Source organism: Alcanivorax sp. S6407, from assembly GCF_023016115.1.
GTDB lineage: Bacteria > Pseudomonadota > Gammaproteobacteria > Pseudomonadales > Alcanivoracaceae > Alcanivorax.
Window position 1 is genome coordinate 1 of sequence record NZ_JALKBH010000014.1, and the last position, 51,633, is coordinate 51,633.

Sequence of the window (51,633 nt, forward strand, 5' to 3'; positions counted from 1 at the left end):
CAGTGTCCTGGAAGGGGTAAACAACAAGATCAAGGTCATCAAGCGAATGGCTTATGGATACCGGGATAGCGACTACTTCTTCCTGAAGATCAAAGCCGCTTTTCCCGGAAATCCGCGATGAACCTAAAAAAAGGCCGCCCTAAAGGCGGCCTTTTCTGAAGATGGTGGGTCGTGCTGGATTCGAACCAGCGACCAATTGGTTAAAAGCCAACTGCTCTACCAACTGAGCTAACGACCCAAGACCCGGCACATCTTACTGATTTTGCGGCAAAATACAATTAAAGAAATGCCACAGGGAGTCGGCCCCGCCACATCCAGCCCTTGCGTGTCGCGTGTTGCGTGAAGCGTGTTGCGTGAAGCGTGTTGCAGCCGCGAAGCGGCCACAAAAAAAGGGCCGCCTGAAAGGCAGCCCTTTTGAATATGGTGGGTCGTGCTGGATTCGAACCAGCGACCAATTGGTTAAAAGCCAACTGCTCTACCAACTGAGCTAACGACCCGCTCCCGAAGGAGGCGCAAATAATACGGATTTATTTGCCCCTGACAAGGGGGAAAAAGGAATTTTTTTCCCCTTATTGATAGTTTGTTGGATCTTTAACCAATGCGTCTTCGAATCCCAGCTTGCGCAGCCGGCAACTGTCACATTTTCCGCAGGCGTTGTCCTGCTCATCTGCCTGATAACAGGACACGGTGAGTCCGTAATCCAGGCCCAGAGCCACCCCTTCACGAATGATGTCCGCCTTGCTCAGGTGCATCAGGGGCGTCTCTACACTGATGGGGCGCCCTTCCACGCCTGCCTTGGTGGCAAGGTTGGCCATGGCCTGGAACGCCTCGATGAACTCAGGCCGACAGTCCGGGTAGCCGGAATAGTCCACCGCATTCACACCAATGAAGATAGCCTGGGCATCCAGCACTTCCGCCAGCCCCAATGCCAGGGACAGGAACACCGTATTGCGCGCCGGGACATAGGTCACCGGAATTCCGTCTCCGCCGTCCTCGGGCACATCAATACTGTGATCAGTGAGCGCCGAGCCACCAATATTGCCCATGCCCAGTTCCACCACGCGATGGCTGAGCGCGCCCAGGGCCGCGGACACACGAGCTGCTGCGTCCAGTTCGGCGCGGGTGCGCTGACCGTAGTCAAAGGCAATACTGTGGCACTGGTAGCCCTGATCCCGGGCAATGGCCAGGCAGGTGGCAGAATCCAGCCCACCCGACAGCAGCACGACGGCTTTTTTCATGGGAAATCCTCGCTTGGCCCGGTTCAACGCCCCCGGGCGTCATTCCAGAGCAGTTTGTGCAGTTGCAGCTGAAAACGCACCGGCAAGCGGTCCGCGACAATCCAGTCGGCCAGGTCACCGGGAGGCAGCTGCCCTTGTACCGGGGAAAACAGCACATCCTCCACCCGCTCTGCCAGCTGATGCTGATCCAGCATGAACCGTGCCCAGTCATAATCCTTGCGGTCGGCGAGCACGAATTTCACTTGATGATGGGGGCGCAGATGAGGGATGTTTTCCAGACGGTTGTTGTGCTGCTCCGCCGAACCCGGCGCTTTCAGATCCATCACCACGGAGACCCGCTCGTCCACCTCACTGATATCCATGGCGCCGCCGGTTTCCAGGCTGACCTCATAGCCCTGGTCGCACAAGGCACTGAGCAGAGGCAGGCAGTTGGGCTGAGCCAGCGGTTCGCCACCGGTGACGGTGATATAGCGTGCGCCGTATTCAGCCACCTGCGCCAGAATTGCCTCAAGAGTCCACTTCTCTCCGCCGGAAAAGGCATATTCGGTATCACACCAGACACAACGCTGGGGGCAACCGGTCAGGCGCACGAATACCGTCGGGCGACCCACGGTACGGGCCTCCCCCTGCAAGGAATGGAAGATTTCGGTCAGACGCAGTTCCACAGCCTCTCCTGAATGCCTGACCGGGATAAAATCGGCCAGGGGCGCAAATGCGGCGGATTCTATCACCTTTACCGGCATCTGTGCCGCCGGCAATCGGGAATCAGGGCGACCAGGGATGCCGGCCGCCGAAGGCCTGACGCCAGATGCTGAAAAGAACCCGGACTAGTGGGTATCAAGCTCAACGCTCAGGCCAAGAGGATCTGGCTGGCGGTTGGAAGCCGTTTTCATCACGGGATTTAGGGAAACAGAGACGTACCGGGGTTGGCCGTAGACGATTTTCAATCTTGATGTGGCAACGTAGCGTAGCGAAGTAACGCACGGAGTGCGGCCCGAAGGGTGAGCGAAGCGAATAACTTGCTCGCAGGCAAAGCCTTTCCCTGCCTCGACCAAACCACTTTGGCGTGCACACACCCTGACACTGCTGCCGGGTGTGCGTGTTGCATGTTGCGTGAAGCCTGATGCGGTCGCGGAGCGACCAATGGTCAGCCGTTTAGCTGATCCAGCAGGGACTTTGCCTGGCTCACCTTGCTGGAATCCGGATACTGCTTGATCAACTTGTGCAGGTTGATCTTGGCTTCAGAGACCTTGCCGCTGCGAGCCTGCATCACCGCAAGCGTATAAAGGCTGGACGGCGCCTTGCTGTGATCCGGATAGTCGTCGACCACGGCCTGGAACTGTTCCATGGCCTTGTCGTTCTGTGGGGTCTTCTGGTTGCTGTAGACCTGACCGAGCCAGAAATGGGCATGACCACGATACTGGCCATTGGGGAAATCCTTGAGGTAACCCTCGAAGGCTTCTGCTGCCGCATCAAAATCACGGGCAACCAGGTTATCCTTGGCCGCATTATAGGCCTGCTTGTCGGCTTCGGGATCAGCAGGTGCTGCTCCTTCACCGCCTTCTGACTGCTCGGCGACGCCTTGTTCAGCCAGACTATTGATTCGGGTATCCAGATCCAGGTAACGCTCGCGCTCAGCGTCTTTCATTACCTGTAATTCATGGCGCAGTTCTTCAATCTGCCCCTGGAGCATCTGGACCTGCTCTTCAAATTGCTGCTGCTGTTGCATCAGCATGATCAAACCATCTTCGCTCATGGCCGGTGCAGAACGTGGCTTTTCGCCGGAAGCGGCATCCGCCATGCTGCGCGCAGCGCTGCGATCTTCAATGGCCAGCGGCCCAGTACCCTGCGCATGTGCGCAGAGTACCAGGGAGCTGAGCAAGACGCCTGCGAACAGGCGTTTTGTCATCACTACTGTCATCGCTTACGGACGGCCAGCAGTGTAGTTCAGTTCAACGCGACGGTTCTTGGCCCAGTCCATTTCGCTGTGACCAAAAGCAGCCGGCTTCTCTTCGCCGTAGGATACGACTTCGATCTGGGAAGCAGACACGCCCTGAACGCGCAGGAACTTCTCTACCGCCTTGGAACGACGCTCGGACAGAGCAACGTTGTACTCGCGGGTACCGCGCTCGTCAGCGTGACCTTCCAGACGAACTTTGGCGTTAGCGTTGTTCTTCAGGTAGGTAGCGTGAGCACGCAGGGTTTCGAAAGCAGCAGCCGGAACGGTGTTGCTGTCGAAGGCGAAGTAGATCACCTTGGTGTTGGTGGTGCCATCGTAGTTGGACGGATGGTTGTAGAAGTTGTCAGCAGTCATCGGGATGCTGCTGGTGTCCGGCTTGGCCGGAGCAGTGGGTTCTACCGGGGTTACCGGAGCCACTTCAGTCGGCTCGGTGGTATCGGTAGCGGAAGTGTCTTCCTCAGTCGGCGTGCTGGAACAAGCGGCCAGCGCGGCAGCCAACATCAGGGCGAACAGCGGGTTGAGAAATGAACGCATGAAAAGCTCCTATTATTTCCTAAGTTTGGACTCCGAGAACCTGGCGAGTGCCGAGTGACTCCTTGCCCACTCGATACTCTGTCAGAGGAACGGCGACCATGCCGGTTCTCTGACTTCCCCTTCCTTCGACGGCAGCTCGACTTTGACTCTGCCATCGATGGATACGGCTTCCAGAACCCCCGTTCCCCGGTCTTGCGTCCCGTAAATTACCATACTTCCATTGGGCGCAACACTGGGGGACTCATCCATGTCGGTACGGGTCACAATATTGAACGTTCCCCGCTGGAGGTCCTGGACACCGACATTGAAATTTCCATTTCGTCGGTGCACATAAACCAGATAACGACCATCTGGTGTTACATCCGGGCGCGCATTATAGGCACCCTGGAATGAAACACGTCTGACGGACTTATCATTTATGTTCAGTTTGTAGATCTGCGGTCCACCTGAGCGGCTGGACGTGAACACCAGGTTCTCGCCATCCGGCAACCAGCGTGGTTCGGTATCGATCCCGTAATGGTTGGTCAGTCGGGTCAATGCCTTGGTATTGATGTCCAGCATGTAGATTTCCGGATTGCCGTCACGTGATAACGTCAATGCAAGTTTCTGGCCGTCCGGTGACCAGTCCGGCGCGCCGTTGATGCCCTTGAAGCTGGATACTTTCTCTCGCTTGGTGGTGGCCAGTTCGTGCACATAGATGGCAGGCAGGCCGCGATCCTCAAACGACACATAGGTGACCTTGCGACCATCCGGAGACCAGGCCGGGCTCATGATCGGCTCGCGGCTGCGCAGAATGGTGGTGACACGGTGGCCATCGGCATCCGCATACTGCAGCTGAAACGGATTAGCGGCGCCACGGTTGTGGGTCACGTAGAGAATCTTGGTAGAGAACGCCCCGGGAATGCCGGTGAGCTGCTCATAGATGCGATCACTGATGGCATGTGCCACGTCACGCAGCTGGGACACCGGCGGGCGGTAGGTCTCCTCCAGCAGCTTCACTTCGCTGCTCACATCGTAGAGCGCATAGGTGATTTCATAGCCCCCGGTCTCCTGGGCCTTCATGCTGCCGGCGACAATGTATTCCATGCCCAGCACGCGAAAATCCCGATAGATCACTTCGCTCTGCTTTGACGGGCGGCTGAGCATGTCCTCTGCCGGCAGCGGCTTGAACTGGCCGCTGCGATGCAGGTCGGCTGCGACAATGGCAGAGACATCTTCCGGGGCTCCCTGGGAACCGGCAAACGGCACCACGGCAATCGGCACCGCATCCACCCGGCCTTCGGTGACCTTGATGAGCAGTTCTGATCTGGCAAAGGTGCTGGCTAACAGCATCACCACAACTACGGCAATACGACTCACTGGGTTACTCCTGTTGGCTCAAATTCCATCAGAAATGAGCGAAATTCCTTATCAAACACGGGACCGGTGGGCACTGGCAGCGGACTGGCCAGTTGCACCGCCTTGATCACCGATTCATCAAACTGCGGATAGCCGCTGGACTTGACCACCGAAACATCCAACACCTCACCACCCGGGATCGCCTTGATCCGCACAGTGGCCTTAAGGTCATCACGCCCCCGATAGGTACCGGGAATACGCCAGCGCTGTTTAACCGCGGCGCGAATGGCATCACTGTAACTGGCCACTTCCACATCGGACTGATCCGCGTTGCTCGCCGCATCTTCCGCCTCATCGGCAGCCGGCTCCGGCGTGCGATCCATTTCGATCTCTTCGTCTGCCAGCATCTCTTCCAGGCTGGGCTCCTCGATCTCCGGCACCACTGGCTTGGGATCGGGCTTCGGCGCCGGTTTCGGCTCCGGGGCCGGCTTAGGTTTCGTCGCCGGCTTGGGCTTCGGCTTTTCCACCGGTTTGGGTTTTTCCACCGGTTTCGGCTTCGGCTTGGGTTTCGGTTTTTCTACCGGCTTCGGCTTGGGCTTGGGAGCCGGCTTCTTCTCCGGCGTCGGTTTTGCCACCGGCGCCTTCTTCTGTTTAGACTTCTCCACCATGGTGGCTTTCACATGGGGCGGAATCACCGGCGCCTTGTGCAGAGTCGGATCCGTGCTCCAGCTGAACACCAGCAGCCCAAACACCAGCAGGTGAATGAACAGGGTAAAGGCAACCGCAACCTGACGATCACTCATTGCTGCCCGCAGGCTCCGTCACCAGTCCCAGCTGGGTAATGCCCGCTTCCTGAAGTGCGGCCATCAGGGAGATCACGCTGGAATACGCCACCTTGCTGTCACCTTCCACCAGAAACAGGGTTTCCGGCTTGTGCTTGTGGATTCGCAGCACATGTCCTTTCACCGTTTCCAGACTGGCAGATTTCTTGGCGTCACCACCCACGTTGATGAAATAGCTGCCATCTGCGGTGACCGACACAATCACCGGTTCATTCTTTGTGGTGTCGATGGGGGCGCTGTTGCTGTCCGGCAGATCCACACTGATGCCCTGTGTCATCATCGGCGCCGTCGCCATGAAAATCACCAGCAGCACCAACATCACATCGATGTAGGGCACCACGTTCATTTCGGCAACCAGCTTGCGCGGCACCCGCACCTTCACGCCACTCATGGATCAGGCTCCCCGCCCGTGCGCCTGACGGTGAAGCACGGAGGAAAACTCCTCGGCGAACATTTCGTTCTCGGTGAGCAGGGAATCACTCTGTGCCGAGAAACGGTTATAGGCCATTACCGCCGGGATCGCAGCAAACAGGCCGATAGCGGTAGCGATCAGGGCTTCGGCAATACCTGGTGCTACCACGCTCAGAGTGGCCTGCTTGACGTTGGCCAGCGCCATGAAGGAATTCATGATGCCCCATACGGTACCGAACAGGCCCACATAAGGACTGGTGGAACCGACGGTGGCGAGGAAAGGCAGGTGCCGGGTCAGGCGGGTCTGCTCGCGCTGCAGGGCCACACGCATGGCTCGCTGACTGCCATCCATCACCGCATCGGCACTGCGGGAGCTCTTGGACAGCCGCACGAATTCCTGAAAACCGGCGCGGAAGATGGACTCGGTGCCAGAATCCGGATGCGGGTTATCGCGGCTTTGCTTGTAAAGGGAAGCAAGATCGTCGCTGGACCAGAAGGTTTCCTCAAAGGCTCGGCCGGCTTTCTGTGCACGGCCCAATACCCGATAGCGGCCCACAATCATGTACCAGGACGTCAGTGACGCCAGAATCAACAGCGCCATGACCAGCTGCACGACGATAGTCGCGTTACTGATCAGACTGACAACCGACATGCTGGATGCCTCAACCATTGAGCCCTTCTCCTTCGCTGGCTGCGATAAATTTTTTGTATAAAGCCGCCGGAATGCCCGTCGGCTTGAGTGTATCGGCGGTGACACAGGCGACCTTGATATCGGCCTGGCACAGCAATGTGTTTCCCCGAAGCACCCGCTGATCAAACAGCAAGGTGGCCTTGACCAGCTTTTTCATGCTCGCCGTTACTTGCAGCGCATCATCGATTCGCGCCGGCTGGCGATACTGCACGTTGGCGGAGTGAACCACAAACTGAAAATTCTCATCGGCCAGGGCGTAATGCTGGTAGCCCAGGGTACGCAGGTATTCCGTGCGCGCTCGCTCCATGAATTTCAGGTAGTTCACGTAATAGACGATGCCACCGGCGTCAGTGTCTTCGATGTAGACGCGAACCGGGAGGGTAAATTCCCCACTTTGCTGTTTTTTTTCAATCATTAAACAAATCGCCACCCCGCCGCGGGGATTTCAACCCAAAATGGCGCCAGGCGTGGTTGGTTACGGTGCGCCCGCGCGGCGTACGCTGAATAAAGCCCTGCTGAATCAGATAAGGCTCCACCACTTCTTCCAGGGTGCCGGCATCTTCATTCAAGGCTGCCGCCAGGGATTCCAGTCCCACCGGTCCGCCATCGAACTTGTGCATGATCATGTCCAGCAGACGCCGGTCGGTACCGTCCAGGCCACAGCTGTCCACTTCCAGCATGTCCAGCGCCCGTTGCGCCATGACTTCGGTAATACGGCCATCCCCTTTTACCTGGGCATAGTCTCGCACCCGGCGCAGCAGGCGGTTACCGATTCGCGGCGTTCCCCGCGAGCGTCTGGCCACTTCCAGAGCACCGGCATCATCAATGGGAATCGCCAGAATGTCACAGGCTCTCTGCACGATTCCTGCCAGATCTTCCACGGAATAGAACTCCAGCCGCTGCACAATGCCAAACCGGTCACGTAATGGCGCAGTCAACAGGCCGGCACGGGTGGTGGCACCCACCAGGGTAAAGGGAGGCAGGTCCAGTTTGATGGAGCGGGCGGCGGGGCCTTCGCCGATCATGATATCCAGCTGGTAATCTTCCATGGCGGGATAGAGAATCTCTTCCACCACCGGTGAGAGGCGGTGGATCTCATCCACAAACAGCACATCCCCCTCTTCCAGATTGGTGAGAATGGCCGCCAGGTCACCGGCCTTTTCCAGCACCGGCCCGGAGGTGGATTTGAGTTCGCAGCCCATTTCGCGGGCAATGATATGGGCAAGAGTGGTTTTGCCAAGGCCGGGCGGGCCGAAGATCAGGGTATGGTCCAGCGCTTCATGACGGCCGCGGGCCGCATCGATGAAGATCTCCATGCGTTCGCGGACTTTCGGCTGGCCGTGGTAATCGGCCAGGCTGGACGGCCGAATGGCACGATCCTGCTGTTCTTCCTGGCTGCCTTCTGCGGCAGCCGATATCAGTCTTTCGTTATCCATGTTTGCGGCGATGCCGCCCCTGCCCGGTTGTGGTGACTGTCTCGAGTGGGGCTAGCGTACCCCAGCGACCCCCTGTCTACCATTGTCAGTATCACAGTTACTACGAAGAATTGACTAAATGACACCAGGAATAAGGCCTTGAGGCTTTATTTGGCCAGATTTTTCAGTGCCATGCGGATCATCTGCTCACTGCTGGCGCCCTCTTCGGCCACCTTGCTCACCGCGGCCACCGCATCCTTGTTGCGATAACCCAGCGCTTCCAGTGCAGCAATGGCGTCGCTGCGGGCATCATCCACCGGATCCAGTGACACCCGACCAGGCAGGCTGGCCGGAGCCCCGTCGATCTTGTCCAACCGGTCGCTCATTTCAATCACCAGCCGCTCGGCGGTCTTCTTGCCGATACCCGGGACCTTCACCAGTGTGGAGGCATCCTGATCCTGGATGCACTGGGCCAGGCGGTCCGCTTCGATACCAGACAGAATCGCCAGGCCCATCTTCGGGCCCACGCCGTTGACCTTGATCAGCGCGCGGAACAGTTCACGCTCATAGCGGCTGGCGAAGCCATATAGCAGCTGGGCATCTTCCCGCACCACGAAATGCGTATGCAGGGTCAGCGGCTGCCCGGTTTCCGGCAGCTCGTAAAATACCGTCATGGGCGCTTCCACCTCGTAGCCCACCCCATTCACATCCAGCAGCAGCACCGGGGGGCGCTTTTCCAGCAAGGTGCCTCGCAGTTGTCCAATCATGCGGAATCCTTAATAAGGTATCGGTTATCGAATGCGTCGATTGCGGACCGCGGTAGCGCCGGCCATGCGCGCCAGGGAGACACGCATGTGGGCATGACAAAGGGCAATGGCCAGGGCATCGGCGGCATCTTCCTGGGGACGCTTGTCCAGCCCCAGCAGGTGACGCACCATCTCGCCTACCTGGACCTTCTCGGCACTCCCCTTGCCCACCACGGCCTGCTTGACCTGACGGGCAGAGTATTCGAACACCGGTATTGAGGCCTGCATCACTGCCGCAATGGCAGCCCCCCGCGCCTGCCCCAGCTTGAGCGCCGAGTCGGCATTGCGAGCCATGAACACCTTCTCAATGCTCACTTCTGCCGGGCCATATTCCTTCACCACCTGATCAATGCCGGCAAAGATCTCCCCCAGCCGGGGCGGCATTTCCTTATGGGAAGTCGAAATAGTGCCGAACGCCACTGCCCGGGACCGATTACCCACATGCTCCACCAGCCCATAGCCGGTGTGCCGCGAACCGGGATCGATGCCGAGAATCAATGCCATAACTGCCTGACCACAAATAGAAAATCTGCGTCAGTTGTACCGAAAGACTGTCCAGATGTCCAGTTGGGTTAAGAGCCGCTTCACGCATCATGCACCATGCAACACGCGGGAGGGTTCGATCGAGGGCTGGCGTGTTGCGTGCTGCGTCTCTTTTGAGTTTTGCCTTTCGAAACTCGTCACTCGCTGCTACGCCCTCAAAAACAAAAACCCCGGAAGATCCCGGGGTTTTGCCTTTCCTTGAAGCTTGAAGCTTGCAGCTTATTCTTCCGCCGGCCAACTGGCGTTGGTGTAGACGTTCTGCACATCGTCCAGGTCTTCCAGCATATCGATCATCTTCTGCACGGTTTCTGCCGTGTCCGCATCGATCTCGGCTTCGGTGGACGGGTGCATGGTGACTTCGGCTTCAGCGAATTCGAGACTGGCTTCGCGCAGGGCATCTACCACTTCACCGAACTGCTTGTCCGGGGTGGTGATGACCAGGAAACCACCGCCATCGATTTCTTCTACGTCTTCAGCTCCCGCTTCCAGCGCCACTTCCATGAGCTTCTCTTCATCCACACTTTCCGGCTCGAAGTAGATCTCGCCACGCTTGCTGAACAGGAAAGCCACGGAGCCACTGGTGCCGAGGTTGCCGGCGAACTTGGTGAAGGCATGGCGCACTTCCGCCACGGTGCGGTTCACGTTGTCGGTCATGGTTTCCACCAGTACCGCCACACCCCCCTTGCCGTAACCTTCGTAGGTGATCTCGTCCATGTTGCCGCCGTCATCACCACCTGCGCCACGCTTGATGGCTCGGTCGATGGTGTCGCGGGTCATGTTGGCGCCCAGCGCCTTGTCCACGGCCGCACGCAGACGGGGATTGTCGTTCACTTCGCCACCGCCCATCTTGGCGGCCACGGTCAGTTCACGAATCAGCTTGGTAAAGATCTTGCCGCGTTTGGCATCCTGGGCCGCCTTGCGGTGCTTGATGTTGGCCCATTTACTATGTCCTGCCATTGAATTCTCCGCTTCATGCTTGACGCAACACGCAACACGCTGCCGGTTCCGGCGTGTCAGCGTGCTGCGTGAGGCGCATTGGCGTTATTTCAATTTTCTTCCTTGCGTACCTGAATACCCACTTCACGCAGCTGCTTGCTGTCCACTGGAGACGGTGCATTGGTCATCATGCAGGACGCTGTCTGGGTTTTCGGGAAGGCGATCACGTCACGGATGGATTCGCAGCCAGTCATCAGCATGACCATACGATCCAGACCGAACGCCAGACCACCGTGAGGCGGCGCACCGTACTTCAGGCCGTCCAGCAGGAAGCCGAACTTCTCGTCCGCCTCTTCATCGGAGATACCCAGCGCCTCGAACACGGTACGCTGCATTTCCGGATTGTGAATACGGATGGAACCACCACCCAGCTCGGTGCCGTTGAGCACCATGTCATAGGCGCGGGACAAGGCACCTTCCGGGTTGCTCTTCAGCTCTTCCGGGCTGCAGCTGGGCATGGTGAAGGGGTGATGCAGGGCGTGGTATTGCCCTTCGTCCTCTTCGAACATGGGGAAGTCCACCACCCACAGCGGAGCCCAGTCACCTTCCACCAGGTTCAGATCGTGGCCCACTTTCACACGCAGGGCGCCCAGGGCTTCGTTGACGATCTTCGCCTTGTCGGCACCGAAGAAGATCAGGTCGCCGGTCTCGGCACCGGTGCGCTCCAGGATACCCTTGATCGCATCTTCGGTGAGGAATTTGAGAATCGGAGACTGCAGGCCTTCGGCACCCGCCGCCAGGTCGTTGACCTTGATATAGGCCAGGCCCTTGGCACCGTAGATGCTGACAAATTTGGTGTAGCCGTCGATGTCCTTGCGGGACAGGCTGCAGCCACCCGGTACCTTCATGGCCGCTACACGACCTTTCGGATCGTTGGCCGGGCCGGAGAATACCTTGAAATCCACACTGGCCAGCAGATCGGCAATGTCGATCAGCTCCAGCGGAATACGCAGGTCCGGCTTGTCGGAACCGAAACGACGCATGGCTTCGGAAAACGGCATACGCGGGAATTCCGGCAGCTCCACATCGAGCAGGTCCTTGAACAGCTTGCGCGCCATGCGCTCGGTGACGCCCATGATGTCGTCTTCGTTGACGAAGGACGCCTCGATATCAATCTGGGTGAATTCCGGCTGACGGTCGGCACGCAGATCTTCGTCACGGAAACACTTGGCGATCTGATAGTAACGATCAAAGCCAGCCACCATCAGCAGCTGCTTGAACAGCTGGGGAGACTGGGGCAGTGCAAAGAAGCTGCCAGGATGGGTACGGCTGGGCACCAGATAGTCGCGGGCACCTTCCGGGGTCGCACGGGTCAGGATCGGGGTTTCCACATCCATGAAACCTTCCCCTTCCAGGAAGGCGCGGATGGAGTGGGTCAAACGGGAACGGAACTGGAAGTTGCGCAGCACGTCAGGACGACGCAGATCCATGAAGCGGTACTTCAGACGCACTTCCTCGCCAGCACCACCGTGCTCGTCCAGCTCGAACGGCGGGGTGGCAGCTTCGTTGAGGATGGTCAGTTCCTTGCCCAGCACTTCAATATCACCGGTGGCCATCTTGCTGTTGCGCACCGCTTCGTCACGCATGCGCACACGGCCTTTTACCTGCACCACGAATTCGCTGCGCACCTTGTCGGCAAGGGCAAACGCTTCTTCAGTGTCCGGGTCAAAGACTACCTGTACAAGGCCATTACGATCACGCAGGTCGAGGAAGATGACCCCGCCATGGTCACGGCGGCGGTGTACCCAACCGCACAACTCAACTGTTTCTCCATCGTGGGAGGCTCGCAAATCACCGCAATAATGGCTTCGCATGCTAAATGTCCGTTCGTATTTCTGATGGCCCGGCCCCGTTTTCGGAGCCTGCGACTCCGCCGGAAAACCGGGCCGTTGAAAAAGGCGCCACAGTATAGCGATTCCACTGGCTGCGAGCCATGCCGAGCGGCAATCCGGTGGCAAACAGTGCTCCGACAAGCACATTTTTCCCAATAACCCCGAAAAATAGTGGTTTGAGCGCTTGTGAACTGGATTTTCCTGCCTTATAAAAAGGGTCGAACCACATCAGTGACCCTCTGAGGAAATGCAGTCCAGGGGCGAACCTGATCAGGGAAGCATCGCCGGCGTCCGTCTCAGAAGACGCCATCACAACTCAGGAAGACACCAAAAAGGGGTAAGCAATCCATGGCTGCAAAGAAAAAAGCCGCTGCCAAAGCCGCACCTGCACCAGCTGCGCGCAAGGTTAAAACCATCACCGAACCGATGAACAAAACCCAGATCGTCAACCAGATCAGCGAAACCACCGGCCTGGCCAAGAAAGACGTCAACGCCGTATTCGATGAGCTGGCCGTGATCATGGAAGGCCACCTGAAGAAGCGTGCCGCAGGCCAGTTCACCCTGCCCGGCCTGATGAAGATCGTCACCCAGAAGAAGCCCGCCACCAAGGCTCGCAAGGGTATCAACCCGTTCACCGGCGAAGAGACCACCTTCGCTGCCAAGCCGGCTCGCACCATGGTTAAAGTGCGTCCGCTGAAGAAGCTCAAGGATATGGCCTCCTGATTTCGGCCCGGCCACCGGCACCGCCGGTGGCCTATCTCTTCACATCCCTCCGCCCTTCCCCACCTTTCTCCCTCTGGCCTACAGCCACCGCAACCTTCTATAATGCGCGCCCTTGATCAAGGGCAATGAGCTCTCACTTCGCTGCCCTGAACCCGATTTGGAAGCAGGAGCCCCCATGGCTGAGCGCAAAGACAAGAAGAAGGTAATCGGCGAGCCGATGACCGACGAACAGATCAAAGTGTTTCTGGACTTTACTGGCGAAGAGGGTGTTTCCACCGATTTTCACCTGCTGGAGAAGGCCTACCGAGCCCTGCGCGCGGAAGATTTCGAGCGTTTCATCGGCTTTTTCAAGGAGCAGGGCCGCGACCTTAATGCCTGCGATCCCCAGGGCCGGACCCTGCTGGCGCATATCGAAAACCACGTAAAGTGTGAGGATTACGCGCAAGCCCTGCGTGACGCTGGCGCCTCCGCCTGAATTACGGTGCATGACCGGGACCGGTATCAAACCGGCCCGGGCATTCCTCTCCCGCCTCTCCCCGACCCTGCAGCTACCGGCCAGCCTTACAAAACACCGCCTTAACGCATACCAAGCGGAACTTGTTCACAATCCCGCCCCATGGCATTGTTAGGGGATTGGGGCAAGCACGCCTTTCCTGATTAACCAAGACAACAACAACAAGAGCCGCTAAATGATGGCATCACTCTCCCATTCACTCTGGCGCAGTCTGCTATTGATTGTGCTTTGTACCGTCAGCCTGCAAACCCTCGCCGCCCGTGAAGACGATGACGACGAGATGGATGAAGTCACCCCGGAAGAACTGGCAATGCAGGAAATTCCGGTGGATGAGCGCATCTTCGTGGAAACCTGGAATGAGGTTCCTTACAAGAAGAGCTACTTTACCTATAACGATCAGCAAATCCGTGAAAAATGGGATTACCTGATGCGTGGCCTGAAGGTGCCCTATCCGTCCGCCGAATACATGCGCGTCCAGTTCGACAAATACCCCTTCATGACCGACGGTATTGAGGACTGGCACGGCGATTACAACAAGCTGGAAAAACGCTTCCTGGAAGTGTGGCGCCTGTTTTTTGCCGGCGATTTCCAGAAAGCCCGGGAAGAGGGCCTGAAACTGGGTCCCATGGGTGAGATTCCCGCCCTGTTCTCCCAGCTGATGTATGCCATCTACCTGGCCGAGCGCCAGAGCATCAAGTACATGATGCTGCAGGATGTGGCCAACCGCGCCGAGAACTACTTCGATGTGATGAAAGAAGCCGAAGGGGATCCGGAAGTGGCGCCGATCGTGGCCAGCGTGAAGCTCGGTTACGCCTATGCGATTGCCCGTATCGCCGAAGAATCTCCGGTACCAATCGTGGTCGCACGCCGCTATATCGGCAAGATCAAGAATAACGCCGAAGCGGTGGTGGAAATCATGCCTGAGCAGCCCCTGGCACACGCTTTCCGTGCCGGTGTGGATGCCGGCATCATGCGCAGGGTGGGCAAGTTCACTGGCCGCATGACCTACGGTGCTCGTACCACCACTGTGGAAGAGTCCTTTGCTGATGCCCTCAAGCTGGCACCGGACATCCCCATTGTGAACTATGAATACGCCAACGCCCTGATCTACATGAACCGCAAGCGTGATCTGAACGAGGCCATCAGCTACCTGGAAAAGGCCATGAAGATCCGCCCCGAGTTCTCCATGGATGCACTGGACGTGATGTATTCCTACAAGCGTCTGCAGGAAGTGCGCCTCTACGCCCTGAACTTCCGCAGCTTCCGCAAGTTTGAAAAGCTGCGTCGCAAGTTCAGCAAGAAGACCGATCGCAACCTGACCAGCGTGCTGGCCGACCCGCTAACCATGGAAATGCTGAACAACCCTGACGACTACGTACTGCCAAAGCGGGACTGATCCATGGCCATGTACGAAGACCGTATCTTTCCGGTGCTGCTGGACTGGGCTACCCGCCCGGTCTGGCGTGACCGGGAACACCTCCTCAAGCAAGCTCACGGCAAGGTACTGGAACTGGGCGTCGGCACCGGCGCCAATTTCCCCCTCTACACCGACAATGCCACTGAAATTCACGGTATCGAACCCGGCGCAGCACTGCTCGACCTGGCCTGGGAATCAGCCAACCAGTGCGAACATCCCGAGCGCTTCCGTCTGCAGACCGGTGATGCCCAGGCGCTTCCCTACGCGGACGAAAGTTTCGATACCGTGGTCGCCTGCCTGGTGTTCTGTACCATTCCCGACCCGCAAGCCGCGGCAAGGGAAGCCTTCCGCGTCCTCAAACCCGGCGGCACACTGCTGGCCCTGGAGCATGTGGCCAGCGAGAAACGTTGGGTACGTCGGGTCCAGTCCGGCCTCAACCCGGCCTGGAAACATCTGGCCTGCGGCTGCCAGCTGACCCGCGACACCGCCAGCACCTTCCGTGAAGCCGGCTTCAAGCTCAACAAGGCCACCCATCGCAAGCACCCCAAGCTGCCGGTATTCGCGGCGGAGTTGCTGGACGGGGCGTTGCTGAAACCTTGAAGAGTAGCTGCCCACTGTAGGAGCGAGCCTGCTCGCGATCCGAGCATAAGCGAGGAATGGGTTCTNGCCAGCACCTTCCGTGAAGCCGGCTTCAAGCTCAACAAGGCCACCCATCGCAAGCACCCCAAGCTGCCGGTATTCGCGGCGGAGTTGCTGGACGGGGCGTTGCTGAAACCTTGAAGAGTAGCTGCCCACTGTAGGAGCGAGCCTGCTCGCGATCCGAGCATAAGCGAGGAATGGGTTCTGGGTTTCGAAACTCGCCTCTGGAATCCTTACCTCGCCAAGGCTCGGATCGCGAGCAGGCTCGCTCCTACAGCGGCTGCGTAGAAAGGCTGAAAACCTGGGAACTTTTCCGGGTTGTTCTATCCAATCGAGCAAAGCTTGCAGCTTGTAACCACCGAGGCAAATTGCCACACCCCACTCCTCCCTTTTGCCTCTACAATAGCGCCATGGATAACCGCCTCCCCCTCCGCAACTGGCGCCTGCGCCTGATCTGGCTGCGCAGCCTGCTGGTATTGCTGTTTACCCTGGCTTTGATGCTGCTACAGAGCCTGGGTCATACCGGCTATCACCTGGCCCAGCTCAGCTGGCTGGGGGCCTTGCTGTTGCCCAGTCTTATCACCCTGCTCAGCCACCGCTCGCGCAAACACCAGAGCCAGCTGCTGACCCTGGAGCTGGGACTGGATAGCGCGCTTTTCATCCTGCTGCTGCAGTCCTTTGGCGGTGCAGGCAATCCGTTGTCCTTTTATCTTCTGGTTCCGGCGCTGCTGGCCTCGCTGACACTGCCGCTTGCCAACGCCATGCTGGTAGCAGGTCTGGCGTTGAGTGGTTATCTGGTCACCTTCAACTGGTATCACCGCCCCGCCGATGACACGCCACTCCACGCTCTCAGCCACGAACTCAGTGGCCTGCACAGTGTCGGCATGGCCGTGGTCTTTGTGGCACTGCTGCTGATGCTGACCCTGTTGGGCCAGGTGATCCAGCGACTGATGCGCCAGCAACAACGCCAACAGGAACAGGCACTCGATCTCGCCGGTCGTCGCGAGCACATGTACCAGATCGCTGCGACGCTGGCGGATCAGGCCCATGAACTGAATACCCCGCTCGGTACCCTGGTGATGCTGGCTGACAATCTACAGCATGCCCCGGACCTGCCTGACAGCCTGCGCGAGGAAGTCAGCCAGATCGACCAGCTGGCCCGTACCGTATCCCGGCGTCTGAAGAAGAGTGCCGCTGAGAACCTGTCCGGTCCGCAACGATTGAGCACTTTGATTGAACAGCTTGGCCAGCAACTTCGCCATCTGGCGCCCACTCTGCAGGTGCAAAGTGAGCTTGCCGTGGACCCCTTGCTGGCGGATGGCGATATCTGGTTCAGGGTGCTCAGCAACCTGGGCTATAACGCCATGGATGCCGGAGCCAGTTGCTGGGCCATCGCCTGCAATGAGGATGAACAGGGTTACTCCCTGCAGCTCAGTGATAACGGCCCCGCCCATCCGGACTCGGAGCGCCAGGGGCTTGGCATGGGGCTGATTCTGGTCACTACCGCCCTGGAGCAGATAGGCGCCACCCTCGACATGGAGTTTGGCAACCAGTGGACCCAGGTCCGCATCCGCTACCCCCATACAGTGCCGCCCCGCGCTGAAGGTGCTCACCATGAATAACCCCTTGCGCCTGTTGCTTGTGGAAGATGATGAGTTACTGGCAGAACAGACCGCCCGCGCGCTTGGCTATCGAGGCGCCACGGTGCAGGTTGCCCACGATGCAGCTAGCGCACTGGCGCTGCTCCAGCAGATGGAAACGCTGGACGCGGCGATCCTCGATCAGAATCTCGGTGAGGATAACGGTCTGGACCTGATTTCCCCGATCCGCGAGCAGTTTCCGCCCTGCAAGGTGCTGCTGCTCACCGGCTATGGCAGCATTGCCGCCGCGGTGGCAGCTACCCACCGGGGGGCCCACAACTATCTGACCAAGCCGGCCAGCGCCGACGAGATTCTCGATGCCCTGAATGCCGATCCGGCCAGCCTGGGTTCGCCTCTGCCCGCAACCCCGCCATCGCTTCAGCGGCTGGAGTGGGAACATATCCAACGCACCCTGGATGCCCATGACGGCAACATTTCCCGCGCCGCCGATGCTCTGGGCATTCATCGCCGCACCCTGCAGCGACGCCTCAAGAAGCGCCCCAGCGCCAGCGAATATCAACGTGAGAAGGGATCCGGCAAAGACTGATTTATTGTCTCAGCCAGCTTGGCTTACACTGGCGACAATGACCGACAAGGACCCGGGATTGATCGCCAAGCTGCCAACAGGATGGATCGTAGTACTTCTGCTGCTATTGTTGCCGATCCCCGCCGCTGCCCAGGACAGGCCGGAACTGATTATTACCGGTAATGTCAGCACTGCCGTGGCTGACAATATCCGTGCGCTGATCAATCTGGATGGTTATGCATGCCAGCCCCCCAAGGCGCAATACGGCCTGATCCGCCGGCAGATTCTCAAAAACGGCAACAATGCCCTGCAAGCCATGGGATATTACGAGAGCCAGCTCTCTCTTTCCGCTGATACCACAGGCCAGTGCGCCATCGTCACCCTTAACGTGCAAACCGGCCCAGCGGTGATCCTTGCCAGAGCGGATATCCGCCTGAAAGGCGAAGCCGCCGGGGACCCCGTGTTCCAGAGGCTGGTGGATGAAGACACCCTGTACATCGGCGAGCGGCTTCAGCACGACCGCTATACCCGCCTCAAGCGCAGTCTGCAGCAGAGCCTGATCAACCGCGGCTACATGGAAGGGAGCCTCACCCGTCACGAACTGAATGTGGATACGGTGACCCGCAAGGCCTCGATTGTGCTGGTAGTAGAGAGTGGTCCTCGCTACCGGTTCGGCAAGGTCGATGTCAGCGGCAGCGCCCTTGATCCCGAACTGATTGATGCCTATGTGCAGTTCCGTGAGGGCCAGCCCTTCGACAGCAAACGGGTACTGGAAACCCAGCAGGCTTATCTTGGTGCTGGCTATTTCAGCGCCGCACGTATCCAGAAAGGAAACGCCGACCCGGTGACACAGACCATCCCAATCAACATCAGTCTCAGTGACAGTCATCGCTGGTCGCTGTTGACCGGTCTGGGCTTCAGCACCGACACCGGCCCGCGCATTCGTCTCGGCATCGAGAATCGCAGAGTCAACCGGGCTGGCCATCGTTTTCGCGCGGAAACCCAGCTTTCCGAAGTGGAACAGGGTGCCGGCGCCAGTTACCAGATACCGCTATCTGACCCACTTCATGAACGTCTCGACCTGCACAGCAGTTATGTCAACGAGGACACCGACAGCAACACCAACGAACGCTGGATGAGCGGGGTCGATTACATTGTCGAACTGAACAACAAATGGGTCAGCACCCTGTCTCTGGAGTATCTCCGAGAAACCTGGCAAATCGCCGATGAGGTGGATCAGGCGGAACTGGTCATGCCCGGCTACCAGCTCAGCCGCATCAAGGCCAACGACCCGGTTTACCCCACCTTCGGCTGGCGATTGAGCGGCAAGGTACGTGTTGCCCATCAAAGCCTCTCTTCCACCGCATCGTTTGTGCAGTTCACACCCAGCGCCAAACTGGTATTCCCACTGGCTGGCGGCCGGGTACTGTCACGAATCGACCTGGGCTATACCGAGATCAGTGACGTTTCTGAACTGCCCGCCTCCCTGCGCTTCTTTGCCGGCGGCGATTCCAGCATCCGCGGTTTTGGTTATGAATCCCTGGGACCGGAAGACGACAGCGGAGAAGTCATTGGTGGCCGCCACATGGCCACCGGTTCGCTGGAATACGACCATCCGATCACCGAGAAATGGCACGTGGCGGTGTTCAGCGATGCCGGCAATGCGTTCAACGATATCGAGGATTACGAGCTGCGCCATAGTGCAGGTGCCGGCATCCGCTGGCGCTCACCGCTGGGCCCGATCCGCCTGGATGTGGCCCGGGCCGTGGATGAAAACCGCAACTGGCGGGTCCACCTGAGCATGGGGCCAGACCTGTGATCCGGCGCGCGATTATCGGGCTTTTTTCCCTCATCACCCTGCTGTTGTTGCTGGTCGGCCTGCTCGCCTACATTCTGGTCGGCACCGCTGCCGGCAACCGCTGGGTACTGGACCAGGCCCGCGGCATGATTCCCGGTGAACTCCAGGTGGAAAGCTGGCAAGGCAATCTACTTGGCAACCTGTCACTGTCCGGCATTCACTACCGCAACGACAGCCTCAGCCTGGACCTGGAGCAACTTGATGCCAACCTTCATCCGCTGACCCTGTCCCGAGGCTGGCTGACCTTTGAGTATCTCAGGCTGGGCCAGCTCAACATTCACACACACAACAGCGAGACAGGGCAAAGCCAAGCCACCCTGCCTGACAGTCTCGCTTTGCCCCTCGGTATTCGCATTGAGCAACTCGCCGTGGCATCTGTTACGCTCAATGACACGCCAATAGTGAAAGACCTTCAGGGAGAAAGCCTTGCAGCCTGGCGCCGCTTCCAGCTGGCGCGACTGGAAGCCACCGCCCTGGACGACCTGCAACTGCATCTCAGCGGCCATGGTCAGCTTTCCCGCCCCTACCCACTGGACGGGCACCTGCGCTGGCAAAAGCCATTACCCGCCAGTGACCAGCTGTCCGCCAGCCAGGCCAGCGGAGAACTGTATGCCCACGGAACCCTGACTGCCCTGCAGCTGAGCCACGATCTGCACAGCCCGCTGAACATTCACTCCAACGGCCAGTGGCATCAGGCCGATCAGCAATCGCTGATCGACCTGAGCCATCAGTGGCAGGCACAACCCTTGCCGCTCAGGGACGATCCCGGACTCTCACTTGAGGCCGGTACACTGATCACCCGTGGACCATTGGCAGACTTGCAGCTTGAAGGCAGCACCTCCCTGACCCGCGTTTTAGCCGGGCAACCGTCGCAAACCCTCGACGTGATGCTGGATGGCTCCCTGGCCGACCAGACCCTGACCCTGACCGATCTGACATTACGCCAGTCAGCACAGCGGCTGACCGCAAAAGGCATGGTCCGGCTTCAGCCTCTGCAATGGGATCTGGCAATCAACGGCGACCTCGATCCAGGCATGCTGCTGCCAACACTGCCAGGGAAACTCGTCATCAACGGCCACAGCAAGGGGCGCATCGATGGCAATCACTGGCAACTGGAACCGGGCACACTCACGATCAGCGGGGAACTGCGCCAGCAACCGCTCAACCTGCAGGCGCAGACCCGTGGCGATGCCAACAACCTGCAGATCGACAGCCATCTGCAATGGGGCAACAACCGCGTCCAACTGGCAGGCAAGGCCTGGCCACAATGGCAGCTCAGCGGCAGCCTGGCTCTGAACACGATCAGCCAACTGGAGCCCTCCCTTCAGGGAAGCATCACCGGTCGTGTCCGTCTTGCAGGACAACCTGCCAGTCCTCGTGTCAGCGGCCAGCTTAACGGCACGGGTCTGGGGTGGGAGGACATCACACTGGATCAATTGCAAACCGAATTCAGTGATCTGGGCATCGGGCCACAATCTCAACAACTCAGCCTCAGTGCCGGCACCCTGCAACAGGCAGGCCGCGTCCTGCTTGATTCAATGCAACTGAACGTCAATGGCAAACTGAACCAGCATCAACTGACGCTGGGCTTGCAGCAGGGTGGGATCAGCCTGGATACCGAACTGGACGGCGCCATGTCGCTCGCCGGAGCTCAGCCTCCTCTTTGGCAAGGCAAGCTGCACGACACACGGATCAGCCAACCCCATCTTGGCCAGTGGCATCAGCAGGTGCCTTCCTCCCTTTCCCTGTCACCCGACCGCCAGCAACTGGGAGAACTGTGCCTGACGCAACAGCAGAGTCAGCTGTGCGCCGAGGGCGACCTGCAAGGCAACCACCGCTTTGCCCTGGAGGCCCGCGCCGATGCCATCCCCCTGGCCCTGTTGTCAGCCCTGATCGGGCAGGACTACTCCCTGGAAGGCATCCTGCAGGGCCGGGCCAGCCTGGCAGGCAATCCACAAGCCCCGAGCGGCAGCGTGTCCCTGAACACCCGTGATGCCAGACTCAGCTTCAATGTGCAGGACGGGCCAGCCCCCTGGCAGCTGGATACCCTTTCGCTGGAAAGCGAACTGGATGGCCAACAGGCCCATAGCCGTTTCGTGCTGGCCACCGCCCTCGGCAAGGTGAACGCCGATGTAAAACATGGCTTCACGCTCGATAGCGCCATGCAAGGGCAGGCATCATTCCGGGTGGAAAGGCTTTCCGCGGTGGAAATGCTCACCGCCGATCTGCGCGATGTGAGCGGCACCCTGAACGGCGACATTCAGCTGGGCGGCAGTCCAAGAGAGCCGCTTATCGAAGGCGCGGTGAACCTGCGCGATGGCAATGCCCTGATACCTGCGCTCGGCTCGTCCATCAGCGACATGAACCTGACTCTGCAGGGTTCCCCCCAAGGACGCCTTGCCGTTGACGGGCAGGCCCGCATGGGGATTGGCACCCTCAAAGTCAGCGGTTATCTGGATCCTGGCGACTGGCCGCCAGCACTGCGACTGCACTTTAGCGGCCAGCAACTGCTGGTGGCAGACCGGCCAGATGCCCGGGTCTGGGTATCGCCGGATCTGACTCTGGCGGGGGATCTGCAAGGGTTGATGCTGAGTGGCCAGTTGCAAATCCCGCAAGCTGACATTCACCCCGAACAACTCCCTGAAGGGGCAATCACCGTGAGCGAGGATCAGGTGCTGGTGCATGAACAAGCGGATGCTGGTCAGCAGCTACCGCTGGGAATGAATGTCACCGTGATACTCGGTGACAAGGTCAACTTCAACGGCTTTGGTCTCAACGCCAAGCTGGGAGGCAAACTGCAGATCCTCCAGGAGCCACACCAACCACCCCAGCTCAACGGCGAGCTGATAGTGCTGGAAGGGCGCTATCGCGCCTATGGGCAGAACCTGGCTATCAGCGACGGACAATTGATATTCCAGGGCCCGCCGGACAACCCCGGGCTGGATATCCGTGCCTACCGCAAGATCCCCAGTGAAGCGATTACCGTTGGCGTACAACTGGGCGGCACCCTGCAAAGCCCTGAAGCCACCCTGTACTCCGAGCCGGCCATGGAACCCAGCCAGATCATGTCCTACCTGCTCACCGGCCGCCCACTGGAAGGCGGAACCCAGAGCGATGCCAACCGTATCGCCCAGGCGCTGGCGGTGTACGGACTGGAAAAAGGCAGCGGCGTCACCGAAAAGATTGGCGACAAACTGGGGGTGGATGAAATCACCGTGGGCAGCGACTGGGAAACCGAAGACGCCGCCCTGATGCTGGGCAAGCAACTGTCTGACCGCCTCTACCTGACCTACGCCATCGGCCTGTTTGATGCGGTCTCCACAGTGATGCTGCGCTACACCCTCACCCGCAGCCTGCACCTGGAAGCGCGCTCCAGCTCGGAAGCCAACAGCCTGGATCTGATCTGGGAGAAAGAGTTGCGGTAGAGGAACAAGCTACAAGCTTCAAGCTGCAACACGAGGACATGCCCTGTTAACCGGGTAGTTTTATGCTCCGCGCTGGCATGCTCTGAAAACAAAAAAACCGTGACTGTCAGGGTGCGTTTTTTTTGATTGCAGGCAGGCTACTTGCTCTAAACAAGACAAGTGCCAGCGGCACCTCAGTTCCTCGCTATCGCTTGGTTCGCACCCTGAACGGTGCGCCTACAGCGGCTTCGTAGAAAAACCAAAAAGATGTGAACTTTTCGGCCTTTCTTAATCCAATCCAGTGTAGCTTGTAGCTTGTAGCTTGTAGCTTGTAGCTGTCAGCTGGCCGGCAGTGCATAGGTCCCGGTCACATGGGCGACCATGTCGTCGCTGCCCTCACTGAACAACTGCACTTCCAGTACCGCGGAGCGCCGCCCGAGGCGCAGGATCACCGCCTCGGCAATCAGATCCTTCTGCCCCGGTCGGGCCAGGAAGTTGATATTCAGGTTCTGGGTCACCGCCATCTCCACCCGCCCCAGGGCGCCCAGCACCGCGGCGTACATAGCTGCATCCGCCAACCCCATCATGGTCGGCCCGGAGATGGAGCCCCCCGGTCGCAGGGTGGACGGGCGGAACGGGCTACGCACCCGGGCCCGGTGCTCACCGATGAATTCCACCAGCAAACCTTCCTCCGACGCCGCCGGCAGCCCGTCGTAAATCACTTGTTGAACCTGTTGCGCATCCAGCATCACACTCTCCACCGCACAAAAGAACAAGACTAGCCAACTCCGCAGGCCAAACCCACCCCGGATAACGACACACAGCTGGTGGGAACAGCCCTTCTCTCATAGAATGGTGCGCTCTTGAAACAACCAGTCCAGACGATTCCTATGCGCACTTCCCAGTACCTGCTTGCCACTGTCAAAGAAACCCCGGCGGACGCCGTTGTCATTAGCCACCAGCTCATGCTGCGCGCCGGTCTGGTTCGCAAGCTGGCCTCGGGCCTGTACACCTGGCTGCCCACCGGTTTGCGGGTGCTGCGCAAGGTGGAAAACGTGATCCGCGAAGAGATGGACAAGGCAGGCGCCCAGGAAGTACTGATGCCGGTGGTACAGCCCATGGAACTGTGGGAAGAGTCCGGCCGTGCCCCCGCCTATGGCCCGGAGCTGCTGCGCATCACCGACCGTCACGACAACCCCTTCTGCCTGGGCCCCACCCATGAGGAAGTGATCACTGACATGGTCCGCAACGAGATCCACAGCTACAAGCAGCTGCCGGCCAACTTCTACCAGATCCAGACCAAGTTCCGGGACGAGATCCGTCCGCGCTTCGGCATCATGCGCTCGCGGGAATTCATCATGAAGGATGCCTATTCCTTCCATACCGACACGGATTCTCTGGCCGAGACCTACGCGATCATGCACCGGGCCTACTGCGCTATCTTCGATCGTCTCGGCCTCGACTACCGCCCGGTGGAAGCGGATACCGGTGCCATCGGCGGTGCCGCCAGCCACGAGTTCCATGTATTGGCCGACTCCGGTGAAGACGACATCGCCTTCTCCGACAGCTCCGACTATGCAGCCAACGTGGAACTGGCCGAAGCGCTGGCGCCCGCCACCGAGCGTGCCGCCCCCGGCGCCGCCATGGAAAAGGTGGATACTCCCAACGCCAAGACCATCGAAGAACTGGTACAACAGTTTGATCTGGCCATCGAAAAGACCATCAAGACCCTGGTGGTGAAAGGCGCCGAAGAAGGCACCCTGGTGGCCCTGCTGGTGCGTGGCGACCACGAGCTGAACGACATCAAGGCCGAGAAACTGGACGCGGTTGCCGCGCCCATGGAATTCGCCAGCGAAGACGAGATCCGCCAGGCCATCGGTGCCGGCCCCGGCTCCCTTGGCCCGGTGAACCTGCCCATCAAGGTGATCGCCGACCGCAGCGTGGCGGTGATGAGCGATTTCGGCGCCGGCGCCAACGAAGACGGCAAGCACTTCTTCAACATCAACTGGGAGCGCGATGTGGCGCTGCCGGAAGTGGCCGACCTGCGTAACGTGGTGGAAGGCGACCCGAGCCCGGACGGCAAAGGCACCCTGACCATCAAGCGCGGCATCGAAGTGGGGCACATTTTCCAGCTGGGCACCAAGTACTCCGAAGCGCTGGGCGCCAAGGTACTGGATGAAAACGGCAAGTCCGTGATCATGCCCATGGGCTGCTACGGGATTGGCGTGACCCGCGTGGTGGCCGCCGCCATCGAGCAGAACCATGACGACCGCGGCATCCTCTGGCCCGAAGCCATTGCTCCGTTCACCGTGGCCCTGGTCCCGGTGAACATCAAGAAGAGCCCCCGCGAACGTGAGCTGGCAGAAAAACTCTACGCCGAGCTCACCGCCGCCGGCATCGAAGTGCTGTTCGATGATCGCGAGAAAGAACGCCTGGGCGTGAAACTGGCCGACAGTGAACTGATCGGTATCCCCCACCGCATCGTCATCGCCGAACGCGGCATGGACAATGGCGTGCTGGAATACAAGGGCCGTGGGGATGCTGAGAATACCGATGTGCCTGTGGATGAGGTTGTGGCGTTCATCAAAGGCAAGCTCAGTTAACAGTTAATAGTGAACAGTTAACAGCGGCGCGAGACAGGTTCTCACGCTTTGGAACGCAAGAGGCCGCGCCCAATCGGTTGGGCGCGGCCTCTTTGCTTTAAACGAAATCCAGCGCCTGACGCGCAGCTGTTAACTATTAACTGTTCACTGTTAACTAAAGCTTCACCGTTCGCTTCACCGCCATCACCTGACTCATGGTGTTGTCACCATGGGCGGTGAGTTGCCAGAGCGGCAGGCCGCGGCTGTCGGTTTCCTGGGACTTGGTGATCAGGCCGAGGGCACGCAGGTGGATCTTCAGCTGGTTGAAGGAGTGCGCGGCCAGCACCACGTTGCGCACCGCATGGGCACGGGGGAAGTCCTTCTGCACATCGGCCAGGGCATGGCGTACGATGAAGTCTTCCAGGGCTTTCTGCATCACCGGCTCGGAGGCCGGGTTGAGCATCAGCGGGGCCACACAGGAGAAGGCCTGATCCCAACTGATACGGGTGGTGACCATGGCCAGCTTGCAGTCACCGCCTTCATAGACGTTGCAGGAGTAATCCAGCGCCACCTGATCATTACCACGGGACAGGGTCTTCAGGGGCGGACGGGACTGGGCCAGCGCCTCTTCGCGCTCCTTCTCCAGTTCCTGGATACGGGCCTTCAGGCCGGAGGTATCGGCACCAGCGCCGCTACCAGCCTGGTCAGCACGAACCCAGCCGGTGGCCCGGTGTTCGCGCATCAGATTGGGCAGCACCTTGCGGGCCACTTCGGTGAGCCCTGCCTCGGTGCTCCAGCGGAAGCTCGGTACTTTCTCTTCCAGCAGACGCACGAAATCATCACGACGTACCTGACCATCACGGGTGGCTTCCTGCTGATCGGCCTTGAGCAGGGTGGGATTGTCGTGGATGAAGGCCACCACCGGCTTGCGCTTGGTGGCAGCAAAGATGTATTCGCGGTGAATCTCACTCAACCCCATTGGGGAAAGATGACCGTAACGACCGCCGACGATAAGAACAAAGTAATCACTGGTTTCGATCAGCTTCTGGATCACCGGCAACAGGGTATTGCCATCGGCCGCCGCACTGTCCAGGCCGGTGGGGATCATGCCGTTTTCGATCATGGGCAACATCAGTGCCTGCCGGGCCCCCTGCATATCGGGGTAAGTGGCACTGATAAAGACCTGGTAGCGTTTCGAAGCTGTCACCCTGGTTCCCTGTTCCTATGGCTTTTTACCCTCAGGGGGCATTGGCTGGTGGGCTATTAAAACGCCTGACGGCCAGCATCACAAGAGAGCCCCCCGACTGGCCCTGCCACAAGTGGCAGGCAAAATGGGACAACGGCTCTGATCATGCTAGCCTGAGATCAACAATAAAGGTAGCGGTGAACCCTATTCTTCACCGTAGGAACCCAAGGCATTCGCGGCTATAGTACCGGCCAGTTTCGGATATCTTTGCCGCTTTCGACTTGCTGACAGGATAAACGCCATGCAAACCATTGCCTTTTATAACCTGAAAGGGGGCGTCGGAAAGACGGCCTCGGCGGTGAATATCGCCTGGCATGCGGCACGCTGGAAACACCGCACCCTGCTCTGGGATCTGGATCCCCAGGGCGCCGCCAGCTTCTATCTGGGGGTGGACGATGGCGATGGCTACAAGGCCGGTAATGTACTCAAAGGCAAGCAGCCCATCGGAAGGCTCAAGCGCGAGACCCGCTGGGCTAACCTGGATGCCATCCCGGCGGACCTGTCCATGCGCAACGCCGACATCAAGCTGATTGAAGGTGGCGGAGCCAAGAACAAGCTCAAGCAGCTGATCGCCCCGCTTGGCGAGAGCTACGAACTGGTGATTCTGGATTGCCCCCCTACCCTCAGCCCGGTGGCAGAAAGCATCTTTGCGGCGGTGGACTACCTGTTTGTGCCAGTGATCCCCACGCACCTGTCCGTGCGTGCCTTTCAGCAGGTGCTGGACTGGATCGACAGCAAGAACTACAAGAACCTCACCGTGGTGCCGTTCTTCAACATGGTGGACCGCCACCGCGACCTGCACGTGGAAATGCTGGTAAAACGCCCCAAGGTGATGAAAGGCGGTCTGAAGACCTGGATCCCCTACTCCACCCACGTGGAGCAGATGGGCGACCACCGCGCCCCGGTAGGTGAATTTGCCCCCTACACCCCCAGCGCCCAGGCGTTTCGGGCGATGTGGTTTGAGATTGCGGGCAAACTCAAACTTTAGTGAACAGTTAACAGTGAATAGTGAACAGCGCGCGGCTTGAGACCGTGCTGCCTACAACGAAAGAGGCCGCGCCCAAAGGTTTGGGCGCGGCCTCTTTGCTTTCATTCCTGACACAAAAAAGGGGACATCCCTGTCCCCTCTACTTCATGTCCGCCGGTGAGCGCCGCCGAATCTGGTTTTTCCTATCCGCGCAAAAGACAGTCTGGCCGCGGCCACCACCATCCAAGCCACATCCACACTCGCCCGCTCAACTGTTCAATATTCACTGTTCAATATTCACTGTTAACTGTTAACTGTTAACTACTCTCCCACGGGTTCGCCCGCGCCAAAATCGCCCCTAGGTCCAACCCCCGCGGCAAGGTGCCGTAGTTACGGTCACCGTGCTCGCCGAGGCGAGAGCCAATAAAGGCCTCGGCTACAGCCTGATTCCCCGCCGTTACCAGCTGGCTGGCCTGCATGGTCAGCGACAACCGATCAACGATATCGCGGGCGCGATACTCCGCATCATCCATATCGGTAAATTCCTGCTTCAAGGCATTCACCGCCTTGTCCAGACGGGCATCGCTGCCGGTGGTCTTGTCCAGTTCGGCAAACCAGGTATCCAGTACCGCCGGGGTCTTGGCCAGGGCTCGCAGCATGTCCAGTGCCTGCACATTGCCGGAGCCTTCCCAAATGGCGTTGATGGGCGCTTCGCGGTACAGCCGCGCCATGATGAAGTCCTCGGTGACGCCATTGCCGCCGAGACACTCCATGGCCTCGTAGGCATGGAAGGGAGTGCGCTTGCAGATCCAGTACTTGCCCGCCGGCAAACCCAGCCGTAGCAGCAGTTTTTCGTGCTCGTTTTTTGGATCCAGTGTGGACTGATCCAGAGCCTCGCCCATGCGCATGGCGATAGCCAACGAACCTTCCACTTCCAGCTGCAGGTCCGCCAGCACATTGCGCATCAGCGGCTGGTCCAGCAGTGTCTTGCCGAATGCTGCCCGGCCGGAAGCATGGTTCACTGCCTGGGCCACCGCCTGACGCTGCCCCGCGGTGGAACCGATCATGCAGTCGAAGCGGGTCATGGCCACCATCTCGATGATGGCCGGCACGCCGCGCCCTTCTTCACCTACCATCCAGCCCAGCGCCCCGCGCAGCTCGATTTCTGAAGAGGCGTTGGACACGTTGCCCATCTTGTTCTTCAGGCGCTGCACCTGGATCGGGTTCTTGCTGCCATCCGGCCGCCAACGCGGCACCAGAAAACAGCTCAGGCCATTGTCGGTCTGCGCCAGCACCAGAAAGGCATCGCACATGGGCGCAGAGGTGAACCACTTGTGGCCCACCAGTTCGTAGGCCTCACCGGGACCTTCCGTGCCAATGGCCCAGGCACGAGTGGTGTTGGCACGCACATCGGAGCCCCCCTGCTTCTCGGTCATGCCCATTCCGATGGTCAGCGCCTGCTTTTCATAGTGGGGCACATTGCGCGGGTCATAGGCGTTGTTGAGGATCTTTGGCAGCCACTCTTTCGCCAGTGACGGCGTCAGGCTGATGGAAGGCACGGCAGCGAAGGTCATGGTCAGAGGACAACCGTGGCCCGCTTCCACCTGGGCCTGCAGGTAGCTCTGCGCCGCCCGGGCCACGTGGGCTCCCGGTTGCGGATCGGTCCAGGGAGCAGAATGAATGCCGGACTCCAGCCCCAACGCCATCAGCCGGTGGTAGGAATCGTGATACTTCACATGGTCCACCCGGTAACCCTGCCGGTCATGGGAAAAGAATTGGGGCTTGTGCTCATTGGCCAGAAACCCCCACTCGATCACCTCGGCCGTGCCGGTTTTGGCGCCATGGGCAGACAATCTGGCCTCGGCCCAGCCGGCTCCATGACGCTGCACCGCTTCGCGCAGGGCGTCATCAGTCTCATAGGGGTTGTAGTCTTCCAGTGCCCTTGCCTGATTGAAGACCTCATGGGTCTGGGCCAGCGGGTCAGGCTTGAGGCTGTCGTGTTTGGCATTCATGGTTGCTCTCCCGAAGATCGGTTACGCCGTCTTGTGCAGCGTTTGGGTGTGATCTGTTGAGGACTGCGCGGTGTCAGCACTGACGCCGGTGGCACGCAGACAGAATTGGGTCAGGGATCGAGCCAGCCCGGACTTGGGCAACGGCTCGGACAAGGGGCCAACAAGGGCCTCGGCAATGGCGCCCACCATGGCAGCTGCCGTTACCGCAGTATCCTGTTCTGGCAACTCGCCCAGCCGCACGCCTTCGGCCAGAAACTGCTGGTAAAGCTCGGCATAGCGCTGGCGGTAGACCAGGCGCTCCGCGTCCACCGCCGGATCCACCGGCTCAGCAATCAGCGACCAGGCCAGGGTCGGCGCCACCTGGGCACGGCGGACAAAGGTTTCCAGCACATGAGTCAGCCGACGCGCGAAACTGCCGTGCAGGGTCATGGCATCCGCCACCGCCGCCACTTCACGTTCTGTGGCCACCCGGAACACCTCTGCCGCCAGCACCGGCTTGTTCTCGAAATAACGGTACAGGGTGCCCACCCCGACCCCAGCCTGAGTGGCCAGCGTCTGCATGGTCAGGTTGGCAAAGCCCCCTTCCCGCACCAACTGCTCGGCACTGCGCAGCAGATGATCACGCTGCGCCGCCTTGCGGGCGCGGACATTGTCAGTTTCCCGGTAAGCCATGATCGGAACTCATATTCACTCCTTTAAAGAAGTGAACCATGGTTCCGGTTTTCAGGCAAGGCCGGTGGTCGGGGTGGGGATGAGTTGAAAGTTTAAAGTTCAAAGTTGAAAAGCGCGATGGAGGTGATCGCGCTCTGGCAAAGCCTTGCCCGCGCCATCACAAACAACCCTGGCGTATTTTTATCACGCCAATGCCACCAGCACGGCATCTTCCCCGTTAGAGTGAGTCGAGGAACGGAGCCCTGTGACGGCGTAGAGCAAAAAACCTGTCTGAGCGGAGCGAGTCTTTTTTGCGTCCGTCACAGGGCGAGTACCCGAGTGTGCCTGCGGAGCAGGCCGAACGGAGTCGGGGCGCGGGGGAGTCCAGAGGGGTGTCGCGTCACACCCCTTTGGGCCCGTCCGGCGAGGACACGCACATATCATGGTGCGATGACATATCAGCAAGAGCACCACCTCCCATGAAGGGGAGCGCGCCTACAGCGCCCCGGCCACCACTCCCAGCCCTGCCATCCCCAACACCATCCCCCACAACGGCAGCTTGCCGCTGCGCAACAGCCAGAAGCCACCAGCCACCACCAGCAGATCCCAGAATCCGTGCACCGCAGAAACAAACACCGGCTGATACAGGGCCGCCAGCAGCAACCCCACCACCGCCGCATTGATGCCGGCCACGGCGCCGGCCAGGGCCGGGCGGGAAGACAGCCATTGCCAGCCTTCCATGACCCCCAGCACCAGTAAAAAGCCGGGCAGGAAGATGGCCAGGGTCGCCGTCATCGCCCCCAGCCAGGGGCTGGAGGGCAGCAACACGGCCCCCAGATACGCCGCAAGGGAAAACATCGGGCCCGGCACCGCCTGGGCCGCGGCATAGCCGGTGAGAAACTGATCCGGGGAAAGCTTGCCTCCCACCAGTTCCTGCAACAGGGGCAGCACCACATGGCCTCCACCAAACACCAGCGAGCCCGCCGCATAGAAGTCTTTCCAGAGCCCCCACAGACTGCCGGCAAACAACATCGGCAGCACTGCAAGCATCACGAACAGCAATAATGGTCTATGTCGCCACACTGGCTGGCCGGATGCCGGCGCGCCCTCTTCCACCGGGCGAAGCTTGTGCCAGCCCACCGCCGCCGCCGCCAGCAGCGCCAGCATCTGCGCGAACAGCGACGACCAGATCAGCAGCATCACGGCCACCGCCACCGCCAGCCCACGGGTCAGCCCCGTGGCGCAGAAGCGCTTGCCCATGTTCCACACCGCATCGGCCACCACGACCACTGCCAGCCACTTGAGGCCGGTGATCGCCCCACCCTGCAACCAGTCCGGTAGTGATGACGCGTAGATGGCCGACAAAGCCATGATCAGGAATGACGGCAAGGTAAAAGCCACGAAGGCCGCAAACGCCCCGGGCACACCACCGCGCACCCGGCCAATGGCGAAACCCAACTGGCTGGAGGCTGGCCCGGGCAGAAACTGGGTCAGCGCCATCAGGCGGGCAAACTCGGCCTCATCCAGCCATTGCAGCTCTTCCACAAAACGGCGGTGAAAATAGCCCACATGGGCCGCCGGGCCACCAAAGCTGACCAGACCCAGCACCAGAAACTGACGAAAGATATCCTTCATGACTGACTCGAGAATCCGTTAATTTCGCACTGGAACCTACCACACTCCGCGGTCAGATGGATGTCAGTCACGGGGCGCTACCGGTATACTCCGCCCATGCAATCTGACGCCCACTCCGTTCTTCAGCATGTGTTTGGCTATCACCAGTTCCGTGGTGAGCAGCAGGCCATCATCGACACCCTCGTCAACGGCGACGACGCCCTGGTCCTGATGCCCACCGGGGGCGGTAAATCCCTGTGCTATCAGATCCCGGCACTGGTGCGCGAGGGGGTTGGCATTGTCATCAGCCCGTTGATTGCGCTGATGCAGGATCAGGTGGACGCCCTCAAGGCGCTGGGGGTCAAAGCGGCCTTCCTGAATTCCACCCTGGATTTTGGGCAGGTCCGAGAGATCGAGGATGGCCTGCTCAATGGCGAACTGGACATGCTTTACATTGCCCCGGAACGCCTGATACAGCCACGCACCCTGTCGCTGTTGCAGCAGGCCAATATCTCCCTGTTCGCCATCGACGAAGCCCACTGCGTGTCCCAGTGGGGCCATGACTTCCGCAATGATTACCTGCAACTGTCGCTGCTGCACCGGGATTTCCCTGCGGTGCCACGCATTGCCCTGACCGCCACCGCCGACCAGCGCACCCGCACCGAGATCGCTGAACGGCTGGACCTGACCCAGGCGCGCCATTTCGTCTCCAGCTTCGACCGGCCCAACATCCAGTACCGCATCGAACGCAAGGACGGCGCCCGTAACCAGCTGCTGCGTTTTATCCGCAGCGAGCACAGCGGCGATGCCGGCATTGTTTACTGCCTGTCCCGCAACAAGGTGGAAACCGTGGCCGAGTGGCTGTGCCAGCAGGGCATCAATGCGCTGCCCTATCACGCCGGGCTGGCCGCCAATGTGCGCGAAAAGCACCAGCAGCGTTTCCTGCGTGAAGACGGCATCGTCATGGTGGCCACCATTGCCTTCGGCATGGGCATCGACAAGCCGGATGTGCGTTTTGTCGCCCACCTGGATCTGCCCAAGAGCATCGAGTCCTACTATCAGGAAACCGGCCGTGCCGGCCGTGACGGCGAACCGGCCACCGCCTGGATGGCCTATGGCCTGGAAGATGCCATCAAGCTCAAGCAGATGCTGGCCCAGAGCAGCGGCAGCGAACAGCACAAACGCAACGAGAACCAGCGCCTGGAAGCCATGCTCGGCCTATGCGAAGTCACCCACTGCCGCCGTCAGGCACTGCTGCATTACTTCAACGAGAAGTTGGCCAAGCCCTGCGGCAACTGCGATACCTGCCTCAATCCGCCGGAAACCTTTGACGCCAGCGTGGCCGCGCAGAAAGCCCTCAGCTGCGTGTACCGCACCGGTCAGCGTTACGGCGCCGGTCACCTGATTGATGTGCTGATCGGCAACCGCAGCGACAAGATCGCCAGCGCCGGACACGACCATGTCTCCACCTGGAACATCGGCGGCGAATACAGCGCCAGCCAATGGAAAAGCATCTACCGACAGCTGGTCGCCCGCGGTCTGCTCAGCGTGGACATGAACGGCTACGGTGCCCTCAAACTCACCGACACCTGCCGCCCCTACCTGCGCGGCGAACAGCCCCTGCATCTGCGCAAGGAGTTGGCCAAGGCGAAGAAAGCCACCACCCGCAAGACCCAGGCCCATATCGCCGAGACCGATCGGGCACTCTGGGAAGCCCTGCGAGCCTGTCGCAAGCGGCTGGCGGAAGAGGAAGGCGTACCACCCTACGTGGTATTCCACGATGCCACCCTCATGGACATGCTCGCCATTCGCCCGCGCAACCGCCGGGAAATGGCCGCCGTCAGCGGGGTGGGCGATCGCAAGCTGGAAAGCTACGGGGATGAATTCCTGGCCGTGCTCAATGGCAGTGAGGGCGACGATGCCAGCGGCGTAGCCGAACACGCAGGCCCCAACCGCAACGACATCCTGGCCCTCGCCCAGGCCAACATGGCCCCTGCCGAGATTGCCCGCCAGCAGAACCTGAATGAGCAAACCGTGTACCGGGAGCTGGGCCAACTGATCGCCAGTGGCCAACTGGCGCTGGAGCAGGCACTTGGGCTGAGTGAAGTGGAAATCGGCATCATCCAGGACGCCCTGCTCAGCCAACCCAACCTGGCCGAAGACTCCTTCAGCTACCGCCAGATCAAGGAACATTTGGCCGATGACTGGCCCACCGGCGTCCTGCACTGCGTCCGCCAGGCAATCCTGGCACAGTGTTGACTGTTAACCTCGCCACGAAACCGCTGTAGGAACGTAGCGTAGCGGTGTAACGCACGGAGTGCGGCCCCGAAGGGGTGAGCGTAGCGAATAACCTGCCTGCAGGCGATCCGAGCCCTGGCGAGGTAAGGATTCCAGAAGCGAGTTTCGAGTGACGAGTTTCGAAAATCAAAAAGACCACGGCCTGTACAAGGTTTCGGTTTTGCCTTTCGCAACTCGCTGCTCGACACTCGCGTCTTTACCTCGCCCAGGCTCGGATCGCTCAGGCAAGCTGAGCTCCTACAGCAGGGTTGTAGATGCGTTTCGTGAGCGAATGCAGTTACATGCAGTGCATGTCAGCAACATGCCTCACACTCTGTAAGAAAAAGCTTACAACGCTGCAACAGTCACCGCCGTCCTCTGCCTCTAGAGTATGAACATGACTTCATGACTTCATGACTCCCACCACACCATCAGGGGCACACCATGGAAAACGAAGAGATTCTGGAGCTGGACTGGATGCCGAACGACCTGGACGCGGTTTTCGACGACATCCATGCCCACACCAAGGGCCAGTGGGAAACCCAGGAACTTCCCAAGCAGGACGACAGTCAGGCAGCGTGATTGGACGCCTGACGCCTGACGCCTGACGCCTGACGCCTGACGCCTGACGCCTGACGCCTGACGCCTGACGCCTGACGCCTGACGCCTGACGCCTGACGCAAAAAGGCCCGCCCGGCAAACCGGGCGGGCCTTTTTGCGTCGGTAAAACCCTCGCTATACCCCGCTGTAGGAGCGAGCCTGCTCGCGATCCGAGCCTAAGCGAGGTAGGGATTCCAGAGACGAGTCTCGAGTCTCGAAAATCCCAAAACCCATCAGCAAGCCCAGGGTTTTGATCTTCGCAACTCGAACCTCGACACTCGCAACTCCTCCCCACCTGATCACCCTCCCGTCTCCCCCGTTTAGCCCCGAAACCCCGCCAACCCGACAAATACCCCTCGTGCCAAAGGGCCGAATCAGTTAGGCTTGCCGCCCATTTCGCGCTGATTGACCCCCTGATGCACTTTTCCGACCTCGGGCTTTGTGAAGCCCTGCAAAATGCCGTTGCCGACAAGGGCTACGATACCCCCTCCCCGATTCAGGCCCAGGCCATTCCTGCGGTACTGGACGGCAAGGACGTGATGGCGGCGGCCCAGACCGGTACCGGCAAGACTGCCGGGTTCACCCTGCCGCTGCTGGAGCGCCTGAGCAAAGGCAAGCCTGCCGGCCACAATCAGGTGCGCGCCCTGGTGCTGGCTCCGACCCGGGAACTGGCCGCTCAGGTAGGAGAAAGTGTCGCCACCTATGGCAAGCATCTGCCACTGAAATCCGCGGTGGTGTTTGGTGGGGTCAAGATCAACCCGCAGATGCAGCGCCTGCGTGGTGGTGTGGATATTCTGGTGGCCTGCCCCGGTCGCCTGCTGGATCTCTATCAGCAGAACGCAGTGAAGTTCGACCGGCTGGAAGTACTGGTGCTGGATGAAGCCGACCGCATGCTGGACATGGGTTTTATTCACGACATCCGCAAGATCCTCAGCAAACTGCCGCCGAAACGGCAGAACCTGATGTTCTCCGCCACCTTCTCCCCGGAGATCCGTGCCCTGGCCAAGGGGCTGGTGAACGACCCGGTGGAAATTGACGTGAGCCCGCGTAACACCACCACCGAGCTGGTTTCCCAGTGGATCGCCCCGGTGGACAAGAAGCGCAAGGCTGCCCTGCTTACCCACCTGATTCAGGAGCATAACTGGTACCAGGTGCTGGTATTCAGCCGCACCAAGCATGGCGCCAACAAGCTGGCCAAACAGCTGGAAGGGAATGGCATCGAAGCCGCCGCCATCCATGGCAACAAGAGCCAGAATGCCCGCACCCGGGCCCTGGCGGACTTCAAGAGCGGCAAGCTGCGCGCTTTGGTGGCCACCGATATCGCCGCCCGCGGCCTGGATATCGAACAACTGCCGCAGGTAGTGAACGTGGACCTGCCCAATGTGCCGGAAGATTATGTGCACCGCATCGGCCGTACCGGCCGGGCCGGCGCCACCGGGCAGGCAGTGTCACTGGTCAGCGCCGATGAATTCCAGCAGCTCACCGATATCGAACGCCTCACCCAGCAGCAGATCGAACGCCGCCCGGTAGCTGGCTTTGAGCCCGTTGAAGCCCTGCCCGCAGCCCGCCCACTGCTGCCGCCCAAGCGCAAACGCCCCAAAAAGCCAAAGAAGCCGGGCCAGAACCAGGCTCAAGGCCAGGGACAAAATCAGGCGAAACAGCGCCAGCAGGACGGTCAGAAAGCGGCCAAACCCGCCGGCCAGCGCCCTCCCCGCGCCAACGGCAACAAGCCCGGCGGCAACAACGGCCAGCAACGCCGCCGCCGTCGCCCCAGCGGCAATCGAGCGCAACAAACGCCTGACGCCTGACGCCTGACGCCTGACGCCTGACGCCTGACGCCTGACGCCTGACGCCTGACGCCTGACGCCTGACGCCTGACGCCTGACGCCTGACGCCTGACGCCTGACGCAAAAAGGCCCGCCCGGTAAACCGGGCGGGCCTTTTTGCGTCGGTAAAACACTCACTAGTGGCTGCTGTGGGAGCCTGCCTGCAGGCGATCCGAGCCTAAGCGAGGTAAGGATTCCAGAGGCGTATCTCGAAGATCAAAATCCAAACCGCTATCCAATCTACTGGTTTTTGCCTTTCGAAACTCGCTTCTCGCAACTCGAAACTCGAAACTTTATTACCTCGCCCAGGCTCGGATCGCCTGCAGGCAAGCTCCTACGGCGAGGGAGCGGGGAGGTTTTGGCATAGCGTGTTGCCGCCGCAACGCCCCCCCCCTAATTATCCCTAACAGCAACCTTCATAATTTGCGCAATAAAAGAACACCAATGCCATCAGCACGTCATCAACCACAAAAAAGGCGCCTGTCGGCGCCTTTCTGTTTTTCGCGTGCTGCGTGAAGCATGTCGCGTGTTGCGTCTACACCCTTACCGCTGCATCAACAGCGACGCGTAATGCCCCATGTAATTCTTCAGCTCGGCATCGCTCAGGTTCTTGAGTACCTTGTTGTTCACCGCATGCACCGCCTTGCGGCTGCCATCCACACCCACATTCAGGGCTTTCTGGGTGACAAAACCCATCTTGATGGTCTTGGTGTTGGGCAGGAACACATCTTCGATGATCAGGTCCGCCAGATCCCCCATTACCCGGGTGACCAGTGCCACATCTTCACTGCCTCGGCCCTCCGCACACAGCTCGGAAGCCTTTTTGAAGTCGGCAGCGAACGCATCGGTCACCGGGAAAGCAATGTAGGGGTGGTTGTTGTTCTCGTCGCTGGCAGGCCAGTACATCTCTTTCACATTGGCTACCACCGGAGCGAACTCCGCGTTGGAAACCTTCTTGAAGATCTGTCGGGTCAGCATGCTGGAGGCCTTGCCTGCGGTAGACACGGCAAAGTCGATGACCTTCTTCTGGCCGCCGGACACATTGGCCAGGTTAGCCGGTTCCACCAGGAAAAGACTGATTACCCGGTCCGTCAGGTGATCCACCATGTGAATGAACTTCTCGGCGCTATCCTTGCGATCATGTTCGATGGCATGAAAGAAATCTTCAGTACTGTTGACCAGTGCCGGGTTCGCGGGAATCGCCACCACGTTCTGCATGAGAGTAATCCTTGCCAGTTAATCAATTCGGGGCCGTGCCCGCTAAACCGACAATATTAACGGTGCACACAGGCCCGGGGAAACCGCCGCAGAGGCCAAATTACAAAGCGAATACGTCAATACCGCAGAGCAGGTACACCCGGCAACGGATGGGCATCAGGGAGAAAGCAGGCGCGGCTGGATGTTAACCGGCGGGGTGGTCAGCATGGTGCCATCCATGGCGCAATCCGGCCCCAGCGTCACCGCATCGAAGGTGGCACCGGCATTATGATTGGTCCAGGCCAGGGTCACTGGCCCCGGGCCACACACCCCACCCAGCAAAGGCACCCGCACCTTCACTTGCATATCCTGCACAGTCAGCTGGCCCGGCGTCTCCACCTGCCCCTGCCAGGGTAAACCCAGCGCCTTGATGCTCTTGCAGAGCGGATTGAAGCCGCCAAAATGCACCGCGGTTACGGTGATAGCGCCATGGCGGCCAACCTCGCCGTCAAAGGTCGTCTTGCAGCTGACCGGTATGCTGCCTTTCTTCATGGAGAGATCGCCACTGGCGGAGAAATTGCCTGCGGGAAGCACGCTGACGGGGGAAGAAGCGATGACCGCAGAGGCGTGGAGCCACAGCAGTGCCGTGATGACATTCCTTATCATTATTATTGTCCTGCCTTTTTATGCGCATGCATGGTGACATGGCGGCCCAGCGCTGCCAAGGGCACCAGCAATAAGAGGCAGTAGAAACGGGTTTAGCGGAGATCCCCCTGCGCCGCCCGACGGGCGACGCAGCAGGTAGATCAGACGAACTGTGAACCGATAGCGTAGAGAATACTGAGAATCACCGCCCACTTGGCCACCACATAGAAGGTCTTGTTGCGACGCTTCACGGACTTGAGGAAACTCTTGTAGGCCAGCACACCCTTGCCGATCTTGTTACCCACACCGGTATATTCCGGATCCAGGTTATCGATGAAGAACAGACGGTTGAAGAACCAGCCGAAAGACCAGTAGATCTTCTGAATCAGCTTTGACTTCAACGGCCGGTCCACATCGGTCATCAGGATGATGCGCGGCTTGTCGGTGTTGTTCCAGGCTGAATGGATGTAGGTCTCATCGAACACCACGCTCTCGCCATCGCGCCAGATGTAGTCTTCCTCATTGATGGTCAGACCACAGCCTTCGTCGTTGGGAGTGCTCAGGGCCAGGGAGTAACGCACCGTGTAAGCGAACGGATCATGGTGACGGTTAAGCTTCTTGCCCGGCATCAACACCGCAAACAGGGCGATGTTCATGGTCGGCATCTGGTCCAGCAGGGCCATGGTCTTGGGCGCCAGCTCATAGGCCGAAGGCAGCTTGTTGTCGTACACCTTCAGGTAGAAGCTGGTCCAGCGGCCATCCTTGTAGAAACTGCTGGCGGGCAGATCATCCTTGGCGGTGATATTGCCACCGGTATACAGCGCCAGCGCCTCGTCGCGAATGGTCTCCCAGTTGTCCTCGATCAGCTTCAGCTCGGGCAGCTGGGACTTGTCGATCTGCGGCGTGGTGGGGATCTTCGACAGCAGGTACGCAGGGATATTGAACGGCACCATAAAGGTGGAAAAGTCCGTCAGCTGGCGCTTGAGCCCAAAGGGCTCCGCATTGCGGATCCGGATAAAGACGATACACCCCACATAGATCAGCAGGGCGCTGATAATCACTGCCATGAAGAACCTCTCAATAACACGACGGCGCGGGGCCGCTCTGGATACTGGCCGGGCATTCTAAAGCAAATTTCGTCCCGAATCCGGCACTATATCTACCTGAGCAGACCATTAAACGGTCAGCGATGCCCACCCTGCACTGCTGCCTGGGGCCGGAACGGGTTACAGTGGGGCGACAAAAACCGGCTTGAGCCGCGGCGATTGCCCGTTAGGCTTGTGCCCATAATCAATCAGTCAATGGAGTTGTTCATGCTTAAAGGCCTGCTCGTTCTTGGCACCGCTGCCGCCCTCACCGCCTGCGTCACCCCGGCCGCCCCCATCAAGGTCGCCGGCGGCAACCAGTCGGAAGGCACCGTGGTCATGTCTGTGGATTACAACATCATGCAGAACCCGCAGACCAACTGGCAGGAAGGGCTGCAAAAGGCCAGCGCCCAGTGCCTGCAATGGGGCTACAGTGGTGCCATCCCCAGCAGCAAACCCAGCCAGACCTGCAGCACCAAGACCCAGAACGGCGACTGCATCGGCTGGACCGTCAGCAGCACCTTCCAGTGCACCGGCGGGGCCCAACAGCAGTAAGCCTGGGGCCGCTCTGCGGCTGCATCACGCTTCACGCAACACGCGGCACGCGATGAACCCAAAAACAGCGTAGGGCGGAAATGCCTCAGGGCATCTCCGCCTTTTTTTGCCTCCTCCTTCCCCTGTCCGGACAGCATTACCGGCCCGCTTCAGCAAAATAAGCTTCCACCTCCCCAATTTGGGGGATGTGCAACACGCTGCCCGCCCCTAATCTTGCCTGACTGGGGGAATATCGTTACCGGTGCACCCGCACCGGGAAGGCGCCACGCCAGGCGATGTCAAAACATAAAAAGGGGTAGTCATGATGGGGTCATCCAGAGCGGCACCGGGCCGTTATCGTAACCGGTTCCACGATCGCGCAAACCTTGCCATTGAAAACAGAGTGCGGCAGCCGCTGGCAAATGCCGTATTCAGCGCCTTGCTCATGCTGGGCTCGCAACAGGCACTGGCCGGTGCCGGCGAGCTGGATACCAGCTTCGGCAATAACGGCTGGGTAGCAACCGAACTACTCGAAAACACCCTGCCGCCGGATGATCAGGCCAGCGCAGTCATCGAGCAATCGGACGGTAAACTGGTCATCGCCGGCCATACCCAGATCGATGGCAATATGGATGGCCTACTCACCCGCTATAACGCTGATGGCAGCCCCGACAGCAGCTTTGGCAACAACGGCATGGTGACCCTGGCCATTGGCAGTGAGATCGACGCCATCTCGGCCATGGTTCGACAGCCCGATGGCAAGCTGGTGGTTGCCGGCAGAACACAGGGCAACAACCGCCGTTATGATTTCTTTATCGCCCGCCTTCTTGAAGACGGCAACCCGGACGTCAGCTTTGGCAATAATGGCATCACCGTCACCGCCGTCAGCACCTCCACTGACATTGCCAATGCGCTGGCCCTGCAGGCCGATGGCAAGCTGATCGCGGCAGGCTATACCAGTGGCGCAGAAGGCATTGATTTCGCGCTGGTGCGTTATAACAGCGACGGTACTGTGGATAGCGGCTTTGCCGACAACGGCATCGCCGTGCACAACCTGGCCGGAGGCGCGGGTACGGATATCGCAACCGGACTGGCAATCCAGGGCGATGGCAAAATCCTGGCGGCAGGCCGGGCAGACACCGGCAGCGATTACGACTTTGCCGTCGCGAGGTTCAATACCGATGGATCGCTGGACTCAGGCTTTGGCACTACCGGTGCCGTTCTTACCGATATGGGTGGTATCAACGATTTCGGTGCCGCCGTCATCGTCCAGCCAGACGGCAAAATGGTGGTAGCTGGAGAAGCCCGCGACACGGATAACAAATTCAAGCTGGCGGTTGCTCGCTATAACGGGGATGGCAGTCTTGACCTTGGCTTTGGCGTGGCCGGAAAACAAAAGGTTCTGGCCGGCCCCTCTATTACCAGAGGCTACGACATCATCCTGCTGCCCGATGGCAAACTGGCCGCCGCCGCACAAAGCTACACCGATAGCAGCACCACCTATAATTTCACCCTGATTCGCCTCAACAGCGATGGCAGCCTGGATACCGGTTTCGATGGGGACGGTCACGCCATCGCCCCACTGCCACGTCAGAATTTGCCCCAAAAGCTTCTGCGCCAGGCCGATGGCAAGCTGGTGATGGCCGGCCTGACCAGCAACCTGCAGAACTCCACCGGTAACGACCTTACCGTAGTGCGTTTCAATGACGATGGCAGCCTGGACACCGGCTTCAACAGCAGCGGCAGCCTGGTTTCCAACCTGGGCACCTGGTCCAGCAGGGCCAGCCTCAGAGGCCTGGCACTTCAGGCTGACGGCAAGATTCTTGCTGCCGGTAATGCCTTCGGCGGACAGGACGAAGATGCCGTCGTCGTGCGCTACAACAATGATGGCTCTCTCGATACGGGTTTTGCTGATAACGGTATCAGCCACACCGATTTGGGAATCACCGAGTATCTAAACGACCTGCTGGTGCAAGCGGATGGCAAGCTTGTGGCGACCGGCCAGTTGAGCGGCTCCATCACCAGCCTGCTGTTGCGCCTGAACAGCGACGGCTCTGCAGACGCGGGCTTTGGTACCGCCGGCGCCGTTCAGACCAATGTGTCCAGCAATGGTTATGAAATCCCCAATGCCGTCTTGCAGCAAACCGACGGCAAGCTGGTCACGGTGGGTTACAGCTATAACGGAAGTCAGGCCCGCCCCGAGTCCATGATCACCCGGCACAATGTCGATGGCAGCCTGGACACCAGCTTCGACAGCGATGGCATCGTGACCACCGACATTGGCGGCGACTACAACTATTATGTCGCCGTGGCCCAACAGAGTGACAACAAGCTGCTCGCCCTGGGATACACCGGCACCACCGAACGGCAACTCACCCTGACTCGCTACCTGACAGACGGCTCTCTGGATACCAGCTTCGGCGCTGCCGGTATCGTTATCGACAATGCTGGTGCGGCAAACACCCTGGGCGTTGATCTGGCCATCCTCGCCAGCGGCAATATTCTGGTAGCTGCCAGCACTATCGATGCAAACGGCAACCAGGATTTCACCCTTCTCAGCTACAACGCTGACGGCAGCCCGGACACCAGCTTTGCCAGCAACGGCCGCATCACAACCGACTTTACCGGTGGCAGTGACAATGTTCGCGACATGCTGGTGCAGCCAGATGGCAAGATCCTGCTGGCAGGTTACGCCACAAATGCCGATCTCTCCTACGGCATCGGGCTGGCACGCTACAACCCCGACGGCAGCCCGGATTACTATTTTGGCGAGAACGGTACAAGCGTTATTGATATTGCCAGCAGCGCATACCGAATCGCACTGCAGGCCGACGGCAACATTCTGGTGGGTGCCAATGCCACCTCTCCGGCGAGATTCCTGGTAGCAAGAGTTCTCGGCACTTCGGTGGATAGTGATGGGGACGGGGTTCCGGACGACCATGACGCCTTCCCGGACAATGCCGCCGCGACCCAGGATGACGACAACGACGGCATGCCGGATGCCTGGAATACCGACTGTGACAACACCTGCCAGGCCAACTCCGGACTGACGCTGGATCTGTTGCCAGGCGACAGCGACAACGACAATGTTCCAAATGACAGCGATGACTTCCCCAACGACCCCACCGAAACCACAGATAGCGACGGTGATGGCGTGGGCGACAACAGCGATGCGTTCATCAACAACAGTGACGCCTCCGTGGATGACGATGGCGATGGCCAACCGGACGCCTGGAATCCAGCCTGCGACAGCAGCTGTCAGGACAGCTCCTCACTGACACTGGACGCCTACCCCGGTGACGAAGATAACGATGGCATCCCTGATGATTCCGATGACACCTATGGCGACAACAATCCGCCCGAGGTAATCGCCCCCATGGATATCAGTCTGGTGGCCACCGGGGATACCACCACGGTGCTACTAGGCAATGCTTCCGCGGAGGATGCGGTCGACGGCCCCCTGACGGCCGTCCCGGACACCACCGGCAATGCCACCACTGTCGATCTGGCTCCCGGCCGTCACATCATCACCTGGAGCGCCACCGATAACGCCACCAACGTTGGCAGCGATACCCAGATCGTCGAGATCACCCCATTGGCCCGCTTCAGCAGCCCCAGCCAGACCGTGGGCGAAGGCAGCACGGTGGCCCTGACCGTCACACTGAACGGCGATGCGGTGACCTACCCGGTAGCGATCCCGGTACTGATCGATGCGGGCTCCACCGCCACCGGTGACGACCATGATGCGGCCAACCACATCATCATCATCGAGGAAGATGCCGATCCCGCCAACACCGGCACCTACCAGTTCACCGCGACGGATGATGGGCTCACCGGTGAAGCAGATGAAACGGTGATCTTTACCCTGGTCACCGGCTTTGGCTTTGCCAATGACATCCAGAATGCCGCCACCGATGACACTGCAAAACAGCACACAGTCACCATCACGGAACTGAACGTGGCGCCGTTGATCAACAACGCCACCCTCAGCCTGGCGGGCAGTGACGGCAGCAATGATTACCTGTTTACCGGCACTGAGGAGGAGCCCCATACCCTGATCCGCCGCGACCAGGAGTACACCCTCACCGCCAATCTCACCGATGGCAATCCGGAGGACAGCCATTCCTACAGCTGGATGATCAACGATGCACTGCAGGCCGAAATCGGTGCCACGCTCACCCTCAACCCGATAGATTTTGAGGTGGGTGAATACACCATCAGCGTGCAGGCACTGGATGACGCCAACCCGCCGGAGTACAGCAACACCCTGGCGGCCAGCCTGACACTGAAGAACCCGCCGCCTGCCGCTGTGCCCGCCAGCAGTTCCGGTGGCGGTGCGCTGCACTGGCTGTGGTTGCTCGCCGGGCTGATGCTGACACCCAGACTCCGCCGCGCGCAGTAAACGGTTTCCTCGTAACTTGCCCCGCCCCGTGCGGGGCTTTTTTTGGCCGCTCTGCGGCTGCTACACGCTTCATGCAACACGCGGCACGCCAAAGACAAAGAAGCTCTCACGATGGGTGTTCTCTCTGCCCCTATATCTGAATTGGCGCCCGGCACCATAAAGGGTACATTTCTGGCTAATCAACCCAATCCGAGACTCCCCATGCTGCGGAATCCGCTCCTGCTTTGTCTGTTTTTTTTCCTGTCTGCCCTGACCCACGCCAGGGAGGCGACGCCAACATTCAAGGATGTACTCGACAGTGGCGAAAAGGCTGAGGCGGTGATTGCCGAGGCACAGGAAGACGATTCCCTGCAACCCGGCGATACCCCATTGAGCACCATGCTTGCCATCATCGATGCCACCGAGCGGCGTGACTGGGCTGCTGCGGGCGAATACCTGGACATGCGTTACCTGCCCGCCGACATGGCCGATGCGGACCCTGCCGTCCTGATTGAGCAACTGAGCATTGTCTGGGGCCAACAACGCATTCTCGATCTGACCCGGCTGTCCAACGAACCCGAAGGTCACAACGATGATGGCCTGCCCAGCTACCGGGACAAGGTCGGCACCCTGGTCCTGCCGGAAGAAACCTTACCGCTCTATCTACAGCGTATCCCCGAAAACGGGCGCCGCGTCTGGAAAGTGTCCAACAGCACGGTCAGGGAAATCCCCCGTCTGTGGGACACCTTCGGCTACAACCCCGCCATTACCCAGCTGGCAGACTATCTACCGGATTTCACCTTGCTGCACATGCAGAACTGGCAAGTGGCCGGTCTGTTATTGATCGTGATCGGCGCCTGGATCATCGCCGCCCTGAGCCGACGTCTGCTGCTGGCGTTGCTGGAGCGCTCCGACCGCTACCGGGACACGCTGCATCGCTTCTTTTCCGTTCCCCTGCGCTGGTTCCTGTTTTTCAAATTGCTGCAGACCGGCGTGGCGGAACTGGGCCTTTCCATCAAGGCGCGGGTCTATCTGAATGAGTCGGCATTGGGCTATCTGGCCACGGTCTTTCTGGCGCTGGGTATCATCGAACTGCTGACCGCCCTGTTCCTCAGCAATGCCACCAATCAAAAATACTGGTCCGGCATCATTCGTCCGCTGCGCACCATTCTCAAGATGATCGCCATTGTGGTGATCTTTCTGCTCTGGCTGAGTGACTCCGGCTACGACATCACCACCGTACTCACCGGCCTCGGCATCGGCTCCATTGCCATTGCCCTGGCGGCCCAGAAAACCCTGGAAAACGTGATCGGCGCCTTCACGCTGTACATTGCCAAGCCGATCCAGCCGGGAGACTTCTGCAAGGTTGGCACCACAGCCGGGGTGATCGAGGAAATCGGCCTGCGCTCCACCCGCATCCGGCGCATGGATCGCAGCGTGGTGTATGTGCCCAACTCGGTGCTCTCCAGTGCCAGTATCGAAAATATCAGCGAGTCGGATTTCCGGCGTTACCAGCGCGACCTGCACATTCGCCTGGGCGCCACCCCCGATCAGCTGCGCAACCTGCTCGCTGACCTGCGCAGGCTGATCTACAGCCACCCGCGTCTCACCGAGAAAGCTGCCCGGGTTCGTTTTGTAGAAATTCTCCGGGACAGCTATCGGCTGCAGGTGAATTGCTATGTGGACAGCAGTGACTGGAACCAGTTTCTGGCGGTGAGCGAAGATCTCAACTTGCGCATCCTGTCCATACTGGAGCAGCACGGCATGCAACTGGCGGTGCCGGTACAGCAATGGGTACGGGGAGACTCTCGTGCCGCCGAACAGGCCACCGCTCTACCAGCAGAAACCCTGCAGGCCTTCCCGGATTATGACGGCGAGGAAAAGGAAGAAATGAAAGGCAGCCTGGACTATCCGGAGAAAGGTCGAACCGAAGAATAACCGCCATCACCAGGCAGGGTTACGCGAGGATCAGCAATCAGGGATAGCCTGCGAATATGCTGCAGAAGCAGTAATCCCGTTTCTGCAGCATAAGCACGGGCCACTGATGTGGCCCGTTTTTCATTGCCCCCGGCATTCGCCATGCTAGCATCAGATATCAGCCGACAGCCGGGACCTCACCGATATCATGACTCGCCTAGCTCTGCTTCCTTTACTTGCGCTTTGCGCTTTCATCAGCGCCTGCAGCTTCCGTCCCGGCACGGTGGATCCGGATACCCTGAACCAGAATGCCCAGCAGCACGAAGAAGACCAGCTGACCATCACCACCAATGTGATCAGCGATAGTGACGCCCGCGACATTTTCGGGGTGGCGCTGGGCGTGCATGGTATCCAGGCCGTCTGGATCGACGTCGATAACCGCACCGACTCGCCGCTCTATTACCTCCCTGTTACCACGGATCAGGAATATTTCTCGCCACTGGAGGTGGCCTGGAAAGTAAAAGGCAAGTTCAACAAGGAAGATGAAAAGGCGGTGGACCGGATGTTTGTGGAACGCGCCATGCCAGTGAACCTGCCCGCCGGGGAACACACCCGCGGCTTCATCTTTACCAACCGGGATCTCGGGGTGAAGGTGGTCAATGTGGTGCTGCTGGGAGCAGGCAAAAGCTGGCAGACCTCTTTCATGGTGGATGTGCCCGGCATCAAGCTGGATGTGGAAAAGGTCAATTTCCAGGAGATCTACCAACAACATGAATATCAGGATCTCAGCCGGCAGGAGTTGCGCGAATGGCTGACCAGCCAGGCCTGCTGCACCACCAATGATGACCAGTCCGGCAGTGGCGACCCGATCAACTTTACCCTGGTAGGCGATGGTCAGCTGCTGCTTAGCGCCATGGTGCAACGGGGCTGGGATTTGACCGAACGGATTCACGGCGGCTCCATCTGGAAAACCACCAAATCCTTCCTGATCGGCTCCAGTTACCGCTACTCCCCGGTGAGCTCATTGTATGCCCTGGATCGCCCCCAGGACCTGGCGCTGCAGAAAGCCCGCGGCAACATCCATCAGCGTAACCATCTGCGGCTGTGGCGGGCACCGGTGCTATGTGAAGGTGAACCGGTATGGCTGGGGCAGATCAGCCGGGATATTGGAGTACGCTTTACCTTCAAGTCCCCTACCCTGACCACCCACAAGATTGACCCGGACGTGGATGAAGCCCGTGACTACCTGCTGCAAGACATGATCTTTTCCCAGCGTCTGGCAGAGTTTGGCTATGTCCGTGCCATGGATCCCCACACCATTAGCGAACCCGGCCACAACCTCACCGGCGACCCCTTCATCACTGACGGACTTCGGCTGGTGATGTTTTTCCACCAGCCCATGACCCCCATGCACAAGGTGAAGAACCTGAACTGGGAGCACCCGAACCGGGACCGGCGGGAATGGCTCAAGCAGCACGATGAAGAAGCCTCCGGGGAAACACCACAGGAAGCCCCTGTACCGTAGGGATTTCGAGCAGAAGGCAAAACCTGGGCAAGTTAGCCTCAGACGGATTTACGCGCTCCTGATCAAAGGTTCCACCGAAAACCGGGGGGTGTTTTGCCCGGGACGAAATCGCCTTACTGTAATCCGGGTGACTCCAGCTCCCGTTCCGGCAATGACGTGCTGCTGTCTGCCGGGACCTGCTGCACCGCCCGGGTTACCGACAACATCGCCTTTAGCGCTGCCAGCTTGTTCTCATCAACGGGCCCCTGAACACGCTGGATCACACCATGATCGCCACCCAGCACCAGCAGATAGGCATCATCCCTTTCCGTATAGCCCACCCAGGATTGCCAGGCAGCGGTGCCGCGCTTCACTACCAGAAAGCGGTGTTGCTGGTCTTCCGCAATCCGGCTACGCATCCTCGAAACCACAAATCCACGAACCAAGGCCGGTACCGACTCCAGCACCGCAACACGGTAAACCTGCTCCGGATTGATACCCTCTTCCTTCTCAAGTGCCGCGAGCCAAGGTTTGGTCTGCGCCATGGACGGCTTGGAGAACCCGATGACCAGCACCACAGGGAACGCCGGAAGCGCCTCAGGTACCATCAGGGTCTGATCTTGCAGAGTCATCGTTTCAAGGGGGAAATCGGGGGCAGTGCTATCCGCCAAAGCAAGCTGGCTCAACAACAAGAACACAGCCCATATCAGAATACGCATAGCTCCAGGCCTTTTGCGGGTTGAAAACCGGTACCGTTTTGTCCCTCATTACAAGACAGCAGCATCCTTCACAGGACGCTCCCTGATGCCGCCCCCGGCGGAAAATGAATCCCTCCGATGCGCTGGCGCCCGCTGCCAGGTATGACGGGAAGCCTGATTGCGGGCGAGCGGCCCAGACTGTAAACCAACCTTACCGGGCAGACATGCCCCCGCGGGACTACCGACCTTTCGAACACGCTTTCAACTGGATGCCCGGTTTAACCACCGTCATCCGATACTATCGATCTGTTCGCCTTGCTCATGTCACGGGCAAATTCCGAACCTTCGGTTTGACGAGGAAACACCGCACTGTAATCGCGCAGGGTATCCGGGTTGGTGGGATCCCCAATCAACCTTGGCATGGCCTGGAACTGGCTGGAAATCACACTGCGATGGGGCTCGAAGGTGGCAAAGTCGAGCTGTGCGGCATCAGCCCAGGTATAGATGAAATTGGCCGTGCTATAGGGGCGATGCCGATAGGCTTGCCAGCCGTCAAAGCCATGGGCCTGTGAGTAATCGCTGTTCGCCCAGGCAATGAACGGTACGGTGTACATGGCCGGGCTGGGTTCGTACTCGTTGCGGCCACAGAAGGGCTCCGGGTAATCGTAAACCTCTTCGCCATGGTCGGAGAAATACATCAGCAAGGCCTGACCGCTTACCCCCTTCAAGGCCTCAATCAGGCTACTGACCACATAATCGTTATAGCGCACCGCGTCGTCGTACTGGTTGTACTCTTCCAGGTTTCCGTCTGCCACCCACTCTGGCACCCCTGCACGGCCATTGAAGTGCCTGAAGCTTTCCGGATAACGGTAGTCGTATTTCCGGTGCGTACCCAGCAAATGCACGATGATCATTTTCTTCTTGCCCGACTCCGCGATCACCTCACGGAAAGGCGCCAGCACTTCCTCATCATACTGGTTGGCATTCTGTGCCCGGTTATTGTTCAGATAGACCTGGTTATCCGCCATCTGGGACATGGTGGTGAGCATGGTGTTGCGCTTGGTCTGGGTCTGCTGGTTGGTAATCCAGGTCACCTCATAACCGGCCTGCTTCATCATGTTGAGCAGCGTTGGCTTCTCAAAAAACGCACCGGTATCGGTGCTGTCCGCAAACGACAGCGCCTGCTGCAGCGCCTCGATGGTATAGGGGCGCGCGGTGACCACATCATCGAACACCACCAACTCGTCCTTCATGGCATCCAGACGCGGGGTGGTGTCGCGGTCATAACCGTACAGGCTCATGCGCTGACGGTTGGTGGATTCGCCGACCACCAGTACCAGTGTCTTCTCGGCGTCGGGTTGCGCCTCGGTCAGCGCCTCAAGGGGGGGGACCTGGCTGTTCTTGCTGAGGATCGCTTCCATGGCCGCCAGTTGATCACGGTACTTCATGTACCCGAACACCAGATTCCACGGCGCAGCGGGCTCCATTCTCACCACCTGGTGATAACGACTGCTCTGCAAGCCTTCCTGCTTGACCAGCAAGGAACCCAGGAAAGGCCAGGAAACCACCAGAGCCAGAACCACCCCCAGCCGATAACGATAGCGCGGAGTGAGATCCGGCACGCTGATCTGGCGCCACATCCACAGCGGCACCAGCGAGAACACCAGAACCGCCAGCACCAGCCAGACATTCAGATAGGAGGAAACAAACTCCATGGATTCCGCGGTGTTGGACTCAAAGATGATGAAAATCACGCTCTGCGAGAAATCCTGCCCAAATACCAGCCAGTAGCAGAAACCCACCAGCGAAGCACACCACAACACGACCCCGACCACAGCAGACCAGACACGCACATGCTTTGGCCATGCCAGCACCGGCACCAGCCACAGCAGGCTCATGATGATGGCCTGACGGGTCCCGACCGTCCCGGACATACCGGACACATGAATCAGCAACTGTGGGACAGCGGAAAAGTAGAGGAAAAACAAATAGGCCCAGAGCAACGGGTGACGTTGGGCAAAATTTCGCATCGAGTTTCCCGGAATATCAAATGAACGTGAATCAGTATCAGGCCGAAGCCTTAACGCAAGCTTAATGTCACAGATGCAGACCCTTAAGGCAGCCGATCCGGACAGACAGGGCATTCGTCGGTTAACTTGTTGATTTGTCTAAGCCCTCAAGCATGAAGCATGAGGTAGTGACAGGATGTCCGCATCCCCCAGATGGGGGATCGGCATGTGGTGATGACGATCATTTCGCGCCTGCAGGCAGGCTGAAGGAGGGGCGTGCTCACCCTTGGATCCGCCAGCGCCCCTTGTCCAGAGAACGCAACCTGCGCGCAGGGAGGTGGACAGTTCTGTAGGAGCGGTGGTTCCACCGCGAATCGTGGTCGTCCCCGGAGGACAAGGCCTCAGTAGAAGCACATTCCCTTAAACCCGCGGTGAAAAAAAAAAGGTTCATCGCGGATTAGCGGGAACGAATGAGGTGGCGGCGAGTGATCCGAGTTAAGTTGTTTGTGCGACCAAGCAACCAGACAAGGACACCGCCGCCATGCTCGATGCTACGATCCC

43 protein-coding genes and 2 tRNA genes are annotated in these 51,633 nt (G+C 59.5%); 18 read left to right on the top strand and 27 right to left on the bottom strand.

Features of this window, described 5'->3' with window-relative positions:
* On the top strand, nt 1-121 hold a 121-nt coding region (locus MWU49_RS17290; protein ID WP_246974207.1), incomplete at its 5' end, for a transposase.
* Between the two features lie 41 nt (nt 122-162).
* Here MWU49_RS17290 and MWU49_RS17295 read toward each other — a convergent pair.
* The 17 genes from MWU49_RS17295 to MWU49_RS17375 form a co-directional block, all read right to left on the bottom strand.
* Nucleotides 163-238 (bottom strand) — tRNA-Lys (locus MWU49_RS17295).
* 183 nt (nt 239-421) lie between these two features.
* Nucleotides 422-497, bottom strand: a tRNA-Lys gene (locus MWU49_RS17300).
* A gap of 72 nt (nt 498-569) precedes the next feature.
* On the bottom strand, nt 570-1,238 hold the full coding sequence (gene queC, locus MWU49_RS17305) for a 7-cyano-7-deazaguanine synthase QueC (protein WP_246974869.1): 669 nt from the start codon (nt 1,236-1,238) through the stop codon (nt 570-572).
* Nucleotides 1,239-1,261: 23 nt separating this feature from the next.
* Nucleotides 1,262-1,903 (bottom strand): 7-carboxy-7-deazaguanine synthase QueE, encoded by a 642-nt coding sequence (queE, locus tag MWU49_RS17310; protein ID WP_246974872.1) that lies wholly within the window; start codon nt 1,901-1,903, stop codon nt 1,262-1,264.
* A gap of 482 nt (nt 1,904-2,385) precedes the next feature.
* Nucleotides 2,386-3,147 (bottom strand): tol-pal system protein YbgF, encoded by a 762-nt coding sequence (ybgF, locus tag MWU49_RS17315; protein WP_246974877.1) that lies wholly within the window; start codon nt 3,145-3,147, stop codon nt 2,386-2,388.
* Nucleotides 3,148-3,162: 15 nt separating this feature from the next.
* Complete coding sequence (gene pal, locus MWU49_RS17320) at nt 3,163-3,732, bottom strand: peptidoglycan-associated lipoprotein Pal (protein ID WP_246974880.1); 570 nt, start codon at nt 3,730-3,732, stop codon at nt 3,163-3,165.
* An 81-nt stretch (nt 3,733-3,813) separates the two neighbouring features.
* A complete protein-coding gene (gene tolB, locus MWU49_RS17325; RefSeq protein WP_246974995.1) occupies nt 3,814-5,064 on the bottom strand; it encodes a Tol-Pal system beta propeller repeat protein TolB in 1,251 nt (416 codons plus the stop codon).
* Nucleotides 5,065-5,087: 23 nt separating this feature from the next.
* A complete protein-coding gene (tolA, locus tag MWU49_RS17330; protein ID WP_246974883.1) occupies nt 5,088-5,873 on the bottom strand; it encodes a cell envelope integrity protein TolA in 786 nt (261 codons plus the stop codon).
* Entirely contained in the window at nt 5,866-6,303 is a 438-nt protein-coding gene (tolR, locus tag MWU49_RS17335) for a protein TolR (protein WP_246974886.1), read from the bottom strand. The genes tolA and tolR overlap by 8 nt, the downstream gene beginning before the upstream one ends.
* A 3-nt stretch (nt 6,304-6,306) precedes the next feature.
* The gene (gene tolQ / locus MWU49_RS17340) at nt 6,307-6,993 is read right to left on the bottom strand and encodes a protein TolQ (protein ID WP_246974889.1); all 687 of its coding nucleotides are present in this window, start codon (nt 6,991-6,993) and stop codon (nt 6,307-6,309) included.
* Nucleotides 6,986-7,429, bottom strand: a complete 444-nt coding sequence (ybgC, locus tag MWU49_RS17345) for a tol-pal system-associated acyl-CoA thioesterase (protein WP_246974892.1) — start codon at nt 7,427-7,429, stop codon at nt 6,986-6,988. The genes tolQ and ybgC overlap by 8 nt, the downstream gene beginning before the upstream one ends.
* Nucleotides 7,422-8,450 carry a Holliday junction branch migration DNA helicase RuvB gene (gene ruvB, locus MWU49_RS17350; protein ID WP_246974895.1) on the bottom strand — a complete coding sequence of 343 codons (1,029 nt, stop codon included), beginning with the start codon at nt 8,448-8,450 and terminating at the stop codon, nt 7,422-7,424. Before ruvB ends, ybgC begins: the two co-directional genes overlap by 8 nt.
* Nucleotides 8,451-8,596: 146 nt before the next feature.
* Nucleotides 8,597-9,196 carry a Holliday junction branch migration protein RuvA gene (gene ruvA / locus MWU49_RS17355; RefSeq protein WP_246974898.1) on the bottom strand — a complete coding sequence of 200 codons (600 nt, stop codon included), beginning with the start codon at nt 9,194-9,196 and terminating at the stop codon, nt 8,597-8,599.
* A gap of 24 nt (nt 9,197-9,220) precedes the next feature.
* Complete coding sequence (gene ruvC, locus MWU49_RS17360) at nt 9,221-9,739, bottom strand: crossover junction endodeoxyribonuclease RuvC (protein WP_246974901.1); 519 nt, start codon at nt 9,737-9,739, stop codon at nt 9,221-9,223.
* A gap of 258 nt (nt 9,740-9,997) precedes the next feature.
* A complete protein-coding gene (locus MWU49_RS17365) occupies nt 9,998-10,735 on the bottom strand; it encodes a YebC/PmpR family DNA-binding transcriptional regulator (protein WP_246974905.1) in 738 nt (245 codons plus the stop codon).
* Nucleotides 10,736-10,824: 89 nt separating this feature from the next.
* A complete protein-coding gene (gene aspS / locus MWU49_RS17370; protein ID WP_246974909.1) occupies nt 10,825-12,588 on the bottom strand; it encodes an aspartate--tRNA ligase in 1,764 nt (587 codons plus the stop codon).
* 1 nt (nt 12,589) lies between these two features.
* Nucleotides 12,590-12,916 carry a hypothetical protein gene (locus MWU49_RS17375; RefSeq protein ID WP_246974912.1) on the bottom strand — a complete coding sequence of 109 codons (327 nt, stop codon included), beginning with the start codon at nt 12,914-12,916 and terminating at the stop codon, nt 12,590-12,592.
* Nucleotides 12,917-12,954: 38 nt separating this feature from the next.
* Here MWU49_RS17375 and MWU49_RS17380 point away from each other — a divergent pair, with 38 nt between their 5' ends.
* From MWU49_RS17380 to MWU49_RS17415, 8 genes are all read left to right on the top strand, one after another.
* On the top strand, nt 12,955-13,329 hold the full coding sequence (locus MWU49_RS17380; RefSeq protein WP_246974915.1) for an HU family DNA-binding protein: 375 nt from the start codon (nt 12,955-12,957) through the stop codon (nt 13,327-13,329).
* Between the two features lie 175 nt (nt 13,330-13,504).
* Entirely contained in the window at nt 13,505-13,804 is a 300-nt protein-coding gene (locus MWU49_RS17385) for a PA4642 family protein (protein WP_246974918.1), read from the top strand.
* A 214-nt stretch (nt 13,805-14,018) separates the two neighbouring features.
* Complete coding sequence (locus tag MWU49_RS17390) at nt 14,019-15,239, top strand: hypothetical protein (RefSeq protein WP_246974921.1); 1,221 nt, start codon at nt 14,019-14,021, stop codon at nt 15,237-15,239.
* A 3-nt stretch (nt 15,240-15,242) separates the two neighbouring features.
* Nucleotides 15,243-15,860, top strand: a complete 618-nt coding sequence (locus MWU49_RS17395; protein WP_246974924.1) for a class I SAM-dependent methyltransferase — start codon at nt 15,243-15,245, stop codon at nt 15,858-15,860.
* Between the two features lie 449 nt (nt 15,861-16,309).
* Entirely contained in the window at nt 16,310-17,521 is a 1,212-nt protein-coding gene (locus MWU49_RS17400) for a sensor histidine kinase (RefSeq protein WP_246974927.1), read from the top strand.
* Nucleotides 17,514-18,086: a response regulator gene (locus tag MWU49_RS17405; protein ID WP_246974930.1), complete on the top strand. Its 573-nt coding sequence runs from the start codon at nt 17,514-17,516 to the stop codon at nt 18,084-18,086. Before MWU49_RS17400 ends, MWU49_RS17405 begins: the two co-directional genes overlap by 8 nt.
* 37 nt (nt 18,087-18,123) lie before the next feature.
* Nucleotides 18,124-19,884, top strand: a complete 1,761-nt coding sequence (locus MWU49_RS17410) for an autotransporter assembly complex family protein (RefSeq protein ID WP_246974933.1) — start codon at nt 18,124-18,126, stop codon at nt 19,882-19,884.
* Nucleotides 19,881-23,348, top strand: a complete 3,468-nt coding sequence (locus MWU49_RS17415; RefSeq protein WP_246974936.1) for a translocation/assembly module TamB domain-containing protein — start codon at nt 19,881-19,883, stop codon at nt 23,346-23,348. The genes MWU49_RS17410 and MWU49_RS17415 overlap by 4 nt, the downstream gene beginning before the upstream one ends.
* A 317-nt stretch (nt 23,349-23,665) precedes the next feature.
* Here MWU49_RS17415 and MWU49_RS17420 read toward each other — a convergent pair whose 3' ends face one another.
* A complete protein-coding gene (locus MWU49_RS17420; RefSeq protein ID WP_246974939.1) occupies nt 23,666-24,076 on the bottom strand; it encodes a PaaI family thioesterase in 411 nt (136 codons plus the stop codon).
* 141 nt (nt 24,077-24,217) lie between these two features.
* On the opposite strand from MWU49_RS17420, the gene MWU49_RS17425 reads away from it, so the two are divergent.
* Nucleotides 24,218-25,930 carry a proline--tRNA ligase gene (locus tag MWU49_RS17425; protein ID WP_246974998.1) on the top strand — a complete coding sequence of 571 codons (1,713 nt, stop codon included), beginning with the start codon at nt 24,218-24,220 and terminating at the stop codon, nt 25,928-25,930.
* Nucleotides 25,931-26,084: 154 nt separating this feature from the next.
* On the opposite strand, the gene MWU49_RS17430 is transcribed toward MWU49_RS17425, so the two are convergent.
* Nucleotides 26,085-27,116: a DUF4062 domain-containing protein gene (locus tag MWU49_RS17430; protein WP_246974943.1), complete on the bottom strand. Its 1,032-nt coding sequence runs from the start codon at nt 27,114-27,116 to the stop codon at nt 26,085-26,087.
* 280 nt (nt 27,117-27,396) lie between these two features.
* Here MWU49_RS17430 and MWU49_RS17435 point away from each other — a divergent pair, with 280 nt between their 5' ends.
* Nucleotides 27,397-28,143, top strand: coding sequence for an AAA family ATPase (locus tag MWU49_RS17435; RefSeq protein ID WP_246974946.1), 747 nt, complete (start codon nt 27,397-27,399; stop codon nt 28,141-28,143).
* A gap of 296 nt (nt 28,144-28,439) precedes the next feature.
* Here MWU49_RS17435 and MWU49_RS17440 read toward each other — a convergent pair whose 3' ends face one another.
* From MWU49_RS17440 to chrA, 3 genes are all read right to left on the bottom strand, one after another.
* Nucleotides 28,440-30,134 (bottom strand): acyl-CoA dehydrogenase family protein, encoded by a 1,695-nt coding sequence (locus MWU49_RS17440; protein WP_246974949.1) that lies wholly within the window; start codon nt 30,132-30,134, stop codon nt 28,440-28,442.
* Nucleotides 30,135-30,155: 21 nt separating this feature from the next.
* The gene (locus MWU49_RS17445) at nt 30,156-30,806 is read right to left on the bottom strand and encodes a TetR/AcrR family transcriptional regulator (RefSeq protein WP_246974952.1); all 651 of its coding nucleotides are present in this window, start codon (nt 30,804-30,806) and stop codon (nt 30,156-30,158) included.
* Nucleotides 30,807-31,280: 474 nt separating this feature from the next.
* Nucleotides 31,281-32,420: a chromate efflux transporter gene (gene chrA / locus MWU49_RS17450; protein ID WP_246974955.1), complete on the bottom strand. Its 1,140-nt coding sequence runs from the start codon at nt 32,418-32,420 to the stop codon at nt 31,281-31,283.
* Between the two features lie 96 nt (nt 32,421-32,516).
* Between chrA and recQ the strand changes: the two genes are divergently transcribed.
* The 3 genes from recQ to MWU49_RS17465 all read left to right on the top strand — a co-directional run bounded on the left by recQ (nt 32,517) and on the right by MWU49_RS17465 (nt 37,084).
* The gene (gene recQ / locus MWU49_RS17455; protein WP_246974958.1) at nt 32,517-34,658 is read left to right on the top strand and encodes a DNA helicase RecQ; all 2,142 of its coding nucleotides are present in this window, start codon (nt 32,517-32,519) and stop codon (nt 34,656-34,658) included.
* Between the two features lie 462 nt (nt 34,659-35,120).
* Entirely contained in the window at nt 35,121-35,258 is a 138-nt protein-coding gene (locus tag MWU49_RS17460; RefSeq protein WP_246974961.1) for a hypothetical protein, read from the top strand.
* Nucleotides 35,259-35,692: 434 nt separating this feature from the next.
* Nucleotides 35,693-37,084, top strand: a complete 1,392-nt coding sequence (locus tag MWU49_RS17465) for a DEAD/DEAH box helicase (RefSeq protein WP_246974965.1) — start codon at nt 35,693-35,695, stop codon at nt 37,082-37,084.
* A 561-nt stretch (nt 37,085-37,645) separates the two neighbouring features.
* Here MWU49_RS17465 and MWU49_RS17470 read toward each other — a convergent pair.
* From MWU49_RS17470 to MWU49_RS17480, 3 genes are all read right to left on the bottom strand, one after another.
* Nucleotides 37,646-38,320, bottom strand: a complete 675-nt coding sequence (locus MWU49_RS17470; protein ID WP_246974968.1) for a hypothetical protein — start codon at nt 38,318-38,320, stop codon at nt 37,646-37,648.
* A gap of 156 nt (nt 38,321-38,476) precedes the next feature.
* On the bottom strand, nt 38,477-38,965 hold the full coding sequence (locus MWU49_RS17475) for an activator protein (protein WP_246974971.1): 489 nt from the start codon (nt 38,963-38,965) through the stop codon (nt 38,477-38,479).
* A gap of 140 nt (nt 38,966-39,105) precedes the next feature.
* Nucleotides 39,106-40,011, bottom strand: coding sequence for an aspartyl/asparaginyl beta-hydroxylase domain-containing protein (locus MWU49_RS17480; protein WP_246974974.1), 906 nt, complete (start codon nt 40,009-40,011; stop codon nt 39,106-39,108).
* Nucleotides 40,012-40,257: 246 nt separating this feature from the next.
* Between MWU49_RS17480 and yecR the strand changes: the two genes are divergently transcribed.
* From yecR to MWU49_RS17500, 4 genes are all read left to right on the top strand, one after another.
* Entirely contained in the window at nt 40,258-40,584 is a 327-nt protein-coding gene (gene yecR / locus MWU49_RS17485) for a YecR family lipoprotein (RefSeq protein WP_246974977.1), read from the top strand.
* A gap of 301 nt (nt 40,585-40,885) precedes the next feature.
* Complete coding sequence (locus MWU49_RS17490) at nt 40,886-44,965, top strand: hypothetical protein (RefSeq protein ID WP_246974979.1); 4,080 nt, start codon at nt 40,886-40,888, stop codon at nt 44,963-44,965.
* A 201-nt stretch (nt 44,966-45,166) separates the two neighbouring features.
* Nucleotides 45,167-46,882, top strand: a complete 1,716-nt coding sequence (locus MWU49_RS17495; protein WP_246974983.1) for a mechanosensitive ion channel family protein — start codon at nt 45,167-45,169, stop codon at nt 46,880-46,882.
* A 187-nt stretch (nt 46,883-47,069) separates the two neighbouring features.
* Complete coding sequence (locus MWU49_RS17500; RefSeq protein WP_246974986.1) at nt 47,070-48,386, top strand: LssY C-terminal domain-containing protein; 1,317 nt, start codon at nt 47,070-47,072, stop codon at nt 48,384-48,386.
* Nucleotides 48,387-48,499: 113 nt separating this feature from the next.
* Here the strand turns inward: MWU49_RS17500 and MWU49_RS17505 are convergent, their stop codons facing one another.
* Nucleotides 48,500-48,997 (bottom strand): hypothetical protein, encoded by a 498-nt coding sequence (locus MWU49_RS17505; protein WP_246974989.1) that lies wholly within the window; start codon nt 48,995-48,997, stop codon nt 48,500-48,502.
* 344 nt (nt 48,998-49,341) lie between these two features.
* On the bottom strand, nt 49,342-51,093 hold the full coding sequence (cptA, locus tag MWU49_RS17510; RefSeq protein WP_246974992.1) for a phosphoethanolamine transferase CptA: 1,752 nt from the start codon (nt 51,091-51,093) through the stop codon (nt 49,342-49,344).
* Between the last annotated feature and the right edge of the window lie 540 nt (nt 51,094-51,633).

Coding starts and splice junctions, on each gene's coding strand:
- pal (WP_246974880.1), bottom strand. CDS start 3,732: ATGCGTTCATTTCTCAACCCGCTGTTCGCCCTGATGTTGGCTGCCGCG.
- ybgF (WP_246974877.1), bottom strand. CDS start 3,147: ATGACAAAACGCCTGTTCGCAGGCGTCTTGCTCAGCTCCCTGGTACTC.
- aspS (WP_246974909.1), bottom strand. CDS start 12,588: ATGCGAAGCCATTATTGCGGTGATTTGCGAGCCTCCCACGATGGAGAA.
- MWU49_RS17390 (WP_246974921.1), top strand. CDS start 14,019: ATGATGGCATCACTCTCCCATTCACTCTGGCGCAGTCTGCTATTGATT.
- MWU49_RS17420 (WP_246974939.1), bottom strand. CDS start 24,076: ATGCTGGATGCGCAACAGGTTCAACAAGTGATTTACGACGGGCTGCCG.
- tolQ (WP_246974889.1), bottom strand. CDS start 6,993: ATGGTTGAGGCATCCAGCATGTCGGTTGTCAGTCTGATCAGTAACGCG.
- queC (WP_246974869.1), bottom strand. CDS start 1,238: ATGAAAAAAGCCGTCGTGCTGCTGTCGGGTGGGCTGGATTCTGCCACC.
- MWU49_RS17470 (WP_246974968.1), bottom strand. CDS start 38,320: ATGCAGAACGTGGTGGCGATTCCCGCGAACCCGGCACTGGTCAACAGT.
- MWU49_RS17475 (WP_246974971.1), bottom strand. CDS start 38,965: ATGATAAGGAATGTCATCACGGCACTGCTGTGGCTCCACGCCTCTGCG.
- ruvB (WP_246974895.1), bottom strand. CDS start 8,450: ATGGATAACGAAAGACTGATATCGGCTGCCGCAGAAGGCAGCCAGGAA.
- MWU49_RS17480 (WP_246974974.1), bottom strand. CDS start 40,011: ATGGCAGTGATTATCAGCGCCCTGCTGATCTATGTGGGGTGTATCGTC.
- MWU49_RS17365 (WP_246974905.1), bottom strand. CDS start 10,735: ATGGCAGGACATAGTAAATGGGCCAACATCAAGCACCGCAAGGCGGCC.
- MWU49_RS17445 (WP_246974952.1), bottom strand. CDS start 30,806: ATGGCTTACCGGGAAACTGACAATGTCCGCGCCCGCAAGGCGGCGCAG.
- tolA (WP_246974883.1), bottom strand. CDS start 5,873: ATGAGTGATCGTCAGGTTGCGGTTGCCTTTACCCTGTTCATTCACCTG.
- MWU49_RS17460 (WP_246974961.1), top strand. CDS start 35,121: ATGGAAAACGAAGAGATTCTGGAGCTGGACTGGATGCCGAACGACCTG.
- MWU49_RS17440 (WP_246974949.1), bottom strand. CDS start 30,134: ATGAATGCCAAACACGACAGCCTCAAGCCTGACCCGCTGGCCCAGACC.
- MWU49_RS17400 (WP_246974927.1), top strand. CDS start 16,310: ATGGATAACCGCCTCCCCCTCCGCAACTGGCGCCTGCGCCTGATCTGG.
- chrA (WP_246974955.1), bottom strand. CDS start 32,420: ATGAAGGATATCTTTCGTCAGTTTCTGGTGCTGGGTCTGGTCAGCTTT.
- MWU49_RS17500 (WP_246974986.1), top strand. CDS start 47,070: ATGACTCGCCTAGCTCTGCTTCCTTTACTTGCGCTTTGCGCTTTCATC.
- yecR (WP_246974977.1), top strand. CDS start 40,258: ATGCTTAAAGGCCTGCTCGTTCTTGGCACCGCTGCCGCCCTCACCGCC.
- MWU49_RS17490 (WP_246974979.1), top strand. CDS start 40,886: ATGATGGGGTCATCCAGAGCGGCACCGGGCCGTTATCGTAACCGGTTC.
- ruvA (WP_246974898.1), bottom strand. CDS start 9,196: ATGATTGGACAACTGCGAGGCACCTTGCTGGAAAAGCGCCCCCCGGTG.
- MWU49_RS17435 (WP_246974946.1), top strand. CDS start 27,397: ATGCAAACCATTGCCTTTTATAACCTGAAAGGGGGCGTCGGAAAGACG.
- ruvC (WP_246974901.1), bottom strand. CDS start 9,739: ATGGCATTGATTCTCGGCATCGATCCCGGTTCGCGGCACACCGGCTAT.
- MWU49_RS17410 (WP_246974933.1), top strand. CDS start 18,124: ATGACCGACAAGGACCCGGGATTGATCGCCAAGCTGCCAACAGGATGG.
- MWU49_RS17395 (WP_246974924.1), top strand. CDS start 15,243: ATGGCCATGTACGAAGACCGTATCTTTCCGGTGCTGCTGGACTGGGCT.
- MWU49_RS17385 (WP_246974918.1), top strand. CDS start 13,505: ATGGCTGAGCGCAAAGACAAGAAGAAGGTAATCGGCGAGCCGATGACC.
- cptA (WP_246974992.1), bottom strand. CDS start 51,093: ATGCGAAATTTTGCCCAACGTCACCCGTTGCTCTGGGCCTATTTGTTT.
- tolR (WP_246974886.1), bottom strand. CDS start 6,303: ATGAGTGGCGTGAAGGTGCGGGTGCCGCGCAAGCTGGTTGCCGAAATG.
- recQ (WP_246974958.1), top strand. CDS start 32,517: ATGCAATCTGACGCCCACTCCGTTCTTCAGCATGTGTTTGGCTATCAC.
- MWU49_RS17465 (WP_246974965.1), top strand. CDS start 35,693: ATGCACTTTTCCGACCTCGGGCTTTGTGAAGCCCTGCAAAATGCCGTT.
- MWU49_RS17380 (WP_246974915.1), top strand. CDS start 12,955: ATGGCTGCAAAGAAAAAAGCCGCTGCCAAAGCCGCACCTGCACCAGCT.
- ybgC (WP_246974892.1), bottom strand. CDS start 7,429: ATGATTGAAAAAAAACAGCAAAGTGGGGAATTTACCCTCCCGGTTCGC.
- tolB (WP_246974995.1), bottom strand. CDS start 5,064: ATGCTGTTAGCCAGCACCTTTGCCAGATCAGAACTGCTCATCAAGGTC.
- MWU49_RS17375 (WP_246974912.1), bottom strand. CDS start 12,916: ATGGCGTCTTCTGAGACGGACGCCGGCGATGCTTCCCTGATCAGGTTC.
- MWU49_RS17425 (WP_246974998.1), top strand. CDS start 24,218: ATGCGCACTTCCCAGTACCTGCTTGCCACTGTCAAAGAAACCCCGGCG.
- MWU49_RS17405 (WP_246974930.1), top strand. CDS start 17,514: ATGAATAACCCCTTGCGCCTGTTGCTTGTGGAAGATGATGAGTTACTG.
- MWU49_RS17495 (WP_246974983.1), top strand. CDS start 45,167: ATGCTGCGGAATCCGCTCCTGCTTTGTCTGTTTTTTTTCCTGTCTGCC.
- MWU49_RS17505 (WP_246974989.1), bottom strand. CDS start 48,997: ATGACTCTGCAAGATCAGACCCTGATGGTACCTGAGGCGCTTCCGGCG.